Raw genomic sequence first — 56,013 nt, 5'->3', positions numbered from 1 at the left:
TCGTGCCAGCCGGCCGTGGCGAGTCGGCCGAGCAGCCACGAGTACACCTCCTGCAACGACTCGACGTGCCGCTGCAGCAGGAACGTCTGCGCCGCCGAGAGGAACGCCGACACGGCGACACCGGCCAGGATCAGCGCGGCGGGCGTCCGATCCCGGCTGCCGGTCGCGCCCAGCAGCCAGGTGAGCGCGACCGCGATCACCGCACCGGCAAAAGCAGCCATGGGTACGCCCACCGGCACCTCCGTGGTGCTGCCGGCGCCGAGCACGATCACCGCGGTCACGCCCAAGCCCGCGCCGGCCGCCACCCCGAGCAGGTGCGGGTCGGCCAGCGGGTTGCGGAACGCGCCCTGGTACGCGGCGCCGGAGAGGGCCAGCATCGCGCCGACCAGCAAGCCCAGCACCACCCGGGGCAGCCGCAGTTGCATCAGGATCGCGACCTCCCGCTCGGTGAGGCCGCTCTCCAGCCGTACCCCCGGAAGGAGATTGAGCATCTCTGCCGCGACACCACCCGGCGGCAGGGCCGCCGAGCCGAAGGCGAGGCCGGCCAGCATCGCCACCAGCACCGCGAGCACGCCCGCGACGAGCCATGCCGGCCGGAGCCCGGCAGAGCGGGCCCGCTGCTTCGGGGCCGCGGCATCGATCACGCGGGGACCTTGCCCACCGCGTCGGCGACGGCCTGGACGAGATCGGCGGTCCGCGGACCCCAGCGCGACGCGATGTCGTCGTCGAGCGCGTAGATCTGGCCCTTCTCCACCGCTGTCACAGCGGACCAGCCGCTGCGCGCCTTCACCGTCTCGGCGGACTGCTGGCAGCACTTGGTGTCGGCCAGGAAGACCATGTCCGGGTTCGCCTTGACCACCGCTTCCTGGGTGAGCTGCGGGTACCCGCCGAACGAGCCGCTCGCGTCGGCGGCGTCCGCCACATTGGTCAGGCCGAACTTCGCGAAGATCGAACCGATGAACGTCTTCGAGGTGGCCGAGTAGAGATCCGGCCCGAGCTCGTAGAAGTAGCTCAGCGGCTGACTGCGGGCCGGAACCGATTTCACGATCTCGTCGATCCGGGTGGCCATGTCGGCGCCGGCCTTCTCCGCCTCGGCCCGGTGGCCGGTGAGCGCGCCCAGGTCACCGAGCTGGGCGTAGGTGTCCTCCAGTGTGGCCGCGGCCGGCGCGACGAACGCCGGGATCGACAGCTTCCCCAGCTGCGCCACGATGTTCTCGGTGTCGTTGGAGACCACCACCAGGTCCGGGTCCTTCGCGGCGATCGCCTCGGCGTTCGGCTTGAAGCCGGACAGGTCCGATTTCGGCACCCCCGCCGGGTAGTTCGACTGGTCGTCGACCGCCGTCACCTGCGGGCCGGCGCCGATCGCGAAGAGCATCTCGGTGGCGGTCGGGCTCAACGACACGATCTTCTCGGGCCGGGCCTCCAGGGTCACCGCGCCGACCGTGACCGGGAACCCGGCGGCCGAGCTCGCCGGCGCCGCGGCCGGCTCGTCCGCGTCCTGACTCCCACAACCGGTGAGAACCAGGGCCGTGGTGACTATCGCGGCGACTTTCGCCGTGCTGAAGAGACGTCGTCGGTGCATGGGATCCTCCTGTCGGCCGGGCTGTGGTGCTTCGCCGACAGGGCCGGTGGCCGCCGCCTGCGAGGCGCCCCTCCCCGAGAGCGCTGAGTCGCGACCGGCGTCCAGGCGACCTGGCTAGCCCTCGCTCGTCGCGGGGCATCACAGTTGCGGGACAGCGCCGGTTTCGCACCGGCTTCGCTGAGACGCGGTCTGGTAAAAACGCTAGCTCACGGACAGCACGGAGTCGCCGCCGGTGGGTTACATCGGCGGCTGGCGCGTGCTGCTGTCAGGAGCGGCCGTCGGCGGCTTTCTCGCTGCCGGCCTTCTCGTCCGCCTTCTCGCCGGCTTCATGGCTCGCGTCCGCCGCGGCCACCCGGTCGCCGGCCGCTGCGGCGTCCTCGTCACCGGCCAGCGCCGAACGCAGCCGGTCTTTTTCCGCGGTGCGCTTGGCGGCGATCGAACCGAGGTGCTCGGCCATCTGGTCGCGCCACCTGCGCAGCAGGACGAGCGAGAGCACGGCCGACACGGCGAACGCGACCATGACCTTGACCAGGAAGTTCAGCGGGAAGGGCAGCAGCACGGCCAAGGCGACCACGAACAGGCCGAGCCGGCCGAGCGTGTATTTGACGGCGGGGCTCATCTCTTCTTCTCTCCCTCAGCCTTCACTTCTGTCTTTCGAGCCTTCACCGTTGGTTGAGCAAGCGGAGGCCGTAGAACCAGACCAGGCAGTACACGACCGTACCGGTGGCGGCTCCGGCCGTACCGCTCACCAGTGCCGGCGCCACGCCGGAGACCCCACCGGCCACGGTCATCCCGATCGCGACCCCGAAGCCGGCGGCGAGCGCGGCCATGATGACCCGGTGCGCGCCGAAGCCCTCGGCCCGGAACTCCTCGACGAAGAGCCAGACCGGGAGGATCAGCACGAGCCAGCCGTTCGACGTGCCGAACGTGCCGAGGCCGGTGAGCGCCATCACCGCCTCGAAGATCAGTAGCACGACGAGGCCGACCGCCAGACCGGCGAACGCCGCGCCGAGCAGGTCGCTGATGGTCATCAGCCGGCCACCGGCGTCTCGGCGCAGGCCGCGCACGTTCCTCTGCTGGGTCATCGGGGCGTCCTCGGGTTCTCGGTCATCGCAGTGGTCTCGGCCCGCTGGTCATCGCGGCCGGCTCAGGCCCAGACCCGCTGCGGTTCGCTGCGGCGCTCGGCGAGCGGGACGGGCTTGTCGTACTCCCGGACGATCTCGTAGCGGGTGTTGCGCTCGACCGGCTGGAAACCGGCGTCCGTGATCAGGTCGAGCAGGTCGTCGCGGTGCATCGTGTGGGGCGTGCCATACGCGTCGGCGTCGTGAGTGATCTTGTACTCCACGACCGAGCCGTCCAGGTCGTCGGCGCCGAAGTTCAGCGAGAGCTGGGCGACCGACAGGCCGTGCATGACCCAGAAGCACTTCACGTGCGGCACGTTGTCGAAGAGCAGGCGGGAGACCGCGAAAGTCTTCAGCGACTCGGCCGGCATCGCCATTGTGGTCCGCTCCTGGAGCCGGTTGCGGATCTTCCCGTCCTGGGAGTCGACGAAGTCGTGCTGGTAGCGCAGCGGGATGAAGACCGCGAAACCACCTGTCTCGTCCTGCAGCTCGCGCAGGCGCAACACGTGGTCGACCCGGTGCCGGGGCTCCTCGATATGCCCGTACAGCATGGTTGCCGGGGTCTTCATGCCTTTCTCGTGTGCCAGCCGGTGGATGCGCGACCAGTCCTCCCAGTGGCAGTCGTGGTCGACGATGTGCTGCCGGACCTCCCAGTCGAAGATCTCGGCGCCGCCGCCGGTCAGCGACTCCAGCCCGGCGTCCATCAGCTCGTCGAGGACCTCGCCGGCCGAGAGGCCGCTGATCTTCTCGAACCACTGCACCTCGGTCGCGGTGAAGCACTTGAGCTTCACGTTCGGCAGCGCGGCCTTCAGCTCGCGCAGTACCTTCGGGTAGTAGCGCCACGGCAGGGTCGGGTGCAGGCCGTTGACGATGTGCAGCTCGGTGAGCTGCTCGTCCTCCATCTCCTTGGCCTTGCGGACGGCCTCGTCGATGCGCATCGTGTAGGCGTCTTTCTCGCCCGGCTTGCGCTGGAAGGAGCAGTAGGCGCAGCTGGCCGAGCAGACGTTGGTGAGATTGAGGTGCCGGTTGACGTTGAACATCACCCGGTCGCCGTTCATCTCGGTGCGCTTGTGGTGCGCCAGCCGGCCGAGCCAGGTCAGATCGTCCGACTCGTAGAGCGCGATGCCGTCCTCGCGGGTCAGCCGCTCACCGGCGTAGACCTTGGCCTCGAGCTCCCGTTTCAGCCCGGCGTCCATGTGCGCCCCTTTCCGTCACCTCGCCGTCGAGGGTACGTGCCGGGCCCGACAACAAGCACGGGACGTGCGCAGCCGTCACTTCGGACACCTGAGATGATCTTGGAAGCCACGTGGAAGCCGAAAGATTCTCAGCGTGTTTTCATCTTCTTTCGATCGACACCGGTCCGCGCGCTGCGGTATGAACCATAAGGAACGAGTAGCGCGGTCTCGGCCGGCGCGGACAGGGAGATCATGTCCAAGGCATTGCGATACGGATCGACCCGGCGGTCACGCTTCGTGCCGTCGCGTCTACGTCCGTTCGCCCTCCCGGCAGCGGTGCTGGCGGCGATCGCCACTCTCTTCCAGCCGATTCCCGCGATGGCCGCGCCCATCGACCCGGCCGTTCCCGCCGCGACGACACCCGCCACGTCCAGCGCCACCACCTCGACCTCCATCCCGAACTCCGGGGCGCGGCCGACGCAGACCGGCGCGCTCGTCCTCCCCGGCTCGCAGACCAGCACGACCACGACCACCACCGCGGCCCTGCCGGTCACCTCGATCACCGGCACCGCGACAAGCCCGATCGTGCAGCAGGTGGAAAAAGGCCGGGCCGAGATCGCCGCCCTCGGCGACCAGCTGATCCGGGTCGGCCAGGACCGCGACATCATGAAGGCCCAGGTCGCCACCGCGGCTCAGAAGGTGCTGGAGGCGCAGGAGTCGCTCCGCGCCGCGCAGACCAACGCCGTCGAGGCCGCCGACGCCGCAGTGCGTGAGGCCGCCGCGCTACCACCCGGCACCGCCGGCTCCGGCCTGCTCGACCTCGAGTCCCTCGCCCGGCTGCAACGCGGTGAAGCCACCGCGCACGAGGCGGCCGCACGCCGCCTGGAGTCCGCCCAGACCGCCGCGCAGCTCACGCTCGACGAGCAGACCACCTCGACCGAGAAATTCGCGCAGCTCGCCGCCGAGTGGACCAAGCTGAGTGGCCAGCTCACCAAGAAGCAGGCGGCCCAGCAGAAACTCGAGACCGCGAACGCGGCCGAGCTGAACGCCGCGGAGACCACGCAGACCGCTACCGACCAGGCTCTCGGCTCGCAGTACCTCACCGGCGCGGAAGCCGGCCGGGGCGCCGACGCGCGGGCGATCAAGGCGCTGGAGTTCGCGCTGGCCCAGCGCGGCGACCCCTATGTGTGGTCCGAGGAGGGCCCGGATCAGTACGACTGCTCCGGCCTGATGTACGCGGCGTACCGCCAGCCCAGCGTGGGTTACCCGCTCACCCGCGTGTCCCGCGACCAGTACTACCAGACCCGCGACCGGGCGGTCTCCCGTTACTCGCTGCTCCCCGGCGACCTGCTCTTCTTCAGCTCCTCCAACAGCTGGACAGGCATTCACCACGTCGCGATGTACGCCGGCGAGGGCATGATGGTGGAGGCCCCGCGCACCGGTCTGAACGTGCGTCTCACCCCGGTCCGGTGGAGCCGCCTCTTCGCGGCCACCCGGGTGTTCGGCTCGATCGAGGGCGACGTCGAGACGCCCGACCTCGGCGCGCCCGACCCGGACGAGCCGGTGACGGGCAACCCGACCACACCGGGTTCGCCGTCGAGGACGCCGGCGCCCAGCACCAGCGCGACCCCGGGCAAGACGACGTCGCCCACGAACCCGTCGACGCCGCCGAAGAACCCGTCCACCCCGCCGAAGAATCCGTCCACGCCGCCGTCCAAGCCGTCGACCGAGCCGTCCAAGCCGTCGACCGAGCCATCGAAGCCGTCGACCGAGCCGTCCAAGCCATCGACCGAGCCGTCCAAGCCATCGACCGAGCCGTCGACCGAGCCATCGAAGCCGTCGACCGAGCCGTCGGAGCCCGTGACCGAGCCCACGACGACCAAGCCGGAGACCCAGCCGGCGCCGGAGGAGACCACCTCGTCACCGGCCACCGGGGCGCCGGCCACGGAGACCACCACGACGAGCAAGGCGGCGGATACGACCTCATCGAGCGCCGCCGCCGACACGGAGTCGGTTTCGCCCTCGAAGGGCTCTTCGTCAGCGGCTGATTAGTCCGTGTTAACCCGATAAGCCCACCGGAGAATCCATCCGAAATGGCCATTCGTCCATCGGACACCCGTAGCCCGGTGAGTGAGTCTGACGCCGGGTGTGCTCACGCAAGCTGATGTGGCACGGTTAAGGTCAGCGCCCGACGTCCGAACCGTCGGCAGCGGTGGTCGGGAGGACCCATGGACGAGCAGCAGGCGACCCGGGACGGCGAGACCGGCACGCCGTCCGCCGCGCGGCCGCCGGCGGCCGACAGTGAGGGGTACGCTCCACCGCCCCCGCCTGCGCCAGGAACGCTGTGGGGCCCATCCGGTCCGGCCCCGAAGGTCTCCGGCTCAGCGCCGGTGTCCGGAGCGCCTGCCAGCGGGTCGGCGCCGGTGTCCGGTGGGCCGTTCAGCGGGTCGGCGCCGGTTTCCGGAATTCCCTCTACCGGTGGATCTGTGCGGCCGGTTTCGGCTGCGCCGGCTGCTGATGCGGCCCGGGCGGCCGTGCCGGGTGCCATCCGGCCCGGCGCCGGTGAGGTGCACTCTGCCGGTACTCCGGCGGTCTACGGCGCCCCGCAGCCGACCGAAGCCCCAAGCGCCAACGGCTCCAAGATCGCGGCGCCCGCACCGGAGGCGGTCGGCTCAGAGCCGAGCGATCCGTCGCCTTCCGATCCGTCGCCTTCCGATCCGTCGCCTTCCGACCCCGAGCCCAGCGAGCCGTCGCCTTCCGACCCGTCGCCTTCCGAGCCGTCGCCGGGAAAGCCGTCGCCGGGAGAGCCGTCGCCTACGGATCCCGCGCCCGGAGAGCCGTCGCCGGGGGAGCCTTCGCCCGGCAAGCCTTCGCCCTCGGAGCCGGAGCCCGGGGATCCTTCGCCTTCGGAGCCTCCGAAACCGGGGCCTCAGCCGATTCCGGCACGGCCGAAACCGGTCGAGCCCACGCCCGACCCGGAGCCCGAGCCGGCTCCGACCCCGCTTCCGCCCGGCCCCGCGCCGAGCCCGGTGCCGCCCACCCCGGGACCGAGCCCCGTGCCGGGACCGAATCCGATCCCGGTTCCGCCGGCCCCCACGCCCGGCCCGGTGCCGCCGGCGCCGATGCCTCCCGGTCCCGGGCCGAACCCCGTTCCGCCCAGCCCCGGACCCAGCCCGGTGCCGCCTGGTCCTGGGCCGAACCCGGTACCTCCGGGTCCGGGACCCAGCCCTACGCCTCCGGGTCCGGGACCCAGCCCGGTGCCGCCGGGGCCGGGCCCCAGTCCGATTCCGCCCGGGCCTGGGCCTAGCCCGGTGCCGCCGGGACCGACACCGATCCCCCCGATCGTGCCGCCGCCTCCGATGATGGGAAACGGTCTGCCCTCCTACACCCTGCCGCCGACGGCCGGACCCGCCGGAATGCCGCCGGCCGCCAGGCCGAGCGGGCAGCCGCCTGCCACCGGCGATTCGTCCGCCACCCACGTGAGCGGACCGGCCTCCGCTGTCAGGACGCCATCTGCCACCGGGGCGCCGCCTGGCGTTCAGAGCGGCGGACCATCTCGTGCCGGGGCGCCGTCGGGTGCCGGCTCCGGTGGGGTCACGTCCACGACCTATGGCACGCCCGCCTCGAAGCCGTACCCGGGTTTCCCGTCCGCACCGGAGAACATCGACATGACGCAGCCGGTTTCCGGTGACATGACTCAACCGGTTTCCAGCGACATGACGCAGCCGGTGCCCACCGGGCTTCAGTTCGGCGTCGGCGCTCCGCAGCCCACCACGCCGGTGCCGAACGGTGTGCCGCAGCAGCGGGGTCAGGCCGGCGGGACGGTGTACAGCACCGGGGGCTACCCGTCGATCGACATGACGATGCCGGTCAGCATGGACCCGGTGGAGAACTCGGGTTCGCTGACCGGGCACATCCTGGCTCAGGGCTGGCACGACGCCCCGGTCGACCAGCGGCGGAGCAACTTCAAGGTGGTCATCGCGATGCTCGCCGTGCTCGGCCTGCTGGTGACGATCAGCCTGATTTTCGTGTTCACGGCGGGCGACGCGTTCACCGACATGGTCAAGAACATGTCCAACTGAGTACGGCCGCGATTCGTGCCATATCAGGCACGGAAGGGTGGCTGGTTGCGGCACGTGTTTGCCCGTGCGGGCATGCAGGCCTAAGCTTGCAGGGTTGTGCTGCGGGGTGAGCCTGCCCACTACCAGCCGGGAATGCGGTCGGTGGGTCAACCGTTGACCCGTACACTAATGACAGATATTCACGCGGCGTGCCCACCCGGTGCGCGCCACGGGCGTTCTTGCGGGCATTTCAGCGAGCGGTCGCATCAGGCCGCGGCGGGCCATTCGCGAGCATGCGCCCCCGTAGAGAGGTTCTCTTGACCACTTTCGCTGATCCCAGCACGTTCCCGTCCGTAAACGAAACCCCCGAAACGACAATCGAAGAGACCGTTGTCACCGGTGACGAGACCCCGGTGGCTGCTGTCGAGGAGACCGCCCCGGTCCGCACCTTCGCCGACCTGGGCCTCCCCGCCGAGATCGTCCGCGTGCTGAACCGCGAGGGCATCTCCACCCCGTTCGAGATCCAGGCCGCCACCGTTCCGGACGCCCTTGCCGGCCGTGACGTGCTGGGCCGCGGACAGACCGGCTCCGGCAAGACCCTCGCCTTCGGCCTGCCCGTGCTGGCCCGGATCGCGAAGAGCGGCAAGGCCCGCCCGCACTACCCGAAGGCTCTGATCCTGGTGCCGACCCGTGAGCTGGCGATGCAGGTCGCCGACTCGCTGACACCGATCGGCCGTTCGGTCGGTGTCTTCCTGAAGACCGCCGTCGGCGGCGTTCCGTACGACCGGCAGATGGACGCTCTGCGTCGCGGCGTCGAGGTGATCGTCGCCACCCCCGGCCGGCTGGGTGACCTGATCGAGCGTGGGGCCTGCCGGCTCGACGACGTCGAGATCACCGTGCTGGACGAGGCCGACCAGATGGCCGACATGGGCTTCCTGCCCGAGGTCACCGAGCTGCTCTCGAAGACCCCGGCGGACGCCCAGCGGCTGCTCTTCTCGGCCACTCTGGACGGCGACGTCGACAGTCTGGTCAAGCGGTTCATGCACGACCCGGTGACCCACTCGACCGCGCCGGCCGAGGCCAGCGTGTCCACGATGGATCACCACATGCTGCTGATCCCGCCGGCCGAGAAGTTCCCGATCACCTCGTGGATCGCGAACCGTGAGGGCAAGACCATCGTCTTCGCCCGCACCCAGATGGGCGTGGACCGGCTGGTCGAGCAGCTTGCCGCGGTCGGCGTCCGCGCCGGCGCGCTGCACGGCGGCAAGACCCAGCGGGTACGCACCCGCACGCTCGCCGAGTTCAAGGAAGGCCGGACGAACGTCCTGGTCGCCACGGACGTGGCGGCGCGGGGCATCCACGTCGACGGCATTTCGATGGTCATGCACGTGGACCCGCCGAAGGACCCGAAGGACTACCTGCACCGGGCGGGTCGTACCGCCCGGGCCGGCGAGTCCGGCGCGGTCGTGACGCTGGTTCTGCCGAAGCAGCGCCGCACCACCCAGGCGATGCTGTCGAAGGCGGGCGTCGCGCCGGCCGAGACCCGGGTCCGGGTCGGTGACGAGAAGCTGTCCGAGATCACCGGCGCTCGCCAGCCGAGCGGCATCCCGGTGGTGGAGGAGCCGGAGCCGCGCCGCGAGCGGGGCGACCGTCCGCGCCGGTTCGGTGACCGGCCGTCGCGTGGTGGCTACGGTGACCGGCCGCAGCGCTCGTACGGCGACCGCAACGACCGGAGCTTCGGGGACCGGCCGCGCCGTTCCTACGGGGACCGGCCGTTCGGTGACCGTCCGACCGGCGACCGGCAGTACGGTGACCGCCCCCAGTACGGCGACCGCCCGGCCGGCGAGCGGGGCCAGTACGGCGACCGCCCGCAGCACGGTGACCGCCCGCAGCACGGTGACCGCCCGCAGCACGGCGACCGCCCCGCCTACGGCGACCGCCCGCAGCGTTCGTTCGGTGACCGCGACCGTGCCGGCTTCGGCGACCGTGACCGTGCCGGCTTCGGCGACCGTGCGCCGCGTGCGGACCGGGGCGGCGAGCGTCACTTCGGTGACCGTCCGGCCGGTCAGCGCCGGGACGCCGGCCGTGGCGACCGCCGCGAGGGACCGTCGGGCCGTTTCGGCTCACCGCGCCCGGCCCGCAGCTACTGAGCAAGGGCAGGCGCGCCCGGCCCACGGCCACTGAGCAAGGGCAGGCGCGCCCGGCCCACGGCCACCGCGCAGCGGCACGGCGCATGAAAGCGGCGAAAAACGCTAAACGTGGCGAAAGCCACTAAAGCTGCCAAAGCCGCTTAATGGAGCACTCGCAACACCGTTTGAATAGTGAGCATGGCCCCGGCACGTGACAGACGTGCCGGGGCCTTGCGTTTCTCCGTGTCCCGGCGGCCGCGCTGCGGCCCGGCCCGGGCAGACGGTCGCGTGGACTCTCGGGTCGTCCCGCATTGGGCGTACCAAAGGAAAAGCGCAAGAAAGACGCAAAGGCCGCGTCAAACGGGAAGGAAGGCCCCGGAACAGGTACGTTACCGGCATGCCGCTGCCCACCGCGTTGTTCTGGGAGCGCCGTGACGTGCCCGGCGCCGAGCACGCCCTGCTGGCGGACCGCACCGGGCTGTACGCGCACGGCACCGCCCTGGCTGCCGCTCCGGTGCCGTACGCGTGCCACTACGAGCTGCAGACCGACCCGGACTGGATCACCACCCGGCTCGACGTGCGGGCCGAGGGGGCCGGCTGGGCTCGCGGCGTCCGCCTGGAGCTGGCCGCCGGGCGCTGGCGGATCACCGCCTCCGAGCAGGGCGACCTGGACGCGGCGCTGGTGGCGGCCGGGCACGCTCGTGCGGGGCTGCCGGGCAGCGAGGACCCCGATCTGCTCTACGGCGCGTTCGACGTGGATCTGGGCGGCTCCCCGCTCACGAACACGCTGCCGATCCGCCGGCTCGGCCTGCTGACCGCGGAGAGCGGGGTGGCGCATCGGCTCAGCGTCGCGTGGGTGCTGGTGCCGAGCCTCGAAGTGGTGCAGGCCGACCAGATCTACACACCGCTCGGCGGTGATCGGGTGCGCTATGCCAGCGAGACGTTCAGCGCCGATCTGACGCTGGACGATGAGGGTTTCGTGCGGGATTACCCCGGTTTGGCCACTCGTCGCTAAAACCGTAGCTCAGGCTCGGCCCGGCTGGGGCCGGTTCTCCCACTTGGTGGAGAGCGCGATCGCGGTCCGCGTCGACGCGACACCGGGCGTGCGGTTGATCCGGACGATCAGCTGCTCCAGCTCGGCGATCGAGCCGACCCGGACGGTGAGCTGGTACGACTCGACCCCGGCCATGAAGTAGCAGCTCTCCACTTCGGGCATGGCGCGCACCGCGGCGAGCACGTCGTCGGTGTCGGCGCCGGAGTCCTCGATGATGCCGATCAGCGCGGTGACACCGAGGCCGACCGCCTCGTGGTCGACGTCGGCCCGGTAACCGCGGATGGTCCCGGCGGTCTCGAGCTTACCCACACGTTCGTGCACCGCGGGTGCGGAGAGCCCGACCTTGCGAGCGAGTTCGGCGTACGACGAGCGAGCGTTCTCTCGTAGCAGGTCGATCAGTCGGAGGTCGATGGAGTCCATGACTGAAACCCTAATCGGGTGTCGCTTGACTCTTCACGCCCGGTAGCGGCGAATGGGCGGCAGGATAATGACCGTTGTCGCAATCGGGGCTTTTTCCGCATTTCACGGACTTGGTTCGGGGGCGGTGCTCTAATGGCTTTACGTCCCGATCGAGCAAGCCGACACTCAGCGTGACCACCGGCCGCTCCAGAACACACACGAGGAGGGGGTTGTGGACACTGGAGATCGTCTGCTGACGCCGGGCGAAGTGGCCGCGCTCTTCCGCGTCGACCCCAAGACCGTTACGCGCTGGGCCGCTGCCGGGCGCATCGGCAGCATCCGTACTCCCGGTGGACACCGCCGATTCCGCGAGTCCGAGGTCCGGGCACTGCTGGAAGGCGACGGCGTGATCGAGGAGATGCGCGAGGACGACGCCGCCAACAAACCACGTAACAACGGGCCGACGAATCCGGGAGCGGGCTACGGCCCACCCAACGGGTTGCGCTAAGCGCGTCCCTCGCCGATCTCGCCGGTCCATCTGCGGAAGAGCGTGTGCGGTACACCCAACGCGTCCAGCACCTTTCCGGCCACGAAGTCGATCAATTGTTGTGCGGTGGCGCCTGCCCCGGACCCATAGAAACCCGGGCTCGCGGGCAGGACCACCGCACCGGCATCGTGGAGCGCGATCAGGTGCTCCAGGTGACTGCGAGTAACCGGAGTCTCCCGGGGAACGACAACGGTTCGCCGCCGCTCCTTGAGGTTCACCTCGGCCGCGCGCTGCAGCAGATCCTTCGACAGTCCAATGGCGATCCCGGCACACGCCGCCGTGCTCGCCGGGACCACCGCCATGCCGCGAACCGGGTACGACCCGCTGCTCGGGCCGGCGGCCAGATCACCGGCCGGCCAGTACGCCAGGTCGCCCAGATCCCGGCCGAGCCAGGCGGAGACGTCGTCCTTCCAGTGCGCGTCCCGGACCGTGGCGCCGGTCTCGTCCAGCAGGGTGAGCCGGGCGGCCCGGGAGATCACCAGGTCCACGGATTCGCCGGCGTCCAGCAGTCCGGTGATCACCGCTTTCGCGTACGGGGTGCCGGAGGCGCCGGAGACGCCGACGATCCAAGGTTCGCGCATGCCTCAAGTGTGCCGTCAGTTGAGCTCCGGCAGCACGAACGTGGGGTACGCCTCGTCGACCGCTTTCCAGGTGGACGGCTTCGCCGGGTCGGCGATCACGACCGACTCGAAGATCTTCCGCAGTTCGGCGGGCTGGACGCCCTGCCCGGAGACGACCAGCGAGTAGCGCCCGTCCGCCACCAGGACGAAGCACGCCACGATGTCCTCGGTGCAGCGCGGCTTCTCGGTGCTCTCGGTCCGAGCTCCGGGAAGCACCGGCTCCAGTTCGATGGAGATCAGATTCCGCACCACGCCCGGCGCATGCTCCCGATCCGGGCGAGCGAGGATCTCCTCGATCTTCGCCTCGGTCACGAAGCGGGCGCGGAGGTCGCTGGCCGCGAAGAGCCGGTAGCCATCCGGGATGTAGCCGGCGGTCAGAGCCGTGCGCAGTGGCGTCCCGCCGCCGACGGCGAAGCCCTCGGCGATCTTGCGCATCTGCGCTAAGGACAGCGTCCCGCTATCCCCCACCTGGCCCGTTCCGCCGTCAGCGAGTTTCCAGACGAGGTGCTCCCCGCCGGTTTTCAGGCGGAGGAAGTACGCGTCACGCCCGTCGATCGGCTCGGTATCGATCTTCGTGGCGCCGTCCTCCGGGATCCGCTCCACCCCCGGCGGGTAGACGCTGAGCAGGCCCACCTCCTGGCCACCTTCGCGGATCCTCGCGGACGTCCAGCCGAGGGACATCGCGGTGGGCTCGCCCACGGTGTAGTCGCCGGCCGAGTAGCCGCGGAATGCCGGAGTGAACGAGAATTTCCCCGGTTCGACGGTGCCGGTGGCCGTCGGGGTGGCGGTCGGCGCCGCCGCCGGGAGCGCCGCGGGCCGGGTGAGGATCTGCGGCACCCCGATCGCGGTGGCTACCACCACCACGGCCGCGATCGCCCACCCGGTGTTCCTGCGGCGCACCCGGCGCCGCCCGGCGGCCACCAGGTCGTCGACGTGGAGGCGGGACGGCGGCGCGTCGGCCCGGGCCTCCTCGAGAAGTTCAGAGAGTCGCATACGGTGCCTCCAGGTCCGCGCCCATGATGTGGCGGAGCGTCGCGAGGCCGCGCGCGGTGTAGACCTTCACGGTGCCCTGTGGGCAGCCCAGGGCCGCGGCGGTCTGTTCCACGCTGAGCCCCTCGAGAAACCGCAGCACCAGCACCGCCCGCTGCCGAGCGGGCAGCTGCCGCAGCGCGGACCGCATCTGCAGCCGGTCGTGGACCGCCTGGGTGGAGTCCGGCTCGGCGCGTTCCGGCAGCGCGTCGCTGTGCGCACGTTCCCGCCGCCACCACGGGCGGCGGGTCTCGTCGATCGCGGCCCGGACCACCGCGGTACGGGCGTACGCGTCGTGGTTGTCGATGCGGTTCCACTTCGCGTACAGCTTCGGCAGGGCGGCCAGGACAGCGTCCTCGGCCAGCTGCCAGTCGCCGCAGGTGAGGTACGCCAGCCCGCGCAAGGGTTCCATGCGCGCGGCGACGAACTCCCGGAACTCGGCCTCTCTATCGCTCACGCGGATAAGACGGAGAGACCGGCCCATTCGGTTACAGCAGGCTCAGCCGGTTACAGCGGGCTCAGCGGTTACAGCAGGATCAGATCGAGGAGCGCGAACACGAACAGGGCGATCGCGATGAAGCCGTTCGCGGTGAAGAACGCCCGGTTGACCTTGGAAAGGTCGGTGGCGGTGACCACGACGTGCTGGTAGACGAGACCGGCGCCGGTGAGGAGCAGCCCGATCCACCAGAGCCAGCTCAGGCCGACCCACTGACCAAACCAGACGAAGAACGCGAAGGACACGACGTGGGTGACGGTCGAGATGTGCAGGGCGGTGCGCACACCGAACCGGGCCGGCGTCGAGTGCACCCCGATCCGGCGGTCCACCTCGACGTCCTGGCAGGCGTAGATGATGTCGAAGCCGCCGATCCACAGACCCACTGCGATGCCGAGCACCCACGCCGGGCCGGAGCCGTCGAACGTGCCGGTGATCGCCAGCCAGGCGCCGACCGGCGCCACCGCCTGCGCGAGCGCGAGCACGTAGTGCGGGAAGTTCGTGAACCGCTTCGCGTACGGGTAGACCACCAGCGGGATCACGGCGAGCGGCGAGAGGACCAGGCAGAGCGGGTTGAGCAGGCCCGCCGCGGCCACCAGGATGACCAGTGAGACCAGCGCGCCGGTCCACGCGGTCCGCACGCTGACGGCGCCGGTGACCAGCTCCCGGTTCTGCGTGCGCGGGTTCTGCGCGTCGATCTTGCGGTCCAGGATGCGGTTGGCCGCCATCGCGAAGGTTCGCCCGGCGACCATCGCGATCGTCACCAGCACCAGATCGGCCCAGTGCCGGCCGGTGCCGGTCCGGTCGATGGCGACCAGCGCGGAGAGGTACGCGAACGGCAGCGCGAAGATCGAGTGCTCGATCATGACGAGCCGCAGGAAGGCCTTCACCTTTCCCGGTTTCTCCACGGCTGTCGTCATATCCCGTATTCCTTCCAGCGCTTGTCCACCAGGCTGACCACCTCGGGCGACATGGTCATCTCCTCCGGCCAGCCGCGGGTGTAACCCTCGGCGGGCAGCTTACGGGTGGCGTCGACACCCGCTTTCCCGCCCCAGAACTGCTGGTAGGACGCGTGGTCCAGGTGGTCCACCGGCCCCTCGGTGAGCAGCAGGTCGCGGGAGTAGTCGACGTTGCCGAACGCGCGGAACGCGACCTCCCGATAGTCGTGCACGTCGCAGTCCTCGTCCACCACCACGATGAGCTTGGTGAGCGACATCAGGTGAGCGCCCCAGACCGCGTTCATCACCTTCTGCGCGTGCTTCGGGTACCGCTTGCGGATCGACACGATGAGGCAGTTGTGGAAGACGCCGGCGGCCGGCATGTCGTAGTCGACGATGTCCGGAATCAGGATCTTCAGGAGGGGCTGGAAGATCCGCTCGGTGGCCTTGCCGAGGCCGTGGTCCTCCTGCGGCGGCTTCGACGTGACGATCGAGTGGTAGATCGGCTTCTTGCGCATCGTCATGGTCTCGACGTGCAGCACCGGGAACGGCTCGACCGGGGTGTAGAAACCGGTGTGGTCGCCGAACGGACCCTCCGGCAGGCGCTCGCCGGGCTCCAGGTAACCCTCCAGCACGATCTGCGCCGACGCCGGCACCTGCAGCGGCACGGTCAGGCAGTCCACCATCTCGATGCGCTCGCCCTTGAGGAAACCGGCGAAAAGGTACTCGTCGATGTCGCCGGGCAGCGGCGCGCTCGCCGAGTACGTCACCACCGGGTCGCAGCCGATCGCGATCGCGACCGGGAGGCGCTGGCCGAGACGCTCGGCGACCGCGTGGTGCGCGGTGGAGTCCTTGTGGATCTGCCAGTGCATGCCGAGGGTGTTCTTGGAGTGCTGCTGAAGGCGGTACAGGCCGAGGTTGCGCTTGCCGGTCTCCGGGTGCTTCGTGTGGGTCAGCCCGAAGTTGTGGAAGATCCCGCCGTCGCCCGGCCAGACCTTGAGGCCGGGCAGCAGGTCCAGGTCGACCTGGTCGCCGGTGAGCACGACCTCCTGGCAGGGCGCGCTCTTCACCTTCTTCGGCGGCACCGACTTGAGCTGGAGCACCTTGCCGATGCCCTCCCGGATGCCGGACCAGCCGACCGGGAGCTCCGGCTTGGCCAGCGCGCCGATCCGCTCGCCGATCTCGTCCAGGTGGTCGACGCCGAGAGCCATCGCCATCCGCTTCTCGGTGCCGAACAGGTTGATCACGAGAGGCATCTCGCCCCGGGTCGGCCGTTCGAACAACAATGCCGGCCCACCGGCCCGCACGGTCCGGGTCACCACCTCGCTGATCTCCAGCGTCGGGTCCACCGGCACTTTGATCCGGCGCAGCTCACCCGCCTTTTCGAGGGCGGCGATGAAGCTCTGCAGATCGGCATAGGGGAATCCACGCGGCGCCATGCCTCCCAGTCTGGCACCGGATCACTGCGAGCCGCCTGGCAGGTCCCGTCACTAGTGATTGGTCACTGGAGTTGACCGCTTCGTGAAGCTCCTTGCCGTGGCGCTGGTCGGACTAACCACTCCCGGTGGGTACCACCACCTGGGCGCCGGGACCAGCGGCGAGTGGAGCGGCGTCTCGGGCCGGATCTCCGTGGTGGACGTCGCGGTGCGCCCGAACACCTATGACTTCGTGGCGAGCCGGTTCATGGCGAAACGCGACATGGGCGGCGGCCGGATCTCGTGGCTGGAGGTCGGCTGGGCGGAGACCGGCTGGTCCGGCCCCGGCAAGCAGCGCGTCTACACCTTCAACACCAACACGAACGCCTGGCAGTTCTACGACCAGTACCCGATCAAGCCCGGCGACAAGGTCTGGGTCGACCTGCACACCGATGCCGACGGCGTCTGGCAGGCCTGGCTCTTCTGGAACAACAAGTGGGTCCTGCTCACCAAGGAGAAGCTGCCGGTCGGCTCCAGCGCCAACATCGAGCAGTACGTCGAGGTGCACGCCGACCCCAAGAAGCCCGCGGTACGCATCGACGTGCCCCGGCTGACCGTCGACAACGTGCAGCTGAAACCCGTCGGCGGCGGGCCGGCCCGGTACTGGCGCGAGGATGTCGGCACCCTGACGGGAACCGCCCCGGGTCAGCGAATGAGCCGGGGCGGTCTCTGTCTGGACTGGGTCACCAGGTACGACACCTGGACCGCGGGAGAATGCTGATCTCTCAGTCGCCGGCGTTGGCGTACGAGTGCAGGCCCTCGAAGAACAGGTTCACGCCGAACAGGTTCATCAGCATCGTCACGAAGCCGAGCAGCGCGATCCACGTCGCCACCGTGCGCTTCACGCTCGGCGTGGCCCGGGCGTGCAGGTACGCCGCGTAGACGATCCAGGAGATGAACGCCCAGACCTCCTTGGGGTCCCAGCCCCAGTACCGGCCCCAGGACGCCTCCGCCCACAGCGGACCGGCGATCAGCGCGCCGAACGTGAAGAGCGGGAACGCGAACGCGTGCAGGCGGAAGGTGAGCCGCTCCAGCGCCGCCGCGTCGCCGACCCGCTTGCCGAGCGTGTACGGGAAGCTGCGCTTGCCCTCGTCGTACCCGTTCTTGATCAGGAACATCGCGGCCGGGACCGCGCCGAACAGGAAGATGCCGGACGAGACGATGATCGTCGACACGTGCACGACGAACCAGTACGAGTTCAGCGCCGGCACCAGCGGCCCGACCGGCGTGTACGCGACCAGGCTGGCCGCGCCGAGCAGCACCACGAGGGTGAGCGAGACGAACAGTCCCAGGTGACGCAGAGCCGGCTTGCGCAGCAGCACGGCCACCCAGACCGCGGCGCCGACCAGGCTCGCGGAGAGGATGTACTCGTACATGTTGCCCCACGGCATCCGGCTGGCGGCGACGCCGCGGGTGACAGTGGAGCCGAGGTGCAGCGCGAAGCCGAGGACCGTGAGGATCACCGCGATCCGGCCGGCCCACTCGCCCCGGCCGACCGCGGCGGGCTGTTCCGCCACCGGCGGAGCCTCGGGAACGGGCGCGCCCGCACCCACGAGCTGCCGGCTCGCCGCCTTACCGATCACGCTGCGCTTGCCGAACGCGTACTCCGCCGCGTAGCAGATCATGGCGGCCAGGTAGGCCAGCACGGTGAAGGCCATCAGCTGATTCGACAGCTCCGCCATTTCAGGGCGTCCCTTCCTTATGACTTCGGGCCTGGAGGCTCGCGGTCAGCGCCGCGAACTCGTCGCCGAACCCGGGATAGTCGGTGCGAGGCAGACCACCGGCTTCGATCACGCTACTCCCCGCTGTGCCGCCGGCCGCCGGGAGCACCCGGAACCACACCCGGCGCCGGTGCACGGAGAGCGAGAGCATCAGACCGGCCAGGCCCAGCACCGAGCCGATGAGCAGCAGGAACTGGGTGGGGTCGTACCGGATGGAGAGGGTGGCGAACTCCCGGACCCCGACGAACTCCAGCGTGGTGCCGTCGTCCAGGGTCAGTTTCTCGCCCTGCTTGATCGCGTAGGGCCGGTCGCCGCCGAGCTTCTTCAGCGCGCCGCTGTCGATCTGGTCGCGGTCCAGCGCGTACACCGAGCCGGGGATGCCGACGTCCAGCCCGAGGTCGCCGCGGTAGGCGGTCAGGTACAGCACCGGGTTGTTCAGCGCCGGGAACTGCGACCGGGCGCTGCCGTCGGTGTCGCCGGTCGGCAGGAACACGCCCTCGAAGCCCACCTGCAGTTTCTCGTCCCGGTTGTTGGTCTTCGGGTCGATGTTGACGTCCGCGAACTGGGCGACGCCCTCGCTGGTCAGCATGCCGTCGACGGGCAGGAACGGGACGACCTTCGTCTGGGAGATGCCGTACCGGTCGGTGTACTTCAGCTCGGGCGCGTAGCCCTGGCCGAGCAGGTGCACGTTCGCGTGCTCGAGCCGCAGCGGGTCGTTGACCGTGAACGATCGGATTTCCGCCGGGCCGTCGTCCTCGGTCACCGCGACCGTCGCGTTGAACGACTTCGGCTGCCCGGTGCTCTGGTAGGTGGCCTCGAAGTCGGTCAGCCTCATGCAGAAGTTCGGCAGGTCGCTGGCGTCCAGCTGGGGGCCGAGCGCCGCGTCGTCGTACTGCGTCAGCGCGTTGCAGAACCCCTGGTCGTCGCCGCCGACGAGCAGACGGTTGCCGTGCCACCCGTACCAATGACCGAAACCGACACCCACGAGCACCGACAGCATGGCGATGTGGAAGATCAGGTTGCCGGTCTCCTTGAGGAAACCCTTCTCCGCGGAGACCGCCCACCCGCCGTCCGGGAGCTCACGCACCCGGGTCCGGAACCATTTGCGGCGCAGGGTCCGTGCGATGCTCGCGGCCGTCTCGGCCGGGCCTTCCGGCCCTGCCAGCTCGGCGGCATGCTGCGGCAGGCGGTCCATCCGCTTGGGCGCTTCCGGGGGTACGGTCCGAAGCGCCCGGATGTGATCACGCAACCGGGGCAGCACGCACCCGATCAACGAAGTGAACAGCAGCAGGTAGATCGCGGCGAACCACGGCGACGAGTAGACGTCGAACGCGAAGAACCGGTCCAGCGTCGGCGCCAGTTTCGGGTGCGCCGTGAAGTACTCGGTGACGTTCTCCCGGTTCACCGACCGCTGCGGGAAGATCGAGCCGGGCACCGCGGCGACAGCGAGCAGGAAGAGCAGGATCAGCGCGGTACGCATGCTGGTCAGCTGCCGCCACGAGTTGCGCAGCAGCGCCCAGACCGGGTTGACCCGCCGCGGCGGCGGCATCTCGGCTGCGGCCGGCCGGTCCTCGACGACGGTCACAGCAGGAGCTCCCCGTCGCCGAAGTTGAAGGTCGTCATCAGCCAGGCCAGGAAGTAGTTCCACTGTCCAGTGACGAGCGTGAGACCGATGATGATCAGCAGCGCGCCGCCGATCCGGGTGACCCACTTGCTGTTGCGGCGGATCGCCTGGAAAACGCCGATCAGCCGGCGGAAGAAGAGCCCGAACAGGATGAACGGGATGCCCAGGCCGAGGCTGAACGCCAGGGCCAGGATCACCGCTCGGTCGGTGCTGCCGCTACTGACCGCCAGCGCGGTGATCGCGCCGAGCGTCGGGCCGACACACGGGATCCAGGAGACCGCGAAGAGCGCGCCGAACACCGGGGCGCCGAGCAGGCCGGCGGCCGGAAGCTTGGAGAACCGGGCCTCCTGCTGGAAGCCGGGGATCCAGCCCAGGTATCCCAGGCCGAGAATGATCACCAGAACGCCGAGCACCACGTTGACGATGTCCTGGTGCGTCTTCAGGGTGAAGCCGATGTTGGCGACGAATGTCGTGAGCAGCGTGAAGACGACAGCGAATCCGACCACGAACAGGGTGCTGCCGAGCAGCACACGACCCTTGAGGGCCAAGGTCCTGGTCTTGGTGGCGACCGGCTTGGACGTACCGATGGCGGTTTCGAGATCCGAGCCGGCCAGGCCTGTCACATAGGAGAGATAGCCCGGCACCAGCGGCAGCACGCACGGGGAGAGAATGCTGACCAGTCCGGCGATCAGCGCCGCGCCGATCGCGAGGAGCAGCGGCCCGTCCAGTGCGGCGTTCCGGAAGGCCTCGCCCATCAGGCGCCGCCTTCAGTCCGCTTTTGGGTGGCGGTGGGAAGGTCCTCGGCGGCCACCCGTTCCACCAGGGGCTGGAGTTCGGCGAGCGTGGTGGCCCGGCGGATGGCGACAGCGATCCGGCCCTGCCGGTCCAGGATCAGCGTGCCGGGAGTGGTGGCCTGGGTCGGGTCGAACTTGATCGCCAGCTTCGCGTCCGGATCGAACATGCTCGGGTAGGTGACCCGGCCCCGCTCGAAGTTGACCGCCGAGTCCCGGTCGTCGCGGTTGTTCACCCCGATGAACGCGACCTCCTTGGCCTTCGTGGCCTGGTACGTCTTCTCCAGGTCATCGGCCTCGGCACGGCACGGCGGGCACCACGAGCCCCAGAAGTTGACCACGACGACCTTGCCCGCGTCGGACGCCAGGTCGTAGGCGGCGCCGTCGAGCAGTTCCCCTGTCACACCACTGACCTGCGGCCGGTTCTCCGGCTCGCACTCGATCACCTGGTCGGCCGAGGTCGCGCAGTTCTTCGCCCAGTTCTTGTCCTCGCCGCAGCCGGCCAGAAGCCCGGCAGCGGTGACCGCTGCGACGGTGACGGCCAGGAGGCGGCGCACGGTCAGGCCCCCTTGGCGGTCTTGGCAGTCGCGGAGAGGGCCACCAGGTGCGCGGCCGGCTCCGAGTAGTCGACACCGACCACCTTGGACCCCTCGAACCGGAAGGAGGTGAGGCTGGCCAGCCCGCACTGGCGCTTACGCGGGTCGTGCCAGAGCCGCTTGCCCTCCACGTACCGTCGCAGTGTCCAGATCGGAAGCTGGTGCGAGACGCAGACCGCCTCGTGACCCTCGGCCGCGACCCGGGCCGCCTGCACCGCGGCGAACATTCGCTGCGCGATCACCAGGTACGCCTCGCCCCAGGACGGGGTGATCGGGTCACGCAGCACCCACCAGTGCCGGGGGTTGCTGAACGCGCCGTCCCCGACCGAGACCCGCTTGCCCTCGAAGTAGTTCGCGCTCTCGATCAGCCGGACGTCGGTCGCCGTCTCCAGCTTGAACTCCGCGGCGAACGGCGCGGCCGTCTCCTGCGCGCGCTCCAGCGGGCTCGCCACCACATGCGTGATGTCCCGGCCGGCCAGCACCTCGGTAGCGGCCTTGGCCATCTGGTGGCCGAGCTCCGACAGGTGGAAGTCGGGCAGGCGCCCGTACAGGATCTTATTCGGGTTGAAGACCTCACCGTGCCGGAGCACGTGCACCGTGGTCTTGGTGGGCTCGGACAAAATCAGGCTCCCGCTGCCGCTCGGGCCGCGTGCGGCGCCGCCGCGGCGATCTGTTCCAGCGCTGCGTCGTCGATCGCCGTCGACACGAACCACGACTCGAAGGCGCTCGGCGGCAGGTAGACGCCGCGGGCCAGCATGGTGTGGAAGAACGCCTTGAACGCTGCCGCGTTCTGCGTCTTCGCGGAGTCGTAGTCGACGACCTCGGCGTCGGTGAAGAAGATCGAGAACATGTTGCCGGCGTACTGCAGCCGGTGCGGCACGCCCGCGGCGGTCAGCGCGTCGGAGGCGAGCGAGCCGACCGTGCCGGCCAGCTCGTCGAGCCGCTTGTAGGTCGCGTCGTCGGCGAGCCGCAGCGAGGCGAGCCCGGCCGCGCACGCGAGCGGGTTACCGGAGAGCGTGCCGGCCTGGTAGACCGGACCGGCCGGGGCGAGCCGGGACATGATCTCCCGGCGGCCGCCGAAGGCCGCCGCGGGCAGACCGCCGCCCATCACCTTGCCGAAGGTGAAGAGGTCGGCGTCGACCGGGTGCAGCCCGGCCCAGCCGCCGGCGGAGACCCGGAAACCGGTCATCACCTCGTCGATGATCAGCAGCGCGCCGTGCCGGTGTGCGATCTCGGCGAGCTTGCCGTTGAAGTCGTCCTTGGGCGTGACCACGCCCATGTTGCCGGGCGCCGCCTCGGTGATGATCGCGGCGATCTCGGCGCCCTGCGCCTCGAAGGCCTTCGCCACCGCTTCGACGTCGTTGTACGGCAGCACGATGGTCTCGGAGGCCGCCGCGCCGGTCACGCCGGGCGAGTCCGGCAGGCCGAGCGTCGCGACGCCGGAGCCGGCCGAGGCGAGCAGCGCGTCCACGTGACCGTGGTAGCAGCCGGCGAACTTCACGATCTTGGAGCGGCCGGTGAACCCCCGGGCCAGCCGGATCGCCGTCATCGTCGCCTCGGTGCCGGAGTTGACCAGGCGCACCTCCTCGACCGGGGTGCGGCGGACGATCTCCTCGGCCAGGTCGACCTCACCGGCCGTCGGCGTGCCGAAGCTGGTGCCGGACGCGGCGGCCCGCTGCACCGCTTCGATGATCTCCGGGTGGGCGTGCCCGTGGATCAGCGGACCCCACGAGCAGACCAGGTCGACATAGCGCCGCCCGTCCGCGTCGGTCATCCACGGGCCGCTGCCCGAGACCATGAATCGGGGCGTGCCGCCGACCGCACGGAAAGCACGCACAGGTGAATTGACCCCACCCGGCACGATGGCCTGGGCGCGGTCGAACAGGGCCTGAGAGACCGGGGCATCCTCCGGGTACGGAAGATCCGCGGTGGGATATGTCGTGGTCACAGCGGTTCCCATTCTGTCAGCGGCGTACGGCGAGTATCTCGAGAGGGTTGCTCACGTCTCCGGGAGATGTCCGGATGCGCCCGGTCTGACCGCGCCGAACGGGCCGAACCGCGTGTAAGAGGATAGGCTGACTCGCGTGGAGCGACCGGAGCTGTCCATCGCGGTTCATCGCGCCCCCGACGAGATCGTGATCGCGCTCGCCGGGGAAATCGACGTGCTCACGGTCACCGAGCTGTCCACGATCGTCAACGAATTGCTGGCCGAGCCGCCGTCGCGCATCGTGCTCGACATGGCCGGCGTGACGTTCTGTGATTCGCAGGGTCTGGGCACGCTGGTGGTGCTGAGCCGCAAGGCGCAACATGCGCACACTGTGCTGTCCCTCGCCAACGTGGGCGATTTCCTGATGCGGGTGCTGGACATCACCGGTCTGCGCAGCGCACTGATGATCAGCAGTACAGCCTGAGCCCGACATACCGCGATGGTGTCACATCGCGATTGGGGAGTTCCTGAGAGCGCGGTCGGCTGTGGAACGGTCCTCAGCCGAACGATCCGGAGACATTCACGGTCCCGCTGCCCTGGGTGACGGCCGTCGCGGCGTAACCGTCCCCGGCGGCGTCACGGCCGCCCTCGGCGTAGGTGTAGCGCGCGTAGAAGACGTACGTGCCCGGGTCCAGGGTGTCGCCCGAGGAGAGCTCGAAGCGATAGACCAGCGCATCCGACTCTTCGACGACGGTGCTCGTCACGCTCGCGCCGGGCACCTGCTCGCTGCCGCCCCGGGAGACCAGCTCGGGGGTGCGCGCCACCCGGATCGTCACGTCGAGGGCGGTGAGCCGCTCGGTGGTCCTGATCGTCACCACACCGGTGCCCTGGGCGCCGGATGCGTCGATCGAGCCGTCCGACCAGAGCGGTCCCCGTACGGCGGGATCGGTTGTCCCGGCGGTCGCCGGGGAGACGCTGGTGGCCGGGGCGTCGCTCGGGGTGGACCGGCGCGGCGACGGCGACTTCGCCGTGGGGCCGGCGGTCGCCGGAGCGGACGACGACGGGGACAGCGACGGGGACAGTGAGATCGACGGGGACGGCGGGGCCGACGGCGCCACCGGGACGCTCACGGCCGGAGCGGGCGGCACCGGCGGCGGCACGTCGTCCCCGGCCAGCGCCCACTGGGCGAATCCGCCGCCGCCGAGGACGGCGGCCACCGCGACAGCGGCGCCGCTGATCCGCAGCCGCGGCACGGCCCGGTGCCGCGCGAACTGGTTGCGCATCGCCGTCTGCGTGATCCGGTCGAGCATCATCTCGCGGTCCGGGCGGTGCCGGACCGCTTCCGCGCGCAGTGCCGCGCGCAACTCGTCGTCGATGAGCCTCATGGCGCCGCCCTCCAACCGTGGATCTGTTGCCGTCAGCAGCCATCGGTGGCTCATCGGCGGTGGTGGCCGCCGGACCCGGGTGTCCGGCGGCCACCTGTCACATCACTTGAAGCTGACGTCGGATTCGCTGTACTTGCAGGTCACACCATCCGGGCCGGAGCCGATCTTGGTGGGCTCCTTACCGGTGTTGTTGCCCGTGTAGCGAACGCAGATGTCCAGCTCGTCGTCGCCGACGATCGTGATCTTGGAGAGGGTGGCGGTGTCGCCGTAGTTGGCGTTGACACCGACCAGGCTCTTCGCCGGGGCGGTGGCGATCACGTTCTGCACCACGACGGCGCGCTTGTGCTGGGTGGAGCAGTTGCCGCAGGACCGGTAGAGCTTGCCGAAGTCGGAGACCTGGAAGTTCTTGATGGTCAGCGTGCCGCCACCGTTGTGCTGGAAGACCTTGTCATCGGCGGAGCGGGCGCCGCCGCCGTCGATGGTGTAGGTCGCCGAGGCGCCGCCCTTGAAGGTGGCCGCGTCCTCGCCGACGTTCTCCCACCACACGTTGATCAGGGTGCAGGAGCCGGAGCAGTGCACGCCGTCCGCGGCCGGGGCGCCGAGGATGACGTTCTTCAGCACCGCGCCGTCGGCCAGCTTGAAGAGCGGGTCCTGGCCCTCGGCCTGGCCGTCGCCGCCCAGGGCGCCGCTGCCGTAGTAGCGGGCGTTGCCGCCGTCCAGCGTCCCGGACACCGGGATCGTCGCGGTCACCGGCTTGCTGCCGGTCGCGGCCGGCCACGCCGCGGTCGGGCTGGTGCCGGTCCCCGAGGTGGTGGTCGCGGTGGGCGTCGCGGTCGCGGTCTTGGACGCGGACGGGGACGCCGTCGCGGTCTTCGACGCGGACGCCGACGCGGTGGCGGTCTTCGACGCCGAAGGCGAGGCGGTCGCCGTCTTCGACGCGGACGGGGACGCCGTCGCGGTCTTCGACGCCGACGAGGAGACCGTCGGCGACACGGGCGCGCCGGTCACCGGGTTCACCGCGACGTCGTCGAACGAGGCCGACGCGTAGCTGGTGACCAGACCGACCCGGCCGTTGCCGGCCAGCGTGCCGGTTCCGGCGGCGACCTTCGCGCCGTCCACGTAACCGGTCACGGTGCTGCCCGAGGCGTCGATGCGCAGGGTGTGCCACGAGGTGAGGTTGCTGACCGCCACCGAGCCGAGCACGCTGACCGCGCTGCCCTTGACGGACTGCAGCTCGGCCTTGCCGGCCGAGGTCAGCGCGAGGCGGTACATGTTCGAGGCGCTGCTGGCACGGGCCGCGATACCGGCCAGGCCGCTGCCGAGGCTGATCGGCTTGACCTTCGCCTGCACCGAGTAATCGGTCCACGACGTCTCACCGGCGAAGACGCGGGCCAGCTCGCTGTCGGCCTTGGACTGCTGGTAGACCTTCGAGCCGTCGGTGACCACCGCCCAGGTGCCGCCGGACTTGGACCAGCCGCTCGCGCCGTCCTCGAAGTCCTCGGACAGCAGGGTGGCGGCCGAGGCCGAGGGGACGAGAACGGCGACCAGCGCGGTGACCGCGCCGGCAGCACCGGCAGCGCCGAGGCCCGTGACCAGCCGGCGGCGCCGGCGGCGATCCGAGGCAGTGGGAGGCATTGCGTGCCGCATGTTGCTCCTACTCAGGGGAAGAAAGACCGCATGATCAAGCGATCACGTCCCGGTAGTGGCGCGGCTGCCCGCCAAGGTTGTTCGGCGTGACCCAGGTCACACCGGCGCCTCAGCTTCCCCAGCGGGCCTTCTCCAGCAGATCGAGCGCCTCAGCGGCGGCCTCCGGACCGCCGGCCCGCAGCACCCGAGCCGCCTCATCCATCGTCTCGGTGAGCTGAAGCCACTGCACCTCCCGCTCCTTCGACGCCTCGGCCTGCGCCTTGAGCTGCTGGTTCTTCATCCAGAGCTCGACGAAGATCGACACCTTGGCGCGCAGCACCCACGGGTCGAACGGCTTCGTGAGGTAGTCCACCGCGCCGACCGCGTAACCCCGCAGGGCGAGTTGCGCATCGCGGTCGGCCGCGGTCAGGAACAGGATGGGTACGTGTCGGGTCCGCTCCCGCCGCTTGATGTGGCTGGCCGTCTCGAACCCATCCATGTTGGGCATGTGCGCGTCGAGCAGGATCACCGCGAAGTCGTCGGTGAGCAACTGCTTGAGGGCTGCCTCCCCGCTCTCCACGGCGACCGCGGTCACCGGCAGCCCTTGCAGGATCGCTTCCAGGGCCAGCAGGTTGTCCCGCCGGTCGTCGACGAGAAGCGCCTTGGCGCGCTCACCCACGCGTATTCACCTCACACAATCGGTTCGGTAGTGCTCGTGGTCAGGCACGGAACTCAGCCGTGTTCCGGTGCCGTGTTCTCCTCCGCGTTCACCCAGCGCGCCATCAGCTCGATCAGTTCGTCCAGGTCGACCGGCTTGGTGATGTAGTCACTGGCGCCGGCCGCGAGGGCCGACTCCCGGTCGCCGGGCATCGCCTTCGCCGTGAGGAAGACTACCGGTAGGTCCCGGAAACGCTGATTGCGCCGGATTCCCCGGGTTGTCTCGTAGCCGTCCTGGTCGGGCATCATCGCGTCCATCAGCACGATGTCGACCTCCGGATGCTCGGCCAGGATCCGGACGCCGTCGACGCCGTTGTCCGAGTAGAGGACGTTCAGCCCGTGCATCTCCAGGGCGCTGGTCAGCGCGAAGACGTTCCGCACGTCGTCGTCGATGATCAGCACGGTCGCGCCGTCCAGCTGCCGGCCGGCCGGGGTCATCGCCGGCTTCTTCTCCTCCTGCCGCGCGGCGAGCTGGGGCAGCTCCATGAGCGGGATGTCGAGGGAGGCCGCCGGCCGGACCGAGATCGCCTTCGCCGGCACCGGCGGCAGCGCCGGCATCGGGATGGCGTCCGGCACCAGCGCCTCGGGCATGTAGAGGGTGAAGGTGGAACCGCCACCCGGCACCGAGGCCACCGTGATCGTGCCGCCGAGCAGCGCAGCGAACTCCCGGCTGATCGACAGGCCCAGGCCGGTGCCGCCGTACTTGCGGGTGGTCGTGCCGTCGGCCTGCTGGAACGGCTCGAAGATGATCGCCAGTTTCTCGTCCGAGATGCCGATGCCGGTGTCGGTGACCGCGAACCCGACCACCTGCCGCGCCGAGAGCAGCGACGGCACGTCCAGGTCGACGTCCGGGGAGGCCGGGAAGATGCTCAGCGTCACCGAGCCGCTGTCGGTGAACTTGACCGCGTTGGAGAGCAGGTTGCGCAGGATCTGCTGGAGCCGCTGCGGGTCGGTGACGATCGACTCGGGCAGCTCGGGCGCCACGTCGACCCGGAACTCCAGGCCCTTGTCCTCGGCCTGCGGCAGGAAGGCCTGCTCGACGTAGCTGCGGATGCCGTCGAAGTCGACCACGTCCGGCTCGACGTCCATCCGGCCCGCCTCGATCTTGGAGAGGTCGAGGATGTCGTCGATCAGCGACAACAGGTCGGAACCGGCGCTGTGAATGGTCCGGGCGAACTCGATCTGCTTGCTGGTCAGGTTCTGCTCGGTGTTGTCGGCGAGCAGCCGGGCCAGCAGCAGGAGCGAGTTCAGCGGCGTGCGCAGCTCGTGGCTCATGTTCGCCAGGAACTCGGACTTGTAGGTGTTGGCGCGGGAGAGCTGCTGCGCCTTCTCCTCCAGGCCGAGCCGGGCCAGCTCGATCTCCCGGTTCTTCAGCTCGATGTTGGCCTTCTGCTCGCTGAGCAGCTTCGCCTTGTCCTCCAGCTCGGCGTTGGTGCGCTGGAGCTCGGCCGACTGGTCCTGCATCTCCCGGGCCAGACGCTGCGACTGGGTGAGCAGCTCCTCGGTACGCCGGTTCGCCTGAATCGTGTTGAGCGCGATCCCGATGTTGGCGACGAGCCGCTCCAGGAACGTGAGGTGCAGACCGGAGAAGGCGGCCACCGACGCGAACTCGATCACGCCCAGCATCTCGCCCTCGAAGAGGACCGGCAGCACCACCAGGTCGTTCGGCGGCATGGCGAGCAGCCCGGAGCGCATGGTCAGTATGCCGTCGTGGGTGGCGCGGACCCGGATCGTCCGGCGTGACACAGCGGCCTGCCCGACCAGCCCCTCGCCCGGTCCGAAGGTCACCTCGTGGTCGCGGGCGACGTATCCGTACGCGGCGTTGAGGCGCAGGCGCATCACCGCTTCCTCGTTGTCGACCAGGAAGAACGCGCCGAGCTGCGCGTCCACCAGCGGCGTCACCTCGGTCATGATCATGCGGCAGACCTCGCCGACGTCCCGCTGGCCCTGGAGCAGGCCACCGATCCGGGCCAGGTTGGAGTCGAGCCAGCCCTGCTCCGCGTTGGTCTTCGTGGTGTCGCGGAGCGTGACGATCATCTGGTTGATGTTGTCCTTCAGCTCCGCCACCTCGCCCTGCGCCTCGACCGCGACGCTCTGGGTGAGGTCACCGCGTGTCACGGCGGTGGACACCTCGGCGATGGCGCGCAGCTGGATGGTGAGCGTGGAGGCGAGCTGGTTCACGTTGTCGGTGAGGTCCCGCCACGTACCAGAAACGCCCTTGACCTGGGCCTGACCGCCCAGCTTGCCTTCCGAACCCACCTCGCGCGCGACACGCGTCACCTCGTCGGCGAACGACGACAGCTGGTCCACCATCGTGTTCACGGTGTTCTTCAGCTCCAGGATCTCGCCCCGGGCGTCGACCGTGATCTTCTGCGACAGGTCACCCTTGGCGACAGCGGTGGTGACCGACGCGATGTTACGGACCTGGCCGGTGAGGTTCGAGGCCATGTAGTTGACGTTGTCGGTCAGGTCGCGCCAGGTGCCGGCGACCCCGCGAACCTGGGCCTGACCGCCCAGCTTGCCCTCCGAGCCCACCTCGCGCGCGACACGCGTCACCTCGTCGGCGAACGACGACAGCTGGTCGACCATGGTGTTCACGGTGTTCTTCAGCTCGAGAATCTCGCCCTGCGCGTCGACCGTGATCTTCTGCGACAGGTCACCCTTGGCGACCGCCGTGGAGACCTGGGCGATGTTGCGCACCTGACTCGTCAGGTTGGACGCCATCGAGTTCACGTTGTCGGTCAGGTCGCGCCAGGTGCCGGCGACCCCGCGAACCTGGGCCTGACCGCCCAGCTTGCCCTCGGTGCCCACCTCGCGGGCCACCCGGGTGACCTCGTCGGCGAACGACGACAGCTGGTCGACCATCGTGTTGACTGTCGACTTGAGCTCCAGGATCTCGCCGCGGGCGTCGACCGTGATCTTCTGGCCGAGGTCGCCCTTGGCGACAGCGGTGGTGACCGACGCGATGTTACGGACCTGGCTGGTCAGGTTGGACGCCATGTAGTTCACGTTGTCGGTGAGGTCCCGCCACGTACCAGAAACGCCCTTGACCTGGGCCTGACCGCCCAGTTTGCCTTCCGAACCCACCTCGCGCGCGACACGCGTCACCTCGTCGGCGAACGACGACAACTGGTCCACCATCGTGTTCACGGTGTTCTTCAGCTCCAGGATCTCGCCCCGGGCGTCGACCGTGATCTTCTGCGACAGGTCACCCTTGGCGACCGCCGTGGAGACCTGCGAGATGTTCCGGACCTGGGCCGTCAGGTTGGCGGCGAGCTGGTTCACGTTCTCGGTGAGGTCCCGCCACGTACCGGAAACGCCCCGGACCTGGGCCTGACCGCCCAGCCGACCCTCCGAACCCACCTCGCGCGCGACACGCGTCACCTCGTCGGCGAACGACGACAGCTGATCCACCATCGTGTTCACGGTGTCCTTGAGCTCCAGGATCTCGCCCTGAGCGGCCACCGTGATCTTCTGCGACAGGTCACCCTTGGCGACCGCCGTGGAGACCTGGGCGATGTTGCGCACCTGACTCGTCAGGTTGGACGCCATCGAGTTCACGTTGTCGGTGAGGTCTTTCCAGGTCCCCGCCACGTTCGGCACCTCGGCCTGACCGCCCAGCTTGCCCTCGGTGCCCACCTCGCGGGCCACCCGCGTGACCTGCTCGGCGAAGAGCCGCAGCGTGTCGGTGAGCCCGTTCATCGTGTCGGCCAGCTCGGCCACCTCGCCGCGCGCCGACACGGTGATCTTCTGCGACAGGTCGCCGCGAGCCATCGCGGTCGCCACCTGCGAGATCGAGCGCACCTGGTGCGTCAGGTTCGACGCCATCGTGTTCACCGAGTCGGTGAGGTCCTTCCAGGTGCCGGCGACGCCCCGGACGTCCGCCTGTCCACCCAGCTCGCCCTCGGTGCCCACCTCGCGCGCCACCCGGGTGACCTCGTCGGCGAACGACGACAGCTGGTCCACCATCGTGTTCACCGTGCGGCCGATCCGGAGGAACTCGCCGCGCAGCGGCCGGCCGTCCATCTCCAGCGCCATGTGCTGCGACAGGTCACCCTCGGCGACCGCCACGATCACCCGGGAGATCTCGGTGGTCGGCCGGGCCAGGTCGTCGATCAGCGAGTTGACCGAGCGGACGCTGTCCGCCCAGGCGCCGTCCAGGCCCTCCTCGTCGAGGCGCTCGGTCAGCCGGCCGTCCCGGCCGACGATCCGGCTTATCCGGCGCAGGTCCAGGTTCTGCCGTTCCTGCAGGGAGATGACCTCGTTGAAGGCCTCGGCGACCGCGCCCGCCATCCCGCTCCGCCGGGGCAGCCGAACCTTCAGGTCGCCGCGGCGCACACGGCGCAACGCGTCGGCGAGCTCACCGAGCAAAACGGTCTCGTCGGGCACGCCGACGGTGGCTTCGTGGGCCGTAGTCATGCTGTCCTCACTCGCTGTCTCCTGCCGGGGTTCCCTATCCTCTCTCGCCCGACCGGGTCAATGCGAGAGACGACTTTGTGCATACACCCACCGGCAGGAGAGGATGCATGGGTGCCAGCCGAGGTCGGAACGATTCCTACAGGCGCGTCGCTTGATGCCCTGGTGCGCAGAACCCGGCTGCCCAATGATCGTCGTACCCCGGCGGCCGCGCGTGCACTCGTCCGCTCCGTGCTGGAGGAGACCGGGCTCGTCAGCCTGCTGAACGAGGCGCTGCTGCTCACCACCGAGCTCTCCACGAACGCGGTGGTGCATGCCAACACCGAGCTGGAGATCGAGGTCACCGCCGACCCGGGCGGCCTCACCGTGACCGTCACCGACTTCGCGCCCGGTCCGGTCGAGCAGCTCGCGGTCGGGCCGAAAAACGAGAGCCCGGACATCGGTGAGGTCGCCGAGCGCGGCCGCGGCCTGCTGCTCGTCGACCACTTCGCGAGCCGCTGGGGCACCGTGCACGAGGGCGACGGCAAAGGCGTCTGGTTCCGGCTCGACCAGCGGAAAGACGCGCCCGTCCGGTTGCCCAGCCAGGCCGAGACGCCCAGCCTCGGCGCGCTCACCGGCCTGCTGCGCACCGGCAACGACCGGCACACCGACGAGGGCCTGGCCGACCTCGCGGCCGACCTGCTCTCCCGGCTTGCCCGGCTGACCGGCGCGGCCGGTGGCGTGGTGCGGCTCGACCGCGGCGACGGCATGGGCCGGCAACTGCTGGCGCGCTACGGCCGTGCCCCGCGGGAGAACGCCGACACGATCCGGGTTCCGCTCGACGTGCACCGGCCGTACTCGGGAGAGCTGGAACTCGACGCCTCCCCGGTGGGGTACGCGCAGGCCCTGGCCACCATGGTCGCCGAGCGCTTCTCCCTGCACCTGGAGAATGACCGGCTGCGCCGCGCCGACGTGCGCCGGCAGACCTGGATCACGTTCCTCGCCGAAGCCAGCGAGCTGCTCGCGCAGTCCCTCGACGTGAACCTCACGATGGCGCTGATCCCGCAGCTGGTGGTGCCCCGGCTCGGCCAGTGGTGCGCGGTGCACACCACCGACACGTGGGGCCGGCTCCAGCTCGCCGCCGCGACCCACGCCGAGGAGTCGCAGCTGGCCCAGCTGCACTCGTCGCTCGCCGAGACCGGGCCGGAGTCGATCCTGGCCCGGCTGGAGGAGGCGTCCCGGCTCGGTACCCAGGTCATGTTCGGCACGCCGTCGGAGGGTTACGCCGTACCGCTGGTGGCGCGGGGCACCCGGCTCGGCACGCTCGCGGTCGGCCGGCACCCGAAACACCGGCACGACGCCGACGAGGTCGCCGTGCTGGAGGACGTGGCCCGGCGCGCGGCCCTCGCCATCGACAACGCGCGCATCCATGACGAGCGGCGCTCGGTCGCCCGTACCCTCCAGGCCTCTCTTCTTCCCCCGGCCCTGCCGCACGTGGAGGGCATCGGCTTCGCCGCGGAGTACGTTCCGACCGGTTCCGAGGTGGGCGGCGACTTCTACGACGTCGTCCCGTTCGGCACCGATCAATATCTGGTGGTGGTCGGCGACGTCTCCGGCAAGGGCGTGCAGGCCGCGACAGTGACCGGCCTGGTCCGCGACGTGATCCGGATCCTGGTCGACGACGGCAAGGCGATGAGCGAGATCCTCTGGCGGGTCAACCGCACGCTGGTGCAGCGCGGCGGCGGGCGGTACTGCACGCTCGCCATGGCGTCGGTGACCCGCAAGGGCACGTCGCTCGGCGTCTGCCTGCACCTGGCCGGGCACGACCGCGCGGTGCTGGTCCGGGCCGACGGCAAGACCTCGTTCGTCGGCGAGGGCGGCACCGCGCTCGGCCTGCTGGAGACGATCACCTCGCCGGACGTGATGATCACGCTGGACCCGGGCGACTCGCTGATCTTCTACACCGACGGGGTGACCGAGCGCCGGCGCGGCCGCGAGCTGTTCGGCTCCAACCGGTTGCGGGAGGCGTCCTCGCCGCTGGCCGGTTATCCGGCGGACGTGATGGCGGCCCGGCTGCGCTCCACGACGATCAATTTCTCGGTCGAGGAGCCGCGTGACGACATCGCGATCCTGGTGCTGCGCAACGACGCCTGAGTTTTGTCATACCGGCGTGGCAGGGTCGGTGGCATGAAGACGCAGTACTACACCGCGACCACGATCGACGGCTTCATCGCTGACGAGCACAACTCGCTGGATTGGCTCTTCGAGGTCGACCAGGGCGGGGAGAACCCGTTCGCCGAGTTCTTCGCCGGCATCGGCGCGTTCGCGATGGGCTCCACCACCTACGAGTGGATCCTTAAGTATGAGGGCGCGCTGGAGCATCCGGAGAAATGGCTCGAGCCCTATGGCGACACACCCGCCTGGGTTTTCAGTTCGCGCGAGCTCCCCGCGATTCCAGGAGCAAACCTTCATTTTGTACGGGGGGAGGTGGCGCCCGTCCACGCGGAGATGGTGGCCGCGGCCCAGGGCAAGAACATCTGGCTGGTCGGCGGCGGTGAGCTGGTCGGCCAGTTCGCCGACGAGGGCCTGCTCGACGAGGTCATCCTCGGGGTCGCCCCGGTGAGCCTCGGCAAGGGCGCGCCGGTGCTGCCCCGGCGCATCACGTCGGCCCGCTTCACGCTGACCGGGGCCCGGCCGATCGGCCAATTCGCATACCTCACCTACGACGTCTCCGCACCCGCGCGGTAAAGCTCACGCTCAGGGCGCAGGCTGGGCCGGCCACGGGCGCAGGCTGGGCCGGCCACGGCCTAGCCCTTCGCCGACTCTGATCGATCTGCCCTTTTTGTCGCCTGAGTCATGGCATCGTGTTGGTCATGGCGAAGACGCAGTACTACACCGCCACCAGCATCGACGGCTTCATCGCCGACAAGAGCAACTCGCTGGACTGGCTCTTCGAGGTCGACGAGGGCACCGCCAATCCGTTCGGCGAGTTCTTCGCCGGCGTCGGCGCGTTCGCCATGGGCGCGACCACCTACGAGTGGGTGCTCAAGAACGACAACCTGCTCGAAGAGCCGGAGAACTGGCACGACATGTACGGCGACGTGCCGTGCTGGGTCTTCACCCACCGCGACCTGCCGCCCGTGCCGGACGCCAACGTCTTCATGATCAGTGGCGACGTCCGCCGCGTCCACGAGGCCATGGTGGTGGCCGCCCAGGGCAAGAACGTCTGGCTGGCCGGCGGCGGCAACCTGGTCAGCCAGTTCGTCGACCACGGCCTCCTCGACGAGATCATCCTCGGCATCGCCCCGGCCATCCTCGGCGACGGCGCGCCGCTGCTCCGCCGCAAGCTCCTGGTCGACGACCTGATCCTCACCGGGGTGCGCGAGGTGGGGCAGTTCGCCTACCTGACCTATGCGGTGGGCGATGTGGCGCGCCTGGGTCGTCACTTGGCGGCAGAGGCAGTGACCCGAATCCCGTCCTTCGGCTAAGTCGCCCCGCCGCGCGGGGATCACGCCGCGACAAACGCCGGCACCGCGCGGCAACTCCGCGAGACCTTGGCAAGTTCTGCCCCCGTGGCATTCACAACTTGCCAAGATCCCGAGAGTCGCCGCGCGGCCCGACGCCACGCCGCCAGCCGCGAAGCCGCGCCCTCACAGCTCACGCCGGTAACGCGCAGCCCCGCAGCTCACGCCAGGAACGCGTAGCCCCGCGGCTCACGCCGGCAACGCAGCCCGCAGCTAGCACAGCGCCGCGAGCGCCCCTCAGAACAGCTCGCGCGTTTCCGTCATCGGCAGCTCCACCGCCAACTCCGGCGGCGCGGCCACCACCGCCAACCTCCCCCGCCGAGCGATCAACACCTGCTCCAGAGCCGTCACGATCTCCCGCACCCGAGCCACCCCCAACTCACCGGGCAGCACCGCATGCACGGCTCCCACCCCGGCCGACCCCCGAATGGCGACAGCGCCACCGGCCACGTCCAGCAGCGAGTACGCGACGGCCTGCAGATGCCGGGGCTGCACAGCGATCCGCACGGCCACGTCACCCACCCCGAACGGGTACCGCCCCCACCACGACGGCGCCGACGACGCCACCACGGCGCCGCCGCCCCACGCGCCGGCGACCTTGTCAGCGCTCCCGGCCACCTCGGCCTCGGCGCCTTCGAGCAGCAGGGCGAGCACGCCACCACCCGCGCCGGGCAGGTCGACCTCGATGCCGCTGGGCGACACGTCCTGCACCAGCACCGAGGAGACGAGATCGTCCACCTCGGCGGGGGTCTTGACGGTCCGCCCGACCCAGCGCCGCGCTGCCGGCAACGGTTCGAGGTTGAGGACGGCCGAGGTGAGCACCCCGTCGATCTCGGCGATGCCGGGCCGCCCGTCCTCACCGTCGGAGGACTCCTCCGATCCGGCGATGGAGACGAACGAGACGCTGGCGGCCTGCGCGGCCGGACTGCCGAACCGGTGCCGCAGCGGGCCCGACTCGTTGACGGCCAGCATCCCGCCGACGGTGGCGCCGCGCGACGGCGGGTCGACGGCGAGCCGCTGACCTTTCAGCGCCAGCGCGGCCTGGACGGCGGAGACCGGCGTGCCCGCGGCGACCACGACTGTCGCATCCCGGTGACCCCACATGCCGTTCAGCCGGCCGGTGTCCACGATCAGGTCGAGACTGGCCGGGGGCGTACCCCAATCGATTTTGGTGCCGGCGCCCCGCGCCCGGAACGACAGCCCGCGCTCGGCCGCGAGCCGCAGGATCGCGGCGGCCGACGAGGCCGTGGCCGGCTGCGCGACGAGACCGGCGCGGCGGCCGGCTGCTTGGTCCACGGTGCGGGCCGGGCGCGCGAAACCGGGACCGCAGATATCCACGAGTGCATCCAGTAGGGAATCACTCACACCGATGCCTCCCCCTAACGGAGTTAGAGACCCCCTGAAGATCGTCCACTCTGGCACATCGTACACATGTTCTAATCGGTGAGGTCCACGTGTGTAAGAAACTCTTCGCGGACCAATCCGCCGGTAACGTGTTTCGGGTGACGATCGAAGCGCCTCCCACGGCCCACCAGTCGCCCTCTGAGCGCACCTTCCACGGCGACACGGTCACCGACGAGTTCGCCTGGCTGATGAACAAAGAGGACCCGGCGACAATCGCGTACCTGGAGGCCGAGAACGCCTGGACCGAGAAGGCGACGGCGCACCTGGACGACGTACGGCAGAGGGTCTTCCAGGAGATCCGCAGCCGCACCCAGGAGACCGACCTGTCGGTGCCGACCCGCAAGGGCGCCCACTGGTACTACACGCGCACTGTCGAGGGCAAGCAGTACGGGATCCACTGCCGGGTGCCGGTGCGCCCGGGTGAGACCGACCCGCCCCTGCAGAGCGACAACAGCGCGGAAGAAATCCTCCTCGACGGCAACGAGCTCGCCCGGGACAAGGAGTTCTTCGCCCTGGGCACGTTCGACGTGAGCCCGGACGGCAACTGGCTCGCCTACTCCACCGACTTCGCCGGCGACGAGCGGTTCACCCTCAAAATCAAAAACCTGCGCACCGGCGAGGTGCTGGCCGACGAGATCACCGACGCGTTCTACGGCAGCGCCTGGTCGGCCGACGGCAGCGTGCTCTTCTACATCACTGTCGACGAGGCCTGGCGGCCGTACCGGGTGTGGCGGCACGTGGTCGGCGAGACCACCGACACGATCATCTACGAGGAGCCGGACGAGCGCTTCTGGGTGGGTGTCGACCTGACCCGCAGCGAGAAGTTCATCGTCATCGACGCGCAGAGCAAGATCACCTCCGAGGTTCGGGTGATCCCGGCGGACCAGCCCGAGGCGGAGCCGGCCCTGATCGCCGAGCGGGTCCAGGGCGTCGAGTACAGCGTGGAGCACCACGGCCACCGGTTCCTGATCCTGCACAACCGGGACGCCGAGGACTTCGCGCTGGCCTGCACCTCGGTGGACAACCCGGGTGAGTGGATCGAGCTGATCCCGCACGAGCCGGGCACCCGCCTGGAGTCGGTGGACGCGTTCGCCCGGCACGTCGTGGTGTCGCTGCGCCGGGACGGCCTGACCGGCCTGCGGGTGATGACCGACGGCAGCACCGATCGGTACGACATGCCGTTCCCCGAGCCGATCTACAGCGTCGGGCTGGCCGGCAACCCGGAGTACGACACGAGCTCGGTCCGGATCAGCTACACCTCGCTCGTCACCCCGGAGTCGGTCTACGACGTCGACCTGGTGACCCGGGCGATGACGCTGCGCAAGCAGAAGCCGGTGCTGGGCGGTTACGACCCGGCCGACTACGAGCAGTTCCGCGAGTGGGCGACCGCCCCGGACGGCACCCGGGTCCCGATCTCGATCGTCGCCCGGAAGAACACGCCGCGGAACGGCGACAATCCCGCTGTGCTCTACGGCTACGGCTCCTACGAGCACTCGATCGACCCGTACTTCTCGATCGCCCGCTTGAGCCTGCTGGACCGCGGCGTGGTCTTCGCGATCGCGCACGTGCGCGGCGGTGGCGAGCTGGGCCGCGGCTGGTACAAACACGGCAAGATGCTGGCGAAGAAGAACACCTTCACCGACTTCGTGGCGTGCGCCGAGGCCCTGGTCCGGGCCCGCTGGACGTCCGCGGCACGCCTTGTCGCGCGGGGCGGTTCGGCCGGTGGCCTGCTGATGGGCGCGGTCGCGAACCTCGCTCCGGAAGCGTTCGCCGGCATCGTCGCCGAGGTGCCGTTCGTCGACCCGCTGACCTCGATCCTGGACCCGAGCCTGCCGCTCACTGTCACCGAGTGGGAGGAGTGGGGCAACCCGCTCGAATCCCCCGAGGTCTACGCGTACATGAAGTCGTACAGCCCCTACGAGAACGTCGCGAAGCTGCGCTACCCCCAGATCCTCGCGGTGACCAGCCTCAACGACACCCGCGTCCTCTACCACGAGCCGACCAAGTGGATCGCCCGCCTGCGCGCGGTCGCCCCCGACGGCACATACCTGCTCAAGACGGAGATGGGCGCCGGCCACGGCGGTCCCAGCGGCCGCTACGACTCGTGGAAAGAGGAGGCCTTCGTGCTCTCCTGGATCTTGGACGTGGTCAAGGCCGTCTGAAAAACCCCGATCTGGTACGAGCCACGAGAGGTCCCCGAGAGTCCAGGCGACCGGGGTGCTGCTCAAGGCCGTTGCGCCCGCATCCGGCCCGGATGCGGGCGCGAGGCCCGGCGCCCATAGCCCGCGCTCAGCCCATCCGCAATTCCTCCAGGTCGGTGCTCGACCGCAGCACCGCGGCACCCACACCGACGACCAGCAGCATCACGGCCAGCGCCCCCGCGCCGAGCAGCGCGAGCTCAGCGAACGCGATCGGAACCGGCACCACCAGCGACGGGCCCACGATCGTCTCCTTGGCGCAGGTCGCCCAGTCCGCCGCCGGGTCGATGCACTGCTCGGTCGACCCGCCGTAACTCACCTCCGCCCCGGTCATCCGGATCAGCGCCGTCCCGGCGGCGAGCGCCAGAACCAGGGCCGGCACCAGCGGCACGAAGGTGTGCCAGAGCAGCACCGAGGCGAGGGCCCGGCGCGGCACCCCGGTCGCGGTCAGCGCCGCGTACGCCCGCCGCCGCGCCACGATCCCCTCGACGAGCGCGACGAGCACACCGGCCGCCGCGACCGCCAGCGCGACGGAGACGGCCACCATGACCAGCCGGATCGCCCCGAGGTAGAACTCCTGGTCACTGCCGAACCCGACGCCGCCCGTCGCGGTCGGGTCGATCATCCGGTTGTACTCCTCGGTGGCCCGGAACTCAGTGATCAGGTACTCCCGGAAGCCGATCGTCCCGGCACCGAACACGACCGCCGCGAGCAGCGCCCCGAGCGTCCGGCTGCCGTTCCACGGGTCCGCCATCAGCCGCCCGCCGGCCAGCAGGGTGGCCGGTCCCCGCCCGTACCGGCGCAGCAGCCGCCCGGCGGTGTAGGAGATCCACCCGACGCCGAGCACCACACCGAGCGTCACCAGCAGCACCCCGCTGCCCATGAAGACCAGCGGCGCCCACTCCGGCAGCTGCCAGTCGTCCGGGAGCAGTTCCGGGCCGATGAACGCGACAAGCCCGGCGGCGATCAGCACACCCGGCCACGGCCACGGCCCGTTCTCCCGCAGCCGCCGCACCACGCCGAGCGGGGTGATCACGACGCGCCGCATCAGCAGCACGCCGATCGCGCCGGCGAACAGCGGCACGATCAGCAGGACCCCGGCCACGAGCAGCGGGTCCGGCACCACGTCGACCGGCAGCCAGAGCCGCCCGTCGGCGGACCGCCGGTCCAGTGTCGCGCGTAGCACCGCGAAGATCCCGAGGCCGATCACCGAGCCGAGCACGCTGGCCACCGCGGTCTCCGCGCCGGCGATCAGCACGGTCTGCCGGGGTGTGGCGCCGCCGAGCCGGAGCGCGGCGAGCCGCCGGTCCCGGGCCGGCGCGCCGAGCCGGATGCACTGGCCGGCCAGCGCCAGCACCGGGAACGCGAGCGCCACCAGTGCGAAGAGCACGCCGGGGCGCAGCCCGGCCTCGTACAGCAGCGGGCTCGCATACTGCGCGGAGCCCGGTGAGAGGATCCTCGCGCCGGACCCGTCCGGCGCGTCGACCCAGGCGCCGCCGCGGATGGTCGCGACGGTCGCGGCGGCGAGCAGGGCCAGCGCGGCGAGCGCCGCGCTGGCGGCGGTCAGCACGGTGCGCAGCCGGTCGGTCCGGTTCCCGGCGAGGCTCAGCCGGACCAGGGTGGAGAACCTCACGGCGCCACCCCGAGACCGGTCGGATCCACGGCACCGTCGCGGAGCACGATCTCCCGGTCCGCGTACGCCGCGATCGTCGCCTCGTGGGTGACGAGCACGACGGCCGCGCCCTGCTCGCGCACCACCTGGACCATCGCGCCCAGCACCTGCTCGCCGCTGAGCTGGTCGAGCGCACCGGTCGGCTCGTCGGCGAACACCACCTGCGGCTCGGTCACCAGGGCCCGGGCCGCGGCGCAGCGCTGCTGCTGCCCGCCGGACATCGCGCCGGGCCGCTTGTCGGCCAGGTCGGCCACCCCGAACCGGTCGAGCCAGCCGATCGCCGCCTCCCGCGCCTCTCGCCGCCCCGAACCGGCGAGAAGCAACGGAAGGCCGACGTTCTCGGCCGCCGTGAGCTCCGGCACCAGCTGCCCGAACTGGAACAGCACGCCGAAGTCGGACCGGCGCAGCCGGGACCGAGCCGCCTCGGACCACAGCCCGATGTCCTGATCCCGGTAGCGGACCTCGCCGCCGTCGACCCGGAGCAGGCCGGCGAGGCAGTGCAGCAGGGTGGACTTGCCACAGCCGCTGGGCCCGGTCACCGCGACGATCTCACCGGCCGCGATGCTGAAGTCGACTCCGCGCAGAGCCTGGGTGGGCCCGTAGTTCTTCTGCACGCCGGTGGCGGTCAGCAGGTGAGCGGTCATGGCGTCGTCACTTCCTTCTGCAGTTCGGCGACCCGGGCCAGGGTGGTCTGCAACCAGCGCAGGTCCGCGTCGAGATGCCCGAGGGCGTAGTCGGCGGCGATCACGTCGCCGACCGTCGTGCCGGGCGTGGATTTGACCCCGGTCAGCTCGCGCATCCGGGTCATGTGTGCGGCCCGCTGCGCGGTCAGGTACTGCCGGGCCCGGTCGGCGTCGGCCGCCAGCAGAGCAACGACGACCTTGTTGAAGAGGGTGCTGGTGACATGCGGCGCGGGTGGCTCGACCTCGGTGAGCCAGGTGTCCAGCCGCTTACGACCGAGCTCGGTCAGCGCGTACGACGTACGCTCCGGGCCGCCGTCCTGCTCCTGGCCGGACTGCTCGACGAAGCCGTCCCGCTCCAACCGGCCGAGCGTGGCGTAGACCTGCCCGTACGCCAGCGGCTTGGCCTGTGGCAGGCGCTCGTCGTGCGCCCGCTTGAGGTCGTAACCGTGCCGCGGGCCGCCGGCGAGCAGACCGAGGAGGACATGTGCGGTGGACATGCCTCGTACTATTCACTCAGTGAATAGCTACCGTCAAGCCCTCTCCAGCGGTCCCACCGGGATCAGGGCTTGCGGCGGAGCGCCACCACTGCGATGTCGTCGGCCTGCTCGCCCGGACCCGCGAGCAGGGTCAGCAGCCGGGAGCAGAACGCGTCGAGGTCCGGTTCGACCTCGCTCGCGATCGCCGACAGGGCGCGCAGGCCCACGTCGATGTCGGTGTCCCGGCGCTCGATCAGGCCGTCGGTGTAGAGCACCAGCGTGCCACCGGGCGGCAGGGTGAACTCCAGCTCGGCGCGGCGCGGCGCGGCGATGCCGAGCAGCGCCCCGCGCGGCGACAGGAACCGCGCCTCGCCACCGGTGTGCATCAGCGGCGGCAGGTGGCCGGCGCTGGCCATCCGGACCCGGCCGGTGAGCGGGTCCAGGGTGAGCAGGCAGAGCGTCGCCGAGTCGTCCGGCAGGACCGTGCGCATGAAGCGGTTGACCAGCTCCAGCACCTCGCCCGGCGAATGCCCCTCGACCGCGTATGCCCGGACCGCGTGCCGCACCTCGGCCATCACCGTGGCGGCGTGCAGCGAGTGCCCGGCCACGTCCCCGATCGCCACCAGCAGCTCGCCGCCGAGCACTGTCAGCTCGTAGAAGTCGCCGCCCACCTCGGTCTGCGCGCCGGCCGGCTCGTACCGCACGGCGAGTTCCACGCCGGGCACCCTCGGCAGCTCCGACTGCAGCAGGCTGCGCTGCAGCGTGACAGCGATCCGATGCTCCTCGTCGAACGAGCGCTGCGCCTCCACGGCCGCCGCGACCGCCTGGGAAAGCTGCCGCAGCACCGGGAAACCCTGGTTCTGGGTGCTGCCCGGCGCGGCGACGTAGACCGGCGGCCGGTCGGCGCGCAGCCGGGCGGCGGCGACCGCGACCGTGTCGCCGGCCGGCCAGTCGACCACGTCCCAGTCGGCCGGATCGTCGGTGCGCACCAGCGACCCGACGGCCACGCCGTGCTCGGGTACGGCCCATGGCCGTACCTGTGCGGGCTGTCCCGCCGCGGCCAGGCTCTCGCCCTCGGAGGTCTCGGCGACCACCACCACCGGACCGCCGAAGATGTCCTGCGCGCCCTCGGCCGCCGCCGCGAGCAGATCCGTCAGGGTGCTCGCCGAGTTGATCGCCAGGGTGGTCTCGGCGAGGCGGACCATCCGCTCGGCGAGCTGCTCGGCCCGCCGGCGGGCGCGGTAGTAACGCAGCACGGCCTGCGCGGTCGCGATCAGCTCGTCCGGCTCGATCGGCTCGACCAGATAGGCGTCCGCACCCCGGTTCAGCCCCTGGGTACGGTCGTTCACGTCCACGGCATGAGCGGACACGTGGATCACCGGCAGAACCCCGTACCGCTGATCGGTTTTGATCCGTTCGCAGACCTCGAAACCGCTCATGTCCGGGAGCTTCACGTCCAGCACGACCAGGTCGGCCTCGGCGTCGACCAGCTTGTTCAGCGCCTCACCGCCGGTCTCCGCCTCCAGCACCGCGAAACCGGCCCGGGTCAGCCAGCTGACCAGCAGGTACCGCTTCGTGGCGCTGTCGTCGACGACCATCACGGTGGCCGGGACCTTGCTCTGGACCCCGGCGCTCATGACGTCGCCGGCAGCCGCAGGGTGAAGGTGCTGCCGGAACCGGGCTCGGAGTCGACCCGCAGGCCACCGCCGAGGATCCCGGCCAGCCGGCGGGCGTAGGGCAGGCCGAGACCGGTGCCCTTGCCGCTCACCGGTTTGCTGCCGGGCACCTGGTAGAACTCCTCGAAGATCCGTTCGTGCAGCTCCGGCGGGATGCCCGTGCCGGTGTCCGCGACCGAGAACTCGACGTCGCCGCCGATCGGGCGCGCGCTCAGCCGCACCGAACCGGACTCGGTGAACTTCATCGCGTTGGTCAGCAGGTTGCGCAGCACCTGGGCGAGCAGCACCTCGTCGGAGCGCAGCGACGGCACGGCCGGCTCCTCGATCACGAAGTCCACCTCGGGCCGGGTGGCGAGCGGCCGCAACGTGCCGCGGAGCTGGCCGAACATCGCCTTGAGGTCGACCTCGGACCAGTTCGGCTCGATCCGGCCGGCCTCCGCCTTCGCGAGGTCGAGCAGGCCGTTGACCAGGGTCAGCAGGTCGCTGGCCGAGGAGCGGATCAGGTCGACCTGGCGGCTCTGCTCCTCGGTGAGATCGTCCGAGGCGGAGTCGGTGAGCAGCCGGCCGAGCCCGATGATCGCGGTGACCGGCGCCCGCAGCTCGTGGCTCACGTTGGCCAGGAATCGGCTCTTCGCCTCACTCGCGGCCCGCAGCTGCACCGACTTCTCGTCCAGCTCGGCGTAGAGCGCCACGACACCGCGGTTCGTCTCCTCCAGCTCCTCGGAGAGCTGGTGGTAGAGGGCCATCACGCCGCGGTTCGTATCCTCCAGCTCGGCGTTGAGGCGAGCGAGGTCGTCGCGCTGGGCACGCACTTCGTCCAGCGCCGCGATGAGCTGCTGGTTCTGGACCGCCAGCTCGTCGAGTGGGCTGCCGGGCACGTGGCCGGCCAGCCCCGAGCGAATCTCGTCCATACGGGCCGGCGTCAGCTCCGAAGCACCCGGCGGCAGACGCCGAGCCATCCGTACGACCGTGCCGGTGCTGCCATCCTCGACCTCCATCGTGTCGACCAACCGGCCGACGTGCTGCAACTGGCGGGCCAGCCGATCCGCTTCGCCACGGACCGGTCGCGCCATCGTCACGTGCAGCGTAGGTACCCCGTACGGCCTGGCGCTGAACACCACCTCGGCGTCCGGACCGGCGGCGAGCAGAACCCTGCCCACCTCGCTGAGCGCCGTGGCGAACCGGGTCTGGTCCTGCGACTCCAGGCCGACCGCGCGGGCCACCTCACGGCCGAGTTGCCGCACCATGAAGATGTCCTGCTCGACCCGCAGGCGCATGCTCATCAGCGGCTCGCCGGTCGGTCCGGTCATGACGGGCGAGCCACCAGGACGCCGGCGTCGTCACGGCGGGTACCGGCGTCCCGCAGCACGGTCGCCGCGATCACCTCGGGCGAACGGGTCAGCAGGCCGGGGTAGTCGGCCGGGTTCCAGCGGTCCACCACGCCATCGGTGTGCATCAGCACCACCGCGCCGGGGCTCAGCGGGTAGTCGTACTCACGGATCTGACGGCGCTGGTGACCGGCGATCCCGGGCATCGAGACCATGCCGCGCCGGGTGCCGTCCGCCGCCAGCACGGTACCGGCGATGTTGCCCAGCCCGGCGTACCGGACCAGGCCGGCCGAGGTGTCCAGTTCGGCGACCGCGAGCGCGGCGCCGCGGGTGTGGCCGAGGGCCCGGTGCAGGACGTCGACGGCCGCAGCCGGCGGGACGAGGGCTCCGGAGAGGAAGGTGCGCACCGCCTCGTGCGAGGCGGCCGCCGCGAGGCCGCCGTGCCCCAGGCCGTCGCAGACCAGCACCTGCCGGCGGTCACCGTCCTGACGGATCGCGTACGCGTCCCCGCTCACCGTCTCACCCGGGAGCGGCCGGGTCAGACCCGCCACCCAGCTCGGCGCCGGCGGCGCTTCCGGCCACACCTGCACGGCCAGGACCGTCCCGTTGCCCGGCTTCGAGTACATGTCCCAGCGGCTGGCCTGGCGCAGTATCGCGCCGAGCCCGATGCCCAGGGTTCCGGCGGTGGAGTGCCCGTCACCGATGGCCCGGTCGACGTCGGCGATGCCGGGTCCGCTGTCCACCGAGATGATCTCGACACCGGCATGTTCGGACGTACGCACCGCGCGCACCAGGATGACGCCCTGATCAGCGTGTTTGACCAGGTTCCCGGCTGCTTCCGCGGCGACGATCGAGAGGTCGGCGACACGGCGGTCCGGCATGCCCAGATCGGCGGCCAGGCGTTCGGCGGCTCGGCGGACCGCGGCGGCGCTCACCGCCTCCTCGACCCGGAACCAGACTCCCTCGCCGAGCAACTCCTCGGGCAGCGATACCACCGTGTCTCCGCTCATCGGCACCACTTGGTAACGGTGATTGTCGTGCCCTTACCCACCTCGGTCTGAATCTCGAACTCGTCGACCAGGCGACGTGCGCCACTGAGCCCGAGGCCGAGGCCGCCGCCGGTGGTGTAACCGTCGGTGAGTGCCAGGTCCAGGTCGGCGATGCCCGGGCCCTGGTCGGCGAAGACGATCCTGATGCCGGGCCGGCGGTCGCTCCGCACCCGGCTCACGACCACTTCGCCGCCGCCACCGTAGACCAGGGTGTTGCGTGCCAGCTCGCTCGCGGCCGTGACCAGCTTGGTCTGATCGACGAGTGACAGCTTCACCGCGACAGCGACGGTACGCACCAGCTGCCGGACCCGGACGACGTCCTGGTCGGTCGAAACCGGAAGCCGCTGGCTCTCCTCGGTCACGGCGTGCTTACCGCTGCCGTGTCAGGCTCATCCTCGTCGAAGTCCGGTTCCGGATCGCTTTCCTGCCGGGCGCGGGCCAGCATCTCGATGCCCAGCTCCACATCGAGCGCCGTCCGGATCCCGGGCAGCGACAGCCCCAGCTCGACCAGGGTGATCGCCACGGCCGGGCGCATGCCGACCACCACGGTCTCGGCGTCCAGCACCCGGGAGACCGAGGCGATGGTGGCGAGAGTGCGGCCGACGAACGAGTCGACGATGTCGAGCGCGCTGATGTCGATGATCACGCCATGGCAGCCGGTCGCCACGATCCGCTCGGCCAGGTCCTCCTGCAGCTGCAGCGCGACCTGGTCCTCCATGTCGATCTGGATGGAGACGAGGAGGATGTCACCGATCTTCAGGACCGGGACGCGTTCCACGTCAGCGCTCCGTGCGCTTGGCGGGAAGGGATCGGTTGCCGGTCTTGCCGAGAACGTAGCGCAGGGCGTCGGCGAGCGAGGCCTTCGTCGCGATGTCGCCGAACTCGATGCCGAGCGCCACGATCGTCTGCGCGATCTGCGGGCGGATGCCGGAGATGATGCAGTCGGCGCCCATCAGCCGGGCGGCCACCACGGTCTTGAGGATGTGCTGGGCGACCTGGGTGTCGACGGCCGGAACACCGGTGATGTCGATGATCGCGTACGGCGAGCTGGTGTCCACCAGGGTCTGCAGCAGCCGTTCCATCACCACCTGGGCACGGGCCGAGTCGAGCGTGCCGACCAGCGGCACCGCTACGACGCCCTCCCACAGCTTCACCACCGGGGTGGAGAGCTCCAGGAGCTGCTCGGCCTGGTCGGCGATGAGGCCCTCGCGCACCTTCACGTAGCTGTCGAAGGTGAACAGCGCGGCCCGGTCCACGAACGTGGAGAACGCCACGTAGTCGCGCAGCGTGCCGGCATCGTTGCCGTCACCGAGCACCTCGAGCACCGCGTCCTTGAACGCGTAGATGCTGATCGCCGTCTCGGTGGCGGTGAAACCCTGCCGGGCCCGGTGGCTGGACAGCTCGCCGAGCTGAGCGCGCAGCTCGGCCGAACGCTCGTCGGTCAGGTCCACCGATCCGGCGCCGAGCGCCTCCTCGAAGCTCTTCCGCAGGTCCTCGACCTGACGCCGCAACTCCGAACCGCTGAGGCGGCCACGCAGGCCGGCGGCAGCCAGTTCGGCCCACCGGGCCGTAAGTGACTCCGCGTGTTCTTTCAGCAGGTCGGCGAAGCGCCTCGCTTCATCCGAACTCAGCGGCATCGCTGCCTCCCCACCACACGATCCGTGCGCAACGGCCGGACTTTACCATCAGAAGGTCCGTTACTTGCTGTAGACCAACTAATAGACCGGACCACGGAACGGAACTGCCGGGTCCGGTTCTGCGCATCCCCGGGTACGTGGAGTACCGTTCAGCAATAACTGGAGGTCGGCGAATGTCCCTGACGGTACAAACGGAACAGCGCGGCGACATGGTGGTCGTGTCGGTCGCTGGTGAGCTTGACATGGCGACCGCCCCCCAGCTCCAGGATCAGATCAGTGATCTGCTGGAGAAGGGCCGGACGCGCCTGATCTTCGACCTCGCCGAGGTGTCCTTCTGCGACTCCACCGGCCTGTCGGTCTTCGTGCGGGCGAAGAACAGCACCGACGACGCCGGCGGGACGGTGCGGCTGGCCGCGCCGCAGCGGGGCGTGCTGCGCATCCTCGAGGTGAGTGGCCTGGTCGAGGTGCTGCACACCTACCCGACGGTGGACGAGGCAGTCACCGCCGAGGAGCCGGTGCTCGACTGACACGCCTGCCGGAAAGTTCCACGGCTGGACCGGTCGGCGTAGTTTGTCGCCGACCGGTGGCGGGCACGTCCGTTGCCGGATGAACTTCGGCCCCCCGGGAGTGCCCGTGAGCAAGATGTTCCAAGGTTTCAAAGACTTCATCATGCGCGGCAACGTCGTCGACCTCGCGGTCGGCGTCGTGATCGGCGCTGCCTTCACCACGGTGGTGAGCAGTTTCACCAACGCGTTCCTGAAGCCGCTGATCCAGCTGATGGGCGGCGGCAAGGGTCTCACCGCCGGAACTTTTGAGATCAACAAGGTCCCGTTCGACTACGCGTCGTTCATCAACGCGCTGATCACCTTCCTCCTCACCGCCGCGGTGCTCTACTTCCTGGTGGTGTTCCCGCTGAACCGGCTGGCCGAGCGCCGCCGCCGCGGCGAGGAGCCGCCGCCGAAGGCGCCCAGCGAAGAGGTCAAGCTGCTCACCGAGATCCGTGACGCGCTGCTGCGCGGCCAGGGTCACGAGGTGTCCAACAGCGCGCTGGACGAGGTGCTCGGACGCCACTCCCAGCAGCCGCCGCGCTGACCCGAATCCAAAAAGAGAAAAGATCCGCCCACCCGGCACTGTTCGAACACATGTTCGATACAGTGCCGGGATGGAGCAGCGTAAGCACTGGTGGAACGGCAAGTGGGGCCGGCTGGCCCGCAAAGACGTCTACTTACGGGTCAGCGGTGACCAGTGGTATGTCGAGCAGCGTGCCGGCGGTTCCGACGGCGTTTCACACTTCTTCGAGTTCGACAGCGAGGACGCGGCCCTCGACATGGTCCGCGGCCTGCTGAACGGGCCGGACGAGTGGCGCGAGCTCTCGGTCCGCCCGCCGGCCCGCTGACTCCCACCCCATGCGCTGATCTTGGCTAGTTGCCCAGGAACGAACGTGGCTGCGAATTCGCCAAGGTCGCCGGGGCGATGGCTAGGCGGCTTCGTCTTGGTGGGTGGATCGGGCGGTCAGGGGGCCTGAGGGCGGCGGCAGCAGGCGCAGCCTCGGGCGAGCCGGGGCGGTGGAGGGCTCGGTGTCGGTGTCCGGGTCGAACCGTGCTCGCCAGCCCGTGCCGATCCGGGCGCCGGGTGGCCGTGCCTCCCCGCCCACGCCCCGGGCCAACGCCACCACCAGGACGTAACCGAGGATCACGAAGCCGTGGCCGACCAGCCGGGCCACGTCGACCCGGCCGCCGGTGAGATCGTTGACCGAGAGCAGCAGCAGCATCGCGACGAACGCGGTCAGCGTCGGCAGCAGCCCTGTCGGCCGGGTCCGGCGCAGCGCGATGAAGAGGTACCCGGCGCCGATCGCCACGTTCCAAGCGGCCGACTCGTGCCAGAGGTGACCCGGCGTCGCGTTCAGCCCGGCGTGGTCGTGCGCGGCGCTCACCCCGCCGCCGACCTGGGTCAGCCCGAGCATCAGCTGCACCGTGCCGACCAGCGCCAGCGCGATGTAGAGCAGCGCCGCGACCGGCAGCCTCCGCCGTGCCGGCACACCATCCGAGGACCGGCCATCCGCGGATCCGGCGCCGGGGAATTCAGCGCGGGCGGATCGGCTGTCCGGGGATCCGGCGCCGGTGGACCGGGCGTCCAGGGATGCGGCGTGCGCGGGTGCGGTGCTCGGCGGCAGGGCCGCCAGGATGGCGTCGGTCAGGTCCGGCACGGCCGGCACCGCGTGAGTTCGCGTCAGGCGGTTCACCGCCGCCGCCCGGTCCAGCCAGTCCCGGCAGCCGGCGCACCCGGCCAGGTGTTCGTCGACCAGCGGCCGCATGACCGGGTCGTCCTCGCCGTCCAACTGCGCGGAGAGCATCTCGCGCCACCGCTCACATGCCATGAATCAATAGTCGCCCGCCGTGGCGGCGAAGTTCCCAGCGGGACCTGCCGGGTTGCGGCCCCGGCGTGCCACGATTGCCCGGAGCAGGACTGCGGGTCAGCGCTGCTCCGGGCCGGGGGCGCCCGCCTGACCGCCGGTGTTCCCGAGCAGGCGGCGCCGCTCCCGGAACGCCCGCAGGTTCGCCGTGTTGCCGCAGGTGCTGACGTCGTGCCAGACGCCGCTGTTGTTGCGCGAGGTGTCGAAGAAGGCCGCCCGGCAGGCGTTGTTGTGGCAGAGCTTCAGCCTCGGCCAGATCCCGGCCTGCTGTGCCTGCAACGCCTCGGCCCAGAGCGCCGAGGCGAACCACCGGGTGCCCCGGCCGGTCGGCACGACCCGCACCCAGCCGTCGGCATCCGGAACGAGGCTCACCTGCACGTCGGCGGGGGGCAGGGCGCCGTCCCGCTCCGGGTTCGCCCCGGCGAGCACCACCTGCTCGAACGCCGCGCGCAACCGGCGCAGGGAGCGCAGATCGCCGGCGGAGAGCAGCAGAGTCGGCGCCGGCAGCCCGGACACCCGGGACCAGGTGCCGAGGGCGTCGGTCACCCACCACTGGGCGTCCTCGCCGGAGACGAGCAGGTCAGCACCGTACGCCATCGTGCCGCGCGTGTTCAGCAGCTCCTGGACGAGCGCGAAACCGCCCGGCGCCTCCCGGACACCATGCCGTGCGCTCGCCTTCCATGACATAGCCAAAGACTACTCGGCTCTTTTGTGAGATCGACTTCCCCGGCGGGGTGGTCAATCGGTGATCTTCGGTGGATCGGTGGACGGGTGTCTCTACACTGACGCCACTACCAGCGTGGGGAGGAGGTCGCGGTGCGCAGAGCCCTGCTGATCACGGTTGCCCTCACGGCCGCGTCGGCCCTTGTCGCCGGTTGCGACTCGTCCGATCCGGTGGCGAACGGGCCGGTGCCCTCCCCCGTACCCTCGCAGGCGTCGAGCGCGCCCACCGCCCCGGCCGGGGCCGCCTCACCGGCCGCGCCCACCGCCTCGGCCGCGCCCACCGCCTCGACCGGGCCCACCTCCTCGGCCGCGGCGCCGCCGGCGGTGCTGAAAAAGCTGAAGTCCGGCGCTGAAGGCGCCGAGGTGCTGGCGTTGCAGAACCGGCTGACCGCGTTGGGATATTGGAACGGCAAGCCGGACGGCAAGTTCGGCTCGACCACCCAGCAGGCGGTGTTCGCGCTGCAGAAAGCCGCGAAACTGGGCCGCGACGGCGTGGTCGGGCCGCGGACGCACCAGGCGCTGGAGCGAGGTGTCCGCCCGGCGGCGAAATCGACGAGCGGCAAGTTCGTGGAGATCGATCTGAAACGCCAGCTGCTCCTGCTCGTTCAGGACGGCCGGGTCGAGCAGATCTTCAATACGTCGACCGGGTCGAACGAGTACTACGAGCAGGACGGCGAGACCTATCTCGCGGACACACCGCGCGGCAAGTTCCGGGTGAGCCGGCAGATCGACGGCTGGCGCGACGCCCCACTGGGGCTGCTGTGGCGGCCGAAATACTTCAACGGCGGGATCGCGGTGCACGGCGCCCCGAGCGTGCCGGCCCATCCCGCGTCACACGGCTGCGCCCGTGTGTCCATCGCCGCGATGAACTGGCTGTGGTCCCATGACGAGATTCCGGTCAAGACCCGCGTCTGGGTCTATTAGTTCAACGCTGTGTAATCAGGCGGCTACGCACCATAGATGGATTTATTTCACGAAGCGAAGGCGACTACCCTGTCAATTCGCTACGGCCACAGCGATCGACGCCCGATGTCGACCTCCGGCCGTCACTGGGGTGCACGGGGGGAAGGCCGAGTTGTCTTTGAGTAACTCCGACGGGCTTGCGGGCCCACGATTCTCGCTGCTTGCCATGGCGACGATCCTGGACACCGCATGATCGCGCTACGTTTCTACCGACTGCTGCCGAAGGGGTACCGGCTCAAGCTGGTCGAACTCCTTCCGCCCCACCGACAGCTCTGGCTGGTCCGTCGCCTTACCCGCCAACGAGCCCTTCCCAAACCTGCACCGGCCGGGTCGATGGTTTCCGTTCGTGACGCCGGCAGAGCCGTACGCGCGCGCGTGATACCGGACATGACGCCGGCCGCTGCCTGGCGGCAGAACCTCGACGCGGTCGTCGCCGTGCTGGAACGCGCCGGCATCGAGTACTTCTGCCTCCGGCCGATCAAGAACCTGCACAGCTCCGTCGCGGTCAACTGGCGCGACCGGGACCGGACCATCGTCGCCCTGCGCGGCGACGCCGAGCTCACGGCCGCCGAGATCCGCACCGGCAGCGTCTCCGACGCCGGTTTCTCGTCCGGTCGGGGTAAGAACGGCGTCCAGGTCTTCTTCCCGGTCACCAGCCCGTACGGGACGACGGTCCTCGGCAGCGGCTCGGCCTGCGAGATCGAGTTCTGGAAGACCCAGCCGGGCGTGGGCGGCGCACCCGCCACGATCGTCGGACCGCGGCGCAACGCGGTGGCGTCGGAGCTGCCGGCCGAGGCGGACTACCGCATGGTCCCGCCGATCACGCTGAACCCGATGATGCCGCTCGACGAACAGCCTCGGTACCGGACCCGGTCCGAGTTCGCCATGGTGCCGGCCGAGGACGTCCGCTTCCCCATCGACGTGGTCTACACATGGGTGGACGGCGACGACCCGGACTGGCTCGCCCGTAAGAACGCCTCGCTCGCCGCGTTCGGCCGCGAGCAGATCAACACGATCGCGTCGAACGACTCACGCTTCATCAGCCGGGACGAGCTCAAGTACTCGCTGCGGTCGATCGTGGCGTACGCGCCCTGGGTGCGGAAGATCTTCCTCGTCACCGACGATCAGATCCCGCCCTGGCTCGACTCCTCCGACCCCCGGCTCACCGTGGTCAGCCACCGGGAGCTGTTCGGCGACACCGGCGTGCTGCCGACGTTCAACTCGCACGCCATCGAGTCCCGGCTGCACCGCATTCCGGGCCTGTCCGAGCATTTCATCTACTTCAACGACGACATGTTCCTGGGCCGTCCGGTCGCCCCGGACACGTTCTTCCACGCCAACGGCATCGCCAAGTTCTTCCAGTCGGACGCGCAGCTCGACGCGGGCCCGGCGACGGTCTTCGACGCCCCGGTGACAGCGGCCGGCAAGAACAACCGGCGGCACATCGCGGAGCGCTTCGACCGAGGCATCACGCAGAAGATGCAACACGTGCCGTACACGCTGCAGAAGAGCGTTCTCGAGGAGATCGAGAAGTGGCTGCCGGACGAGGTGCGGCAGACCGCTGAGCACCCGTTCCGGCACCCCGGCGACCTGTCCATCCCGTCGTCGCTGCAGCACTACTGGGCGTACCTCACGAGGCGCGCCGTACCCGGCTCGATCAAGTACACGTACGCCGACCTGGCGCACCCGTCGACCCCGGTGCAACTGGCGTTCCTGCTGGCGCGCCGGCACTGCGACGCCTTCTGCCTGAACGACACCGACTCGGCGGCCGTCGCGTACAGCGAGCAGGCCGCGATGATGGCGGACTTTCTGCCGCAGTACTTCCCGTTCCGCTCGCCGTTCGAGCTGCCCGACGACGTCGCGGCGGAGCGCGCGAAGTTCAGCGCCACCGAGCTGGCCCGCGCCGCCCAGCAGGGCCGGGCCGGCGTCCACATCCCCCAGCAGGGCGTCCGCCAATCCCGGGAGCTGCAGCCCGACTGATCCGCGACGTGGAGTCTGAGTGGGCCGGACATTGCACGAGCGGCATGCACGCCTTGCAGGGCGCTCGAGGACCTTCACGCCCCTGTCGTCCGCTTTCCGACGGCTCGACGACGGGCCGACGAATGCCGCGCCGCCGCGAATTCCTCGATCGCGGAGGCTAGGCCGCCTGGCCTAGCGACACACCGCTCCGGCATGCCGCGTCACTCGGCCGTGGCCACGCTCCACGCACAGTTCACTGGTCTCCCGGTCGACCCAGTACGCCTGCCCGGCTTCCACGAAGGTCGGCTCCTCCAGGTGGAACCACCTGTCAACTGTGTCGACCAGCAGGAGCCGATCGGCGATCACCCGCTTAGCCACCACGCCTCCCACAACTCGCCAAGACTTCCACGTCCCGATGCACGCTGCAGGCGTACTGTGCAACGTACGCTCCAACGTACATGACGCTTCTCTGGGAGATCGCTATGAAGGTGCTGACAATCAGCGACGTTCGCAAGAACCTCGCCGCCGTGGTCGACGCGGTGATCGACGATGCCGAGGAGTGCATCATCCCGCGCGGCGGCGGCAAGGCCGTCGTCATGGTTTCGCTCGACGAGTGGAACGCCATAAACGAGACGCTGCATGTTCTGGGTTCCGCCTCGAACGCCCGCCGCCTCCTGGAGAGCATCGCCCAGGCCGACGCAGGCCTGCTCGAAGAGCACCCGCTCGACCCGAAGTCCACCTCTCCTTCCGACGCTCACGCATCCGGCAAGGAAGCCGCATGAGCTTGCGCATCGTCTTCACACCCAACGCCTGGGAGGACTACGCCGGCTGGTTACGCAGCGATGTGAAGATGGCCCGCCGCATCAGCAAACTGATCCTCGACGTTCAACGGGATCCACACGGAACTGGGCTCGGCAAGCCCGAACTACTGAAAGGCCCGCTGTCCGGATGGTCGTCCCGCCGCATCAACGACGAGCACAGGCTGAGCTACCGCCGGCCCGAAATGCGGGGCCTCGGGTTCGCAAACAAGATCAAAAGTGGGCCGCCAGGGACTCGAACCCTGAACCTATGGATTAAAAGTCCACAGCTCTGCCATTGAGCTAGCGGCCCGCGGGTGCAAGCCTACCGTTCCTCGATCCGCTACGACATCTTGCACCCACCCTCGCTCCCGCGCACGCTGTTAAAGCACCGGCCACCCGTCCGTCAGCTTGATCGGGAAGGCTTTGATCTCATGCATCGGACTGCCGGCATTGCCGCTCTAGTCGCACTGACCACGTTCTCCGCGGTGCCTGCTCACGCCGCTCAGCGCCCACCCCGGGAGATCACCGCGACGGTGGAGACACCGTCGCTCTTCGACGATGAGGCGGGCGGTGACGCCGACGCTGACGACCCAGCTATCTGGATCAACAAGGCGGACAAGCAGCGCAGCCTGGTGATCGGCACCGCGAAGAACGGCGGGCTCCGGGTCTACGACCTGGGCGGCCGCGAGATTCAGGCGATCGCCACTCCGGAGGGCGGCCGTTTCAACAACGTCGACGTCCTGACCGGTTTCAAGCTCGGCAAGCGCACGGTCGACGTCGCCGTGGTGACCGACCGCGGCTTGGACAAACTCCGTATCTACAAGATCGAGGCTTCCGGCCTCACTGACATCACCGCGGCGAACGTGCCGCTGCTCTTCGCGAAGGACGAGGCCGAGGTGGAGGAGCAGGCGACCGGTTACGGCCTCGCTCTCTACGACCGCTATGCGGTGGTGAGCCGCCGGCACAGCACGCGTCTCGGCATCTTCCGGCTCGAGGAGAAGAACGGCAAGGTCACTTACCGTACGACCGACACGCTGGACCTTCCACGCGAGTTCCGCCTCCCCAACGGCAGCAGCTGGGCGCCGTGCGGTGAGCCCGGCGAGGACCCGCAGGTCGAGGGCATGGTCGTGGACGCGGAGGCGGGCGTGCTCTACGCCGCCCAGGAGGACGTGGCGCTCTGGCGCATCGACCTGAAGGGCGGCCACTTCAGCAGCGTGCCGCGGATCGTGGAGCGGGTCGCCGAGTTCGGTGTGCCGGCCACGTTCGACCCGGAGTCCGAGGAGTGCATCCTGGACACCGCGAACGACCCCGGTTTCGGCGGCCGTATCGCCGCTGACGTCGAGGGTGCCACGATCTACCCGACCGGCCGGCGCGACGGATACCTGATCGTGTCGAGCCAGGGTGACAGCCGCTTCTTCGTCTACGACCGCCGTACCAACCGGCCGGTCAAGGTCTTCTCGGTGACCGACGGCTCCCGCATCGACGGCGTCCAGCACTCCGACGGCGCGGCGGCCACCGCAGCGTCCCTCCCGGGATACCCGAAGGGCCTCCTGGTGCTCCACGACGGCGAGAACAAGCCTGACGACGGTCGCGTCTCCACGAACTTCAAGTTCGTGGACTGGCGGGCGCTGAAGCTGTCCTGAGCCGCTCTGCTCAGCTTCAACGGACGAAGGCGCCCGCTGTTCGCAGTGGGCGCCTTCGTCCGTGTGCAGCTCTATTCAGGCCAAACAGAAAAAGGCCCACCCGGTTACCCGGGTGGGCCTTTTCTACGTTGAGTCCGGCGGCGTCCTACTCTCCCACACCCTCCCGAGTGCAGTACCATCGGCGCTGGAGGGCTTAGCTACCGGGTTCGGAATGTAACCGGGCGTTTCCCCACCGCTATGACCACCGAAACAGCCTTCAGCAGAACAAACCAGCAACCCGTGCCGGCCGACAAATTGTCGGCCGAACAACGAGGTAGTTGTTCGTTTGCTGTGAATCACACAGTGGACGCAAGCAGAAAATTTAGGGTGGTTAAGCCCTCGGCCTATTAGTACCGGTCAACTCAACACGTTACCGTGCTTACATTTCCGGCCTATCAACCCAGTAGTCTCCTGGGAGCCT

Annotated in this window: 52 protein-coding genes, 1 tRNA gene, 2 rRNA genes, 1 pseudogene and 1 riboswitch (1 of these 57 only partly in view); of the genes and pseudogenes, 19 read left to right on the top strand and 37 right to left on the bottom strand. The window is 69.8% G+C overall.

What is annotated here, in order from left to right:
- The 5 genes from AB0F72_RS12405 to mqnE form a co-directional block, all read right to left on the bottom strand.
- Positions 1-644, bottom strand: partial view of an iron ABC transporter permease gene (locus AB0F72_RS12405; protein WP_360429462.1) — the 5' portion only. Its footprint begins 424 nt before the window's first position; the window shows 644 of its 1,068 coding nt (coding positions 1-644); it begins with the start codon at positions 642-644; its stop codon lies off the left edge, out of view.
- On the bottom strand, positions 641-1,582 hold the full coding sequence (locus tag AB0F72_RS12400) for an ABC transporter substrate-binding protein (protein ID WP_360429459.1): 942 nt from the start codon (positions 1,580-1,582) through the stop codon (positions 641-643). The genes AB0F72_RS12405 and AB0F72_RS12400 overlap by 4 nt, the downstream gene beginning before the upstream one ends.
- Positions 1,583-1,691: 109 nt before the next feature.
- Positions 1,692-1,755: riboswitch (cobalamin riboswitch) on the bottom strand.
- Positions 1,756-1,847: 92 nt separating this feature from the next.
- Positions 1,848-2,201, bottom strand: coding sequence for a DUF4229 domain-containing protein (locus AB0F72_RS12395; protein ID WP_360429456.1), 354 nt, complete (start codon positions 2,199-2,201; stop codon positions 1,848-1,850).
- Positions 2,202-2,244: 43 nt separating this feature from the next.
- A complete protein-coding gene (locus AB0F72_RS12390; RefSeq protein WP_360429454.1) occupies positions 2,245-2,667 on the bottom strand; it encodes a hypothetical protein in 423 nt (140 codons plus the stop codon).
- Between the two features lie 62 nt (positions 2,668-2,729).
- Positions 2,730-3,899 (bottom strand): aminofutalosine synthase MqnE, encoded by a 1,170-nt coding sequence (mqnE, locus tag AB0F72_RS12385; protein ID WP_360429451.1) that lies wholly within the window; start codon positions 3,897-3,899, stop codon positions 2,730-2,732.
- Positions 3,900-4,130: 231 nt separating this feature from the next.
- Between mqnE and AB0F72_RS12380 the strand changes: the two genes are divergently transcribed.
- From AB0F72_RS12380 to AB0F72_RS12365, 4 genes are all read left to right on the top strand, one after another.
- Complete coding sequence (locus tag AB0F72_RS12380; RefSeq protein ID WP_360429449.1) at positions 4,131-5,930, top strand: NlpC/P60 family protein; 1,800 nt, start codon at positions 4,131-4,133, stop codon at positions 5,928-5,930.
- 1,616 nt (positions 5,931-7,546) lie between these two features.
- Complete coding sequence (locus AB0F72_RS12375; RefSeq protein WP_360429446.1) at positions 7,547-7,960, top strand: hypothetical protein; 414 nt, start codon at positions 7,547-7,549, stop codon at positions 7,958-7,960.
- A gap of 296 nt (positions 7,961-8,256) precedes the next feature.
- Positions 8,257-10,089 (top strand): DEAD/DEAH box helicase, encoded by a 1,833-nt coding sequence (locus AB0F72_RS12370; RefSeq protein ID WP_360429444.1) that lies wholly within the window; start codon positions 8,257-8,259, stop codon positions 10,087-10,089.
- Positions 10,090-10,465: 376 nt separating this feature from the next.
- Positions 10,466-11,083, top strand: a complete 618-nt coding sequence (locus AB0F72_RS12365) for a putative glycolipid-binding domain-containing protein (RefSeq protein ID WP_360429441.1) — start codon at positions 10,466-10,468, stop codon at positions 11,081-11,083.
- A 9-nt stretch (positions 11,084-11,092) separates the two neighbouring features.
- Here the strand turns inward: AB0F72_RS12365 and AB0F72_RS12360 are convergent, their stop codons facing one another.
- Positions 11,093-11,542 carry an Lrp/AsnC family transcriptional regulator gene (locus tag AB0F72_RS12360; protein WP_360429438.1) on the bottom strand — a complete coding sequence of 150 codons (450 nt, stop codon included), beginning with the start codon at positions 11,540-11,542 and terminating at the stop codon, positions 11,093-11,095.
- A gap of 211 nt (positions 11,543-11,753) precedes the next feature.
- Here AB0F72_RS12360 and AB0F72_RS12355 point away from each other — a divergent pair, with 211 nt between their 5' ends.
- Positions 11,754-12,029, top strand: coding sequence for a BldC family transcriptional regulator (locus AB0F72_RS12355; RefSeq protein WP_014440318.1), 276 nt, complete (start codon positions 11,754-11,756; stop codon positions 12,027-12,029).
- Here AB0F72_RS12355 and AB0F72_RS12350 read toward each other — a convergent pair.
- From AB0F72_RS12350 to AB0F72_RS12330, 5 genes are all read right to left on the bottom strand, one after another.
- The gene (locus AB0F72_RS12350) at positions 12,026-12,649 is read right to left on the bottom strand and encodes a UbiX family flavin prenyltransferase (protein WP_014440317.1); all 624 of its coding nucleotides are present in this window, start codon (positions 12,647-12,649) and stop codon (positions 12,026-12,028) included. The two genes, AB0F72_RS12355 and AB0F72_RS12350, sit on opposite strands and share 4 nt — an antisense overlap.
- Before the next feature lie 15 nt (positions 12,650-12,664).
- A complete protein-coding gene (locus AB0F72_RS12345; protein WP_360429434.1) occupies positions 12,665-13,681 on the bottom strand; it encodes a hypothetical protein in 1,017 nt (338 codons plus the stop codon).
- Complete coding sequence (locus AB0F72_RS12340; RefSeq protein ID WP_360429431.1) at positions 13,668-14,174, bottom strand: SigE family RNA polymerase sigma factor; 507 nt, start codon at positions 14,172-14,174, stop codon at positions 13,668-13,670. Before AB0F72_RS12340 ends, AB0F72_RS12345 begins: the two co-directional genes overlap by 14 nt.
- 68 nt (positions 14,175-14,242) lie before the next feature.
- On the bottom strand, positions 14,243-15,130 hold the full coding sequence (mqnP, locus tag AB0F72_RS12335; RefSeq protein WP_360429428.1) for a menaquinone biosynthesis prenyltransferase MqnP: 888 nt from the start codon (positions 15,128-15,130) through the stop codon (positions 14,243-14,245).
- Complete coding sequence (locus AB0F72_RS12330) at positions 15,127-16,587, bottom strand: menaquinone biosynthesis decarboxylase (RefSeq protein WP_360429425.1); 1,461 nt, start codon at positions 16,585-16,587, stop codon at positions 15,127-15,129. The genes mqnP and AB0F72_RS12330 overlap by 4 nt, the downstream gene beginning before the upstream one ends.
- An 82-nt stretch (positions 16,588-16,669) precedes the next feature.
- Between AB0F72_RS12330 and AB0F72_RS12325 the strand changes: the two genes are divergently transcribed.
- Positions 16,670-17,344, top strand: coding sequence for a hypothetical protein (locus AB0F72_RS12325; protein WP_360429422.1), 675 nt, complete (start codon positions 16,670-16,672; stop codon positions 17,342-17,344).
- Positions 17,345-17,348: 4 nt separating this feature from the next.
- Here the strand turns inward: AB0F72_RS12325 and ccsB are convergent, their stop codons facing one another.
- From ccsB to hemL, 6 genes are read right to left on the bottom strand one after another with little or no spacing between them, the layout of a single operon-like run.
- On the bottom strand, positions 17,349-18,305 hold the full coding sequence (gene ccsB, locus AB0F72_RS12320) for a c-type cytochrome biogenesis protein CcsB (RefSeq protein WP_360429419.1): 957 nt from the start codon (positions 18,303-18,305) through the stop codon (positions 17,349-17,351).
- Position 18,306: 1 nt separating this feature from the next.
- A complete protein-coding gene (locus AB0F72_RS12315; protein WP_360429416.1) occupies positions 18,307-19,929 on the bottom strand; it encodes a cytochrome c biogenesis protein ResB in 1,623 nt (540 codons plus the stop codon).
- The gene (locus AB0F72_RS12310; RefSeq protein WP_360429413.1) at positions 19,926-20,723 is read right to left on the bottom strand and encodes a cytochrome c biogenesis protein CcdA; all 798 of its coding nucleotides are present in this window, start codon (positions 20,721-20,723) and stop codon (positions 19,926-19,928) included. Before AB0F72_RS12310 ends, AB0F72_RS12315 begins: the two co-directional genes overlap by 4 nt.
- Complete coding sequence (locus AB0F72_RS12305; RefSeq protein WP_360429410.1) at positions 20,723-21,316, bottom strand: TlpA disulfide reductase family protein; 594 nt, start codon at positions 21,314-21,316, stop codon at positions 20,723-20,725. The genes AB0F72_RS12310 and AB0F72_RS12305 overlap by 1 nt, the downstream gene beginning before the upstream one ends.
- Positions 21,317-21,318: 2 nt before the next feature.
- Positions 21,319-21,975, bottom strand: a complete 657-nt coding sequence (locus AB0F72_RS12300; RefSeq protein WP_360429407.1) for a histidine phosphatase family protein — start codon at positions 21,973-21,975, stop codon at positions 21,319-21,321.
- 2 nt (positions 21,976-21,977) lie between these two features.
- Positions 21,978-23,315 carry a glutamate-1-semialdehyde 2,1-aminomutase gene (hemL, locus tag AB0F72_RS12295; RefSeq protein ID WP_360429404.1) on the bottom strand — a complete coding sequence of 446 codons (1,338 nt, stop codon included), beginning with the start codon at positions 23,313-23,315 and terminating at the stop codon, positions 21,978-21,980.
- Between the two features lie 124 nt (positions 23,316-23,439).
- On the opposite strand from hemL, the gene AB0F72_RS12290 reads away from it, so the two are divergent.
- Complete coding sequence (locus AB0F72_RS12290; protein ID WP_360429401.1) at positions 23,440-23,766, top strand: STAS domain-containing protein; 327 nt, start codon at positions 23,440-23,442, stop codon at positions 23,764-23,766.
- 73 nt (positions 23,767-23,839) lie between these two features.
- On the opposite strand, the gene AB0F72_RS12285 is transcribed toward AB0F72_RS12290, so the two are convergent.
- From AB0F72_RS12285 to AB0F72_RS12270, 4 genes are all read right to left on the bottom strand, one after another.
- The gene (locus tag AB0F72_RS12285; protein WP_360429398.1) at positions 23,840-24,667 is read right to left on the bottom strand and encodes a hypothetical protein; all 828 of its coding nucleotides are present in this window, start codon (positions 24,665-24,667) and stop codon (positions 23,840-23,842) included.
- Positions 24,668-24,769: 102 nt separating this feature from the next.
- Entirely contained in the window at positions 24,770-26,302 is a 1,533-nt protein-coding gene (locus tag AB0F72_RS12280; RefSeq protein WP_360429395.1) for a pectate lyase, read from the bottom strand.
- Between the two features lie 121 nt (positions 26,303-26,423).
- Complete coding sequence (locus AB0F72_RS12275) at positions 26,424-26,972, bottom strand: response regulator (protein WP_360429392.1); 549 nt, start codon at positions 26,970-26,972, stop codon at positions 26,424-26,426.
- 53 nt (positions 26,973-27,025) lie between these two features.
- Positions 27,026-31,429 (bottom strand): HAMP domain-containing protein, encoded by a 4,404-nt coding sequence (locus tag AB0F72_RS12270; RefSeq protein WP_360429389.1) that lies wholly within the window; start codon positions 31,427-31,429, stop codon positions 27,026-27,028.
- Positions 31,430-31,489: 60 nt separating this feature from the next.
- Between AB0F72_RS12270 and AB0F72_RS12265 the strand changes: the two genes are divergently transcribed.
- The 3 genes from AB0F72_RS12265 (at position 31,490) to AB0F72_RS12255 (ending at position 34,893) form a co-directional block, all read left to right on the top strand.
- A complete protein-coding gene (locus tag AB0F72_RS12265) occupies positions 31,490-33,559 on the top strand; it encodes a SpoIIE family protein phosphatase (RefSeq protein WP_360429386.1) in 2,070 nt (689 codons plus the stop codon).
- Between the two features lie 33 nt (positions 33,560-33,592).
- Complete coding sequence (locus AB0F72_RS12260; RefSeq protein WP_360429383.1) at positions 33,593-34,153, top strand: dihydrofolate reductase family protein; 561 nt, start codon at positions 33,593-33,595, stop codon at positions 34,151-34,153.
- 125 nt (positions 34,154-34,278) lie between these two features.
- Entirely contained in the window at positions 34,279-34,893 is a 615-nt protein-coding gene (locus AB0F72_RS12255) for a dihydrofolate reductase family protein (RefSeq protein ID WP_360429380.1), read from the top strand.
- Positions 34,894-35,166: 273 nt separating this feature from the next.
- On the opposite strand, the gene AB0F72_RS12250 is transcribed toward AB0F72_RS12255, so the two are convergent.
- Complete coding sequence (locus AB0F72_RS12250; RefSeq protein ID WP_360429377.1) at positions 35,167-36,294, bottom strand: FAD-binding oxidoreductase; 1,128 nt, start codon at positions 36,292-36,294, stop codon at positions 35,167-35,169.
- 137 nt (positions 36,295-36,431) lie between these two features.
- On the opposite strand from AB0F72_RS12250, the gene AB0F72_RS12245 reads away from it, so the two are divergent.
- Positions 36,432-38,495 carry a S9 family peptidase gene (locus tag AB0F72_RS12245; RefSeq protein WP_360429374.1) on the top strand — a complete coding sequence of 688 codons (2,064 nt, stop codon included), beginning with the start codon at positions 36,432-36,434 and terminating at the stop codon, positions 38,493-38,495.
- Between the two features lie 127 nt (positions 38,496-38,622).
- On the opposite strand, the gene AB0F72_RS12240 is transcribed toward AB0F72_RS12245, so the two are convergent.
- From AB0F72_RS12240 to AB0F72_RS12200, 9 genes are all read right to left on the bottom strand, one after another.
- The gene (locus AB0F72_RS12240) at positions 38,623-40,164 is read right to left on the bottom strand and encodes an ABC transporter permease (protein WP_360429371.1); all 1,542 of its coding nucleotides are present in this window, start codon (positions 40,162-40,164) and stop codon (positions 38,623-38,625) included.
- Positions 40,161-40,847, bottom strand: a complete 687-nt coding sequence (locus AB0F72_RS12235; RefSeq protein ID WP_360429368.1) for an ABC transporter ATP-binding protein — start codon at positions 40,845-40,847, stop codon at positions 40,161-40,163. Before AB0F72_RS12235 ends, AB0F72_RS12240 begins: the two co-directional genes overlap by 4 nt.
- A complete protein-coding gene (locus tag AB0F72_RS12230; protein ID WP_360429365.1) occupies positions 40,844-41,383 on the bottom strand; it encodes a PadR family transcriptional regulator in 540 nt (179 codons plus the stop codon). The genes AB0F72_RS12235 and AB0F72_RS12230 overlap by 4 nt, the downstream gene beginning before the upstream one ends.
- A gap of 62 nt (positions 41,384-41,445) precedes the next feature.
- A complete protein-coding gene (locus tag AB0F72_RS12225; RefSeq protein ID WP_360429362.1) occupies positions 41,446-42,999 on the bottom strand; it encodes a fused response regulator/phosphatase in 1,554 nt (517 codons plus the stop codon).
- Positions 42,996-44,348, bottom strand: a complete 1,353-nt coding sequence (locus AB0F72_RS12220) for a sensor histidine kinase (protein WP_360429359.1) — start codon at positions 44,346-44,348, stop codon at positions 42,996-42,998. The genes AB0F72_RS12225 and AB0F72_RS12220 overlap by 4 nt, the downstream gene beginning before the upstream one ends.
- A complete protein-coding gene (locus tag AB0F72_RS12215; protein WP_360429356.1) occupies positions 44,345-45,376 on the bottom strand; it encodes a SpoIIE family protein phosphatase in 1,032 nt (343 codons plus the stop codon). Before AB0F72_RS12215 ends, AB0F72_RS12220 begins: the two co-directional genes overlap by 4 nt.
- The gene (locus AB0F72_RS12210) at positions 45,373-45,777 is read right to left on the bottom strand and encodes an ATP-binding protein (RefSeq protein WP_360429353.1); all 405 of its coding nucleotides are present in this window, start codon (positions 45,775-45,777) and stop codon (positions 45,373-45,375) included. Before AB0F72_RS12210 ends, AB0F72_RS12215 begins: the two co-directional genes overlap by 4 nt.
- Positions 45,774-46,193 (bottom strand): STAS domain-containing protein, encoded by a 420-nt coding sequence (locus AB0F72_RS12205; protein ID WP_360429350.1) that lies wholly within the window; start codon positions 46,191-46,193, stop codon positions 45,774-45,776. Before AB0F72_RS12205 ends, AB0F72_RS12210 begins: the two co-directional genes overlap by 4 nt.
- A 1-nt stretch (position 46,194) precedes the next feature.
- On the bottom strand, positions 46,195-47,052 hold the full coding sequence (locus AB0F72_RS12200; RefSeq protein WP_360429347.1) for an STAS domain-containing protein: 858 nt from the start codon (positions 47,050-47,052) through the stop codon (positions 46,195-46,197).
- Between the two features lie 173 nt (positions 47,053-47,225).
- On the opposite strand from AB0F72_RS12200, the gene AB0F72_RS12195 reads away from it, so the two are divergent.
- The 3 genes from AB0F72_RS12195 to AB0F72_RS12185 all read left to right on the top strand — a co-directional run bounded on the left by AB0F72_RS12195 (position 47,226) and on the right by AB0F72_RS12185 (position 48,448).
- The gene (locus tag AB0F72_RS12195) at positions 47,226-47,579 is read left to right on the top strand and encodes an STAS domain-containing protein (RefSeq protein ID WP_360429344.1); all 354 of its coding nucleotides are present in this window, start codon (positions 47,226-47,228) and stop codon (positions 47,577-47,579) included.
- A gap of 115 nt (positions 47,580-47,694) precedes the next feature.
- Complete coding sequence (gene mscL, locus AB0F72_RS12190; RefSeq protein ID WP_360429915.1) at positions 47,695-48,144, top strand: large conductance mechanosensitive channel protein MscL; 450 nt, start codon at positions 47,695-47,697, stop codon at positions 48,142-48,144.
- 70 nt (positions 48,145-48,214) lie between these two features.
- A complete protein-coding gene (locus tag AB0F72_RS12185; protein WP_360429341.1) occupies positions 48,215-48,448 on the top strand; it encodes a hypothetical protein in 234 nt (77 codons plus the stop codon).
- A gap of 81 nt (positions 48,449-48,529) precedes the next feature.
- Here the strand turns inward: AB0F72_RS12185 and AB0F72_RS12180 are convergent, their stop codons facing one another.
- Positions 48,530-49,429 carry a zf-HC2 domain-containing protein gene (locus AB0F72_RS12180; protein ID WP_360429338.1) on the bottom strand — a complete coding sequence of 300 codons (900 nt, stop codon included), beginning with the start codon at positions 49,427-49,429 and terminating at the stop codon, positions 48,530-48,532.
- A 96-nt stretch (positions 49,430-49,525) separates the two neighbouring features.
- A complete protein-coding gene (locus tag AB0F72_RS12175; RefSeq protein ID WP_360429335.1) occupies positions 49,526-50,152 on the bottom strand; it encodes a CGNR zinc finger domain-containing protein in 627 nt (208 codons plus the stop codon).
- Between the two features lie 129 nt (positions 50,153-50,281).
- Here AB0F72_RS12175 and AB0F72_RS12170 point away from each other — a divergent pair, with 129 nt between their 5' ends.
- A complete protein-coding gene (locus AB0F72_RS12170; protein WP_360429332.1) occupies positions 50,282-51,112 on the top strand; it encodes a L,D-transpeptidase family protein in 831 nt (276 codons plus the stop codon).
- A 426-nt stretch (positions 51,113-51,538) separates the two neighbouring features.
- Positions 51,539-53,131, top strand: a complete 1,593-nt coding sequence (locus tag AB0F72_RS12165; RefSeq protein WP_360429329.1) for a stealth family protein — start codon at positions 51,539-51,541, stop codon at positions 53,129-53,131.
- A 171-nt stretch (positions 53,132-53,302) separates the two neighbouring features.
- Here the strand turns inward: AB0F72_RS12165 and AB0F72_RS12160 are convergent, their stop codons facing one another.
- On the bottom strand, positions 53,303-53,488 hold the full coding sequence (locus tag AB0F72_RS12160; protein WP_360429326.1) for a hypothetical protein: 186 nt from the start codon (positions 53,486-53,488) through the stop codon (positions 53,303-53,305).
- Between the two features lie 80 nt (positions 53,489-53,568).
- On the opposite strand from AB0F72_RS12160, the gene AB0F72_RS12155 reads away from it, so the two are divergent.
- Both AB0F72_RS12155 and AB0F72_RS12150 read left to right on the top strand, forming a co-directional pair.
- Positions 53,569-53,892, top strand: a complete 324-nt coding sequence (locus tag AB0F72_RS12155; RefSeq protein ID WP_360429323.1) for a type II toxin-antitoxin system Phd/YefM family antitoxin — start codon at positions 53,569-53,571, stop codon at positions 53,890-53,892.
- Positions 53,889-54,092, top strand: a pseudogene (locus AB0F72_RS12150) (Txe/YoeB family addiction module toxin); the annotation flags it as partial. The gene AB0F72_RS12155 and the pseudogene AB0F72_RS12150, both read left to right, overlap by 4 nt.
- A gap of 56 nt (positions 54,093-54,148) precedes the next feature.
- Here AB0F72_RS12150 and AB0F72_RS12145 read toward each other — a convergent pair.
- Positions 54,149-54,220: transfer RNA gene (locus AB0F72_RS12145), tRNA-Lys, on the bottom strand.
- A gap of 121 nt (positions 54,221-54,341) precedes the next feature.
- On the opposite strand from AB0F72_RS12145, the gene AB0F72_RS12140 reads away from it, so the two are divergent.
- On the top strand, positions 54,342-55,553 hold the full coding sequence (locus AB0F72_RS12140) for a phytase (protein ID WP_360429321.1): 1,212 nt from the start codon (positions 54,342-54,344) through the stop codon (positions 55,551-55,553).
- A gap of 132 nt (positions 55,554-55,685) precedes the next feature.
- Here AB0F72_RS12140 and rrf read toward each other — a convergent pair.
- Positions 55,686-55,802 (bottom strand): 5S ribosomal RNA (gene rrf, locus AB0F72_RS12135).
- Between the two features lie 117 nt (positions 55,803-55,919).
- Positions 55,920-56,013: ribosomal RNA gene (locus AB0F72_RS12130) — 23S ribosomal RNA — on the bottom strand; the annotation flags it as partial.

The organism is Actinoplanes sp. NPDC023936, assembly GCF_040639325.1.
GTDB lineage: Bacteria > Actinomycetota > Actinomycetes > Mycobacteriales > Micromonosporaceae > Actinoplanes.
Note: the sequence above shows the minus strand (reverse complement) of the source record. Positions and strands in the feature narration are given on the sequence as shown.

What these genes read in the sequence shown, in the direction of transcription:
- AB0F72_RS12400 (WP_360429459.1), bottom strand. Translation starts at nt 1,582, where the DNA reads ATGCACCGACGACGTCTCTTCAGCACGGCGAAAGTCGCCGCGATAGTC.
- AB0F72_RS12395 (WP_360429456.1), bottom strand. Translation starts at nt 2,201, where the DNA reads ATGAGCCCCGCCGTCAAATACACGCTCGGCCGGCTCGGCCTGTTCGTG.
- AB0F72_RS12390 (WP_360429454.1), bottom strand. Translation starts at nt 2,667, where the DNA reads ATGACCCAGCAGAGGAACGTGCGCGGCCTGCGCCGAGACGCCGGTGGC.
- mqnE (WP_360429451.1), bottom strand. Translation starts at nt 3,899, where the DNA reads ATGGACGCCGGGCTGAAACGGGAGCTCGAGGCCAAGGTCTACGCCGGT.
- AB0F72_RS12380 (WP_360429449.1), top strand. Translation starts at nt 4,131, where the DNA reads ATGTCCAAGGCATTGCGATACGGATCGACCCGGCGGTCACGCTTCGTG.
- AB0F72_RS12375 (WP_360429446.1), top strand. Translation starts at nt 7,547, where the DNA reads ATGACGCAGCCGGTTTCCGGTGACATGACTCAACCGGTTTCCAGCGAC.
- AB0F72_RS12365 (WP_360429441.1), top strand. Translation starts at nt 10,466, where the DNA reads ATGCCGCTGCCCACCGCGTTGTTCTGGGAGCGCCGTGACGTGCCCGGC.
- AB0F72_RS12360 (WP_360429438.1), bottom strand. Translation starts at nt 11,542, where the DNA reads ATGGACTCCATCGACCTCCGACTGATCGACCTGCTACGAGAGAACGCT.
- AB0F72_RS12350 (WP_014440317.1), bottom strand. Translation starts at nt 12,649, where the DNA reads ATGCGCGAACCTTGGATCGTCGGCGTCTCCGGCGCCTCCGGCACCCCG.
- AB0F72_RS12345 (WP_360429434.1), bottom strand. Translation starts at nt 13,681, where the DNA reads ATGCGACTCTCTGAACTTCTCGAGGAGGCCCGGGCCGACGCGCCGCCG.
- mqnP (WP_360429428.1), bottom strand. Translation starts at nt 15,130, where the DNA reads ATGACGACAGCCGTGGAGAAACCGGGAAAGGTGAAGGCCTTCCTGCGG.
- AB0F72_RS12330 (WP_360429425.1), bottom strand. Translation starts at nt 16,587, where the DNA reads ATGGCGCCGCGTGGATTCCCCTATGCCGATCTGCAGAGCTTCATCGCC.
- ccsB (WP_360429419.1), bottom strand. Translation starts at nt 18,305, where the DNA reads ATGGCGGAGCTGTCGAATCAGCTGATGGCCTTCACCGTGCTGGCCTAC.
- AB0F72_RS12310 (WP_360429413.1), bottom strand. Translation starts at nt 20,723, where the DNA reads ATGGGCGAGGCCTTCCGGAACGCCGCACTGGACGGGCCGCTGCTCCTC.
- hemL (WP_360429404.1), bottom strand. Translation starts at nt 23,315, where the DNA reads ATGGGAACCGCTGTGACCACGACATATCCCACCGCGGATCTTCCGTAC.
- AB0F72_RS12285 (WP_360429398.1), bottom strand. Translation starts at nt 24,667, where the DNA reads ATGAGGCTCATCGACGACGAGTTGCGCGCGGCACTGCGCGCGGAAGCG.
- AB0F72_RS12280 (WP_360429395.1), bottom strand. Translation starts at nt 26,302, where the DNA reads ATGCCTCCCACTGCCTCGGATCGCCGCCGGCGCCGCCGGCTGGTCACG.
- AB0F72_RS12270 (WP_360429389.1), bottom strand. Translation starts at nt 31,429, where the DNA reads ATGACTACGGCCCACGAAGCCACCGTCGGCGTGCCCGACGAGACCGTT.
- AB0F72_RS12265 (WP_360429386.1), top strand. Translation starts at nt 31,490, where the DNA reads ATGCGAGAGACGACTTTGTGCATACACCCACCGGCAGGAGAGGATGCA.
- AB0F72_RS12260 (WP_360429383.1), top strand. Translation starts at nt 33,593, where the DNA reads ATGAAGACGCAGTACTACACCGCGACCACGATCGACGGCTTCATCGCT.
- AB0F72_RS12255 (WP_360429380.1), top strand. Translation starts at nt 34,279, where the DNA reads ATGGCGAAGACGCAGTACTACACCGCCACCAGCATCGACGGCTTCATC.
- AB0F72_RS12235 (WP_360429368.1), bottom strand. Translation starts at nt 40,847, where the DNA reads ATGACCGCTCACCTGCTGACCGCCACCGGCGTGCAGAAGAACTACGGG.
- AB0F72_RS12230 (WP_360429365.1), bottom strand. Translation starts at nt 41,383, where the DNA reads ATGTCCACCGCACATGTCCTCCTCGGTCTGCTCGCCGGCGGCCCGCGG.
- AB0F72_RS12225 (WP_360429362.1), bottom strand. Translation starts at nt 42,999, where the DNA reads ATGAGCGCCGGGGTCCAGAGCAAGGTCCCGGCCACCGTGATGGTCGTC.
- AB0F72_RS12220 (WP_360429359.1), bottom strand. Translation starts at nt 44,348, where the DNA reads ATGACCGGACCGACCGGCGAGCCGCTGATGAGCATGCGCCTGCGGGTC.
- AB0F72_RS12215 (WP_360429356.1), bottom strand. Translation starts at nt 45,376, where the DNA reads ATGAGCGGAGACACGGTGGTATCGCTGCCCGAGGAGTTGCTCGGCGAG.
- AB0F72_RS12200 (WP_360429347.1), bottom strand. Translation starts at nt 47,052, where the DNA reads ATGCCGCTGAGTTCGGATGAAGCGAGGCGCTTCGCCGACCTGCTGAAA.
- AB0F72_RS12195 (WP_360429344.1), top strand. Translation starts at nt 47,226, where the DNA reads ATGTCCCTGACGGTACAAACGGAACAGCGCGGCGACATGGTGGTCGTG.
- mscL (WP_360429915.1), top strand. Translation starts at nt 47,695, where the DNA reads ATGTTCCAAGGTTTCAAAGACTTCATCATGCGCGGCAACGTCGTCGAC.
- AB0F72_RS12185 (WP_360429341.1), top strand. Translation starts at nt 48,215, where the DNA reads ATGGAGCAGCGTAAGCACTGGTGGAACGGCAAGTGGGGCCGGCTGGCC.
- AB0F72_RS12180 (WP_360429338.1), bottom strand. Translation starts at nt 49,429, where the DNA reads ATGGCATGTGAGCGGTGGCGCGAGATGCTCTCCGCGCAGTTGGACGGC.
- AB0F72_RS12175 (WP_360429335.1), bottom strand. Translation starts at nt 50,152, where the DNA reads ATGTCATGGAAGGCGAGCGCACGGCATGGTGTCCGGGAGGCGCCGGGC.
- AB0F72_RS12165 (WP_360429329.1), top strand. Translation starts at nt 51,539, where the DNA reads ATGACGCCGGCCGCTGCCTGGCGGCAGAACCTCGACGCGGTCGTCGCC.
- AB0F72_RS12155 (WP_360429323.1), top strand. Translation starts at nt 53,569, where the DNA reads ATGACGCTTCTCTGGGAGATCGCTATGAAGGTGCTGACAATCAGCGAC.
- AB0F72_RS12140 (WP_360429321.1), top strand. Translation starts at nt 54,342, where the DNA reads ATGCATCGGACTGCCGGCATTGCCGCTCTAGTCGCACTGACCACGTTC.